Raw genomic sequence first — 56,797 nt, forward strand, 5'->3', positions numbered from 1 at the left:
CTGCAGCGTGGCATCCAGCAGTTTCATGACTGCCGCTCGCTTCCCCACACCACCTCAACGGCGGCGTGATGATCAAGCGACACATGTCATGAGACTTCAGGACTGACACATCTCCTGAGACTGGACAGCGCGTTTTCCGCGTCGTGGGACTCCGCGTCACCCCACCGCGACGCGGGCGACGTCCTTGCGGCCGCTGATCCAGAGCAGCAGCTCCAGCGGCTCGCCGGTGAGCACCTTCTCCCGCTCGCCGGAGCCGAGCCGCCTCTCCTTGCCGGGGACGTCGGCGCGCCGCAGCACGAGGGTGCGGCCCCGGGCGGCCTGGCGGCCGAGCAGCGCGACGGCGCGCCACAGCAGGTCCTGGTCGGCTCGGGACAGGCGGCGCGGCGTCCAGCCCGGCCGGGCGCGCCGCACGTCCTCGTGGTGGATCACGAACTCGGTCGTGTTCAGCACCCGCCCCACGCCCGGCCAGCCCATCGGCAGCCATCGCGCCGGACCCGACCGCACCTGCTCCACCACGTCCTCGTAGCGGGCCGAGGCGCGCAGCCTGTCCTCCAGCCGGTGCCCCCACGCGCCGAGCGCGGGGTTGACCCGCTCCAGCCCGTAGCCGGGCAGCGCGTCGGGGCGGCGGTCGCGGACGGCGAGGTGGGCGGCCAGGTGCGCCGTCGTCCACCCGGCGCAGCAGGTCGGCGCGTCCGGGCCCAGCTTCTCCAGCAGGTCGGCCAGGTCGGCGCGCTCGCGGTCGGCCAGGGAAGAGCTGGTCATCCCGCCACGTTAGCCACGGTGCCCGCCGGGCGCCGCCAGGGCGCCCGGCGCTCCGCAGGCGCTTAGCGCGCCTAAGGAACGTAGAGTCGGGGTACCCCTCCGACCGACCCCGAGGAGAGCTGTGCCCCGCCGAGACGCCGTCGTGCGGCGCGGACTGCGTCACGTGGGGCGGGCCATCCGCGAGCAGCGCGGCATGTTCGTCCTCGCCCTGCTCGGCAGCAGCCTCTACGCCGCGATGACCGTGGCCAGCGCCTACGTGATCGGCGAGGTCACCGACCGGGTCATCCTCCCGGCGTTCCGCGAGGACGACACCACCGCGGCCGCGCTGCTGCTGGCCGCGGTGGTCATCCTCGCCGTCGCCGTCCTCAAGGTCCTCGGCATCCTCGGCCGCCGGCTGTTCGCCGGCGTGATGCAGTACCGCCTGCAGGCGGAGTACCGCCGCCGCGTCACCGGCCAGTACCTGCGCCTGCCCCTGTCGTGGCACCAGCGGCACCCCACCGGCCAGCTGCTGTCCAACGCCAACTCCGACGTCGAGAGCGCCTGGTTCTTCGTCGCGCCGCTGCCCTTCGCCTGCGGCGCGCTGGTCATGATCGGCATCACCGTGACGGCGCTGGTGCTCACCGACCCGCTGATCGCGGTGGTCGGGCTGGTCGTCTTCCCCCTGGTCTTCCTCAGCAACGTCGTCTACTCGCAGGTGATGAGCCCGAAGATGCAGCGGGCCCAGCAGCTGCGCGCCGAGGTCAGCGAGATCGCCCACGAGAGCTTCGACGCCGCCCTCGTGGTGAAGACCCTCGGGCGCGAGGACACCGAGACCGCGCGCTTCCGGGAGCGCGCCGAGGAGCTGCGCGACGGCCTGGTCGACGTCGGCCGCGTCCGCGGGCTGTTCGACCCGCTGCTCGAGGCGCTGCCCAACCTCGGCATCCTCGCGATCCTGCTGGTCGGCGCGAGCCGCGTCGCCGACGGCTCCACCGACGCCGGCGAGCTGGTGTCCATCGCCTACCTGTTCAGCCTGCTCACGCTGCCGATCCGCGCCATCGGCTGGGTGCTGGCCGACCTGCCCCGGGCGCTGGCCGGCTTCGACCGGGTCACCCCGGTGCTGGAGGCCACCGGCGAGACGCCGCACGGCCCGGAGGACGCACCGGCCGGCACCGGCGGCGCGGCGCTGCACGTCCGCGGCGTCGACTTCTCCTTCGACGGCGCGCACAAGCGGACGCTCTCCGGCGTCACCTTCGACGTGCCGGCCGGCACCACGCTCGCCGTCGTCGGCCCCACCGGCTCGGGCAAGTCGACCCTCGCCGGGCTGCTCGTCCGCCTCGTCGACCCCGTCGACGGGCACGTGCTGCTCGACGGCGTCGACCTGCGCCGGCTGCGGGAAGGGGAGGTCAGCGCCCAGGCGGCGTTCGTGCCCCAGGGCACCTTCCTCTTCGACGACACCGTCCGCGGCAACGTCACCCTCGGCGGCGACTTCTCCGACGACGAGGTGTGGACGGCGCTGCACACCGCCGCCGCCGACGAGTTCGTCGCCGCGCTGCCCGAGGGCCTCGACACCCGCGTCGGCGAGCGCGGCGCCTCGCTGTCCGGCGGGCAGCGCCAGCGCCTGGCCCTGGCCCGGGCCGTCGTCCGCCGTCCCCGGCTGCTGGTCCTCGACGACGCCACCAGCGCCGTCGACCCCGCGGTCGAGCAGCGCATCCTCGACGCGCTGCGCGCCACCGACCCGCCGTCGACCGTCGTGGTCGTCGCCTACCGGCAGGCCACCATCGCCCTCGCCGACGAGGTCGTCTGGCTCGAGCACGGCCGGGTGACCGCCCGCGGCAGCCACGAGGAGCTGCTCGCCGAGGTGCCCGGCTACGCGGCGCTGGTCCGCGCCTACCAGGAGGCGGCTGCCGCGTGAGCGAGATCGACCTGCCCGCCGACCGCCGCGAGGAGGGCGCCGTCGCCACCCTGCGCCGCGGCCTGCGGATGATGCCCGAGTTCCGCCGGGGCCTGCCGCTGACCTTCCTGCTCGCGCTCATGGCGACCGCGGGCCGGGTGGTGGTGCCGATCGCCGTGCAGCAGACCATCGACCAGGGGCTGTCCGGCCCCGGTGGCCCGGACCTCGACCTGGTCCGCGACCTGGTGATCGTCTGCGCGCTGGTCGTGCTGCTCACCGCGGTGGCCGTGTACCGGATGAACGTCCGGCTGTTCCGGACGACGGAGACCGCGCTGGCGGGCCTGCGGGTGCGGGCCTTCCGGCACGTCCACGACCTCTCGGTGCTGCACCAGCAGGGGCAGCGCCGCGGCTCGCTGGTCTCCCGCGTCACCAGCGACGTCGACCAGCTGTCGGTCTTCATGCAGTGGGGCGGCGTGCTCGGCGTGATCAGCATCGGCCAGCTGGTCGTCGCGATCGTCGTCATGTCGATCTACTCCTGGCAGCTGACCCTGCTGGTGCTGGCCTGCTTCGTGCCGCTGGCCTTCGCGATCCGCTTCTTCGCCCGCCGGCTGGCCACCGTCTACGGCGTGGTCCGCGAGCGCGTCGGCGACGTGCTCGCCGCGGTGTCCGAGTCGGTCGTCGGCGCCTCGACAGTCCGCGCCTACGGCGTGCGCGAGCGCACCGCCGCCCGCATCGACCGCGCCATCCACCGGCACTACCGGGCCTCGGTCAAGGCCCAGCGCACCACCGCGGCGGTGTTCGTCACCGGCGAGCTGGTCGCCGCGGTCGCCAACGCCGCCGTCGTCATCGTCGGCGTGCTGCTCGGCCTGGCCGGCGACATCACCGCCGGCACCCTGGTGGCCTTCCTGTTCCTGGTCACGCTGTTCGTCGCGCCGGTGCAGACGGCCAGCGAGGTGCTCAACGAGGCGCAGAACGCCCTGGCCGGCTTCCGCCGGGTGCTCGACGTGCTCGACACCGAGCCCGACGTCCGCGACCCCGCGCTCGACGGCGCCGGCCGGCAGCTGCCCGAGGGGCCGCTGTCGGTCCGCTTCGAGCACGTGTCCTTCCGCTACGCGCCCGGCGCGCCGAAGGCCCTGGACGACGTCGACCTGGAGATCGCGCCGCGCCGCCGCGTCGCGATCGTCGGCGAGACCGGCTCGGGCAAGACCACGTTCGCCAAGCTGGTCACCCGGCTCATGGACCCGGTCGAGGGCCGCGTCCTGCTCGGCCGGGGGCGGTGGGGTGGGCCCGACGACATGGTGCCGCTGCGGGAGGTCGCCTTCGCCTCGCTGCGCGAGCGGGTCGTGATGGTGCCGCAGGACGGGTTCCTGTTCGACGCGACCGTCGCCGACAACGTCCGCTACGGCAAACCGGGCATGACCGACGCGCACGTCGAGGCGGCCTTCGACGAGCTCGGCCTCGGCGCCTGGGTCGAGGGCCTGGCCGACGGCGTGGCCACCCCGGTCGGCCAGCGCGGCGAGGCGCTGTCGGCGGGGGAGCGGCAGCTGGTCGCGGTCGCCCGCGCCTACGTCGCCGACCCCGACCTGCTGGTCCTCGACGAGGCCACCAGCGCGGTCGACCCGGCCACCGAGCAGCGGCTCACCCGCGCCCTGGACAAGCTCACCGACGGCCGCACCACGCTGACCATCGCGCACCGCCTGTCCACCGCCGAGCGGGCCGACGAGGTCCTGGTCGTCGACGCCGGCCGGGTCGTCCAGCGCGGCACGCACGAGGAGCTGGTCGAGGCCGAGGGGCCGTACGCCCGGCTGCACGCCTCGTGGCGGCGCTCGTCGGCGGGCGAACCCGAACCGGTGGGCTGAGGCGCGCGCTGTGGTCGCGACCACACCGCGGCCGTAGGCTGCGTGCCGTGCCCGAGGCCACCGACCCGCAGCGCCGCCCGCCCGTCGCGGCGGCGACCGCCGCGGTGCTCGCCCTGCCCGGCGCGTTCATCACCCTGTCGCTCGGCAGCGCCGCGCAGAGCGTCGCCGGCACCGTCGGCGACGACGCCGGGCAGTGGATGGTCCTCGTCCTCACCATCGGGTGGACGGCGGCGCTGCTCGTCGGCGCGGTCCGCCTCCTGCTGGGCAGCTCGTGGCTGGGCCTGGCGGTGCCCGCCGCGATCCTGGCGGTGCTGATGACCGTGGGCCTGGCCCAGGGCGGCCTCGGCGACGGCTTCTCGTGGTTCCACGGCTTCGCCTGGGCGGTCGGCGTCGCGGCGACGGTGCTCGCCGCGCTGCCGCAGGTCCGGCACTGGGTCGCCCGCCGCCGCCGGCAGAAGCTGCACCCCGGGTCGGTCCGGGCGACGTCCAGCCGGCCGTGAGCTGCTGACCAGCTCCCGGTCCTACCCTGTCGGCCATGCCGTCCAGCTCGTCGCGCTCCCGGGTGGCGCCCCGCCGCTCGCCGCGGTCGGCGCCGCTCGGCCGCACCGCCCCGCCCGCCGCGCCGACCCGCCCGGTGGAGGCGCCGGTCGCCGCGGTCTTCGGCGTCCTCGTCGCCGCTGAGTACCTCTGGCTGGCCTGGCTGCTCCGCGACCCCGAGGTCCTCGACTGGTTCGTCGTCGTCCCCGCGGTGCTGGCCCTGGTCGCCCTGGCCGGCGCGGCGCTGGTCCTCCTCGGCCGCGGCCGCGGCTGGCTGGTGCAGACCGCGGCCGCCGTCGTCCTGCTGCTCGGCCTGCTGGCGCTCGTCGCGCTGTTCGGCGCGCTCGGCGGCGGGGCCGCGCTGTGGCAGGCGCTGCTGCTGCTCGTCGGCCCGATCGGCTGCCTGGCGCTCACCCTGCGCCGCCCGGTGCGGGAGTGGACCGCGCGGGGCCGGGCGCCGGGTCGGCGGACTCGCGCTCCCGGGGGACGGCGGGACGGCCGCCCGGCCCGCTAGCGTCCGGGGCGTGACAACCGAGACCGACGTCGTCGTCGTGGGAGCCGGCCTCGCCGGCCTGGTCGCCACCGCCGAGCTGGCCGACGCCGGCAAGCGCGTGGTGCTGCTCGAGCAGGAGCCGGAGCAGTCCCTCGGCGGGCAGGCGTGGTGGTCCTTCGGCGGGCTGTTCCTGGTCGACTCGCCCGAGCAGCGCCGGCTGCGCGTGCGCGACTCGCTCGAGCTGGCCCGCCAGGACTGGTTCGGCACCGCCTCGTTCGACCGCGAGGAGGACCACTGGCCGCGCCAGTGGGCCGAGGCCTACCTGCAGTTCGCCGCCGGCGAGAAGCGCGCCTGGCTGAGGGAGCAGGGCATCGGCTTCTTCCCGATCGTCGGCTGGGCCGAGCGCGGCGGCTACACCGCCACCGGCCACGGCAACTCCGTGCCGCGCTTCCACATCGTCTGGGGCACCGGCCCGGGCATCGTCGCGCCGTTCGCCCGCCGGGTGCATGACGCCGTCGAGCGCGGGCTGGTGCAGCTGCGGTTCCGGCACCGGGTGGACGAGCTGGCCGTCGGCGGCGGGGCGGTCACCGGCGTGCGCGGCCACGTGCTCGAGCCCAGCGAGGTGGCCCGCGGGGAGGCCAGCTCCCGCGTCGAGCTGGAGCCGTTCGAGATCACCGCGCAGGCCGTCGTCGTCACCGCCGGCGGCATCGGCGGCAACCACGAGCTCGTGCGCAAGAACTGGCCGGCCCGCCTGGGGCCCGCGCCGCAGCGGCTGCTGTCCGGCGTCCCCGCGCACGTCGACGGCCGGATGCTGGAGGCGACGGAGGCGGCCGGCGCCAGCGTCGTCAACCGCGACCGCATGTGGCACTACACCGAGGGCGTCGCCAACCACTCGCCGGTGTGGGACCGGCACGGCATCCGGATCCTGCCCGGCCCGTCGTCGCTGTGGCTCGACGCGACCGGCCAGCGGCTGCCGGTGCCGCTGTTCCCCGGGTTCGACACCCTCGGCACGCTCGCCCACATCGGCCAGACCGGGTACGAGCACACCTGGTTCGTCTCCACCCAGCGCATCGTGGGCAAGGAGTTCGCCCTCTCCGGCTCCGAGCAGAACCCCGACCTGACCGGCAAGGACGTCCGCCTGCTGCTCAAGCGCGCCCGGGTCGAGGTCGCCCCGCCGGTGCAGCGCTTCCTCGAGAACGGCGAGGACTTCGTGGTGGCCCGCACCGTGCCCGAGCTGGTCGCGGGGATGAACCGGGTCACCGGCGGCGAGCCGGCCCTGGACGTCGCCACGGTGGAGGCGGAGATCGTCTGCCGCGACCGCGAGATCGCCAACCCGTTCAGCAAGGACCTCCAGGTGATGGCGATCCGCAGCGCGCGCAACTACCTCGGCGACAAGCTGATCCGGGTGGCGTCGCCGCACCGGATCCTCGACCCGGAGGCCGGCCCGCTGGTCGCCGTCCGGCTCAACCTGCTCACCCGCAAGACGCTCGGCGGCCTGGAGACCGACCTGTCCGGCCGCGTGCTGCGGCCGGGCGGCGACCCGATCCCCGGCCTGTACGCGGCGGGGGAGGTGGCCGGCTTCGGCGGTGGCGGCATGCACGGCTACCGCTCGCTGGAGGGCACCTTCCTCGGCGGCTGCCTGTTCTCCGGGCGCACGGCCGGCCGGGCCCTGGCGGCCGAGCTCTGATGTCCGACCCCTGGGCGAACCCCGACACGCCCACCCAGCCGGGCGCCCCCTACGCCGGCCCGCCGGCCACCGCGCCGCCGCCGGCCGCGGTCGGCTACCCGGCCACCCCCTACGGCTTCCCGCCGCAGCCCTACGCGGGCTACCCGCCCGGCTACCCGCAGCCCTGGGTGCCGGTGCCGCAGGGGCCCAAGCGCCCCGGGCAGGTGATCACCGCGGCCGTGCTCGCCTTCGTGCAGGCCGGGCTGGTGCTGCTCGCGTCGGTGTACGTGGTGTTCCTGGCCTCGTTCGTCGGCTTCGCCGCCGACCTCGACGGCTCCGGGGAGGCCGAGGGGCTGGCCACCGAGGGCACGGTGCTCGGCTTCGTGCAGGTGGGCTCGGCGGTGCTGCTCATCGTGGGCGGCGTGATGGCGCTCAACAGCCGGCGTCGGCCGGCGCACGTGGTGCTCGTCGTGTCCCTGGCCCTCCAGCTGCTGCTCTGCGTGTACTGGGCGGTCCGGCTCACCACCTTCGGCGACGAGATCCCCGGCGGCGACCCGACCACGGCGCTGCTGGCGTTCGTCTTCCTGTTCGCGGCCGGCCCGGCGGTCGGCCTCGGCATGGTCCTGCTCGGCGCGGGGAGGGCCTGGTTCACCGGGACGGCGCGGCCGTGAGCCACCCGTGGCCCCCGCCGCCGCCCTGGCCGCCACCGCCGCCACCGAGGCCCCGGCGTCCGGGCACGCTGATCGCCGCGTGCGTCCTCGCGCTCGTCGTGGCGGTCGCGGCGATGCTCGGGGCGGTCGTCACCTACTTCATCGCCGGCTTCAGCGAGGCCTTCACCGACCCCGGCGAGCCCGGCTTCCCCGAGGGCTACGTCGTCGCCCTGGTCGAGCTGGCCTGCGGGGTGCTCGTGCTGGTGGCGGCCCTGCTGGCGCTGAACGGGATCGGGCGGCCGGTGCTGCTGGCCGGCCTGGTCCTCGTGCTCGTCATCGCCGTCTACTGGCTGGCCCGGGCCATGACCGAGGAGTTCGAGCACGGGGACGGACCGGTGATCGTCGTCGTGGCGCTGGGCTTCGCCGCGCTCGCCGGCACCGCGCTCGGACTGGCCGGCACGGCCTCGGTCGGGGCGTGGTTCCGGCACCAGCGCGCGACCGCGGGAGGTCCGGTGCCGCCCGCGGCGCCCTGAGCGGGGATGATCGGCGCATGTCCGCCGTCCCACCGGTCGAGTCCGCCCTGGCGCCGGAGCTCGCCGCAGCGCTGCGCCGCGATCCCGCGGGGCTGGTCGCCGCCGTCGTCCAGCAGCACGACACCGGCGAGGTGCTCATGCTCGCCTGGATGGACGACGAGGCCCTGCACCGCACGCTCACCACCGGCCGGGCCACCTACTGGTCGCGCAGCCGCCGCGAGCACTGGGTGAAGGGCGAGACCTCGGGCCACCGGCAGTGGGTCAAGGACGTCCGCCTGGACTGCGACGGCGACGCGCTGCTGGTGCTCGTCGACCAGGAGGGCCCGGCGTGCCACACGGGCGAGCGGTCGTGCTTCCACCGCCCGCTGGCGGTGACGTCGTGAGGCTCGGCGTCACCTCGCCGACGGCGGAGGAGTTCGCGCGGCTCGACCAACCGGTCGTGCCGGTCACCCGGCGGCTGCTCGCCGACGGCGAGACCGCCGTCGGCATCTACCGCAAGCTCGCCGCCGGCCGCCCGGGCACGGTGCTGCTGGAGTCGGCCGAGCAGGGCAAGCAGTGGTCCCGGTACAGCTTCGTCGGGGTCCGCAGCGCCGGCGTCCTCACCGAGCGGGACGGCGCCACGCAGTGGCTGGGGGAGCCGATCCCCGGCCTGACCGAGGGGCTGCCGGCCGATCCCCTGGCCGCCGTCCGCCGGCTGGCCCGCGCGCTGCGGACGCCGCGCACCGAGGGCCTGCCGCCGCTCACCGGCGGGCTGGTCGGCTACCTCGGCTACGACGTCGTCCGGCGGCTGGAGCGGCTGCCGGTGCGGAGCGTCGACGACTTCGGCATGCCCGAGCTCGCGATGATGCTGGTGACCGACCTCGCCGTCGTCGACCACCACGACGGCACGGTGCTGCTCATCGCCAACGCCCTCGAGCGCACGCCGCAGGCGTACGAGGACGCGGTGACCCGGCTCGACGCCATGGCCGCCGACCTCACCAAGGCGACGCCGGCGAGCATCGCGGTGCTGGAGACCGCCGAGGTGCCGCAGGTGCGCAGCAACATGGCGCCCGGCGTCTACGAGCAGGGCGTCGAGCGGATCCGCGAGCACATCCGGGCCGGCGACGCCTTCCAGGTCGTGCTCAGCCAGCGGTTCGAGGTGGCCACCGCCGTCGACGCGCTGGACCTGTACCGGGTGCTGCGCACCAGCAACCCGTCGCCGTACATGTACCTGCTGCGCTTCGCCGGCCGGGAGTCGCCGTTCGACGTCGTCGGCTCCTCGCCCGAGGCGCTGGTGACGGTGACCGGCACGTCGGCCGTCGTCCACCCGCCGGCCGGCACCCGGCCGCGGGGGGCGACGCCGGAGGAGGACGTCCGGCTCGCCGAGGCGCTCAAGGCCGACCCCAAGGAGCGGGCCGAGCACGTGATGCTGGTCGACCTGGCCCGCAACGACCTCGGGCGGGTGTGCGTGCCGGGCACCGTCGAGGTGCCCGACTTCATGCGGATCGAGCACTACAGCCACGTCATGCACCTGGTCTCGACCGTCTCGGGGCAGCTCGAGGAGGGCCGCGACGCGCTCGACGTCTTCGACGCCACCTTCCCGGCCGGCACGGTCTCCGGCGCCCCGAAGCCGCGGGCGATGGAGATCATCGAGACCCTCGAGCCGACCCGGCGGGCGCTGTACGCGGGCACCGTCGGCTACCTCGACGCCAGCGGCGACATGGACATGGCGATCGCGATCCGCACCGCCGTGCTGCACCAGGGCAGGGCGTACGTGCAGGCCGGCGCCGGGGTGGTGGCCGACAGCGACCCGGCCACCGAGGAGGCCGAGACCCGGCACAAGGCCCGGGCGGTGCTGTCGGCGATCGCGACGGCGGAGGGCCTGCGGGAGGTGCGGTGAGCCGCTCTGCCGACCAGCCGGCTCCGCCGGGCGGAGGCGGACGGTCGAGCAGGGTGAACCAGCGCCGTGAGCTGACCGCGGCGGTGGCCGGGGCGGCGGCGGCCGGCGCGCTGGCGCTGGTGGCCGCCGGTCAGCGCTGGGCCGAGGTCACCGCCGACCGGCAGCCGCCGCTGCCGCCGGTGAGCGCGGTGCTGAGCGGCTCGGACGCCGCGCCGCTGGTCCCCGCGACCGGTCTGCTGCTGCTCGCGGCGGCCGTGGTCCTCGTCGCGGTGCGCGGAGCGGCCCGGCTCGGTGTCGGCGTCCTCGTCGTCGTCGCGGGCGGCGTGCTGGCCTGGTCCGGCGGCGCCGTGCTCGCCGGCCGGGTCGACGTCGCCGCGGCCGACCTGCCCGTGCTCGACGACGCCCTCGCCGGGGCCCGCACCGACCTGGCGGCCGCCGGGCCGGTCCTCGTGCTGGTGGCCGGCCTGCTCGCGGTCGCCGCCGGTGCGCTCGTCGTCGTCCGCGGCCGCGGCTGGCCGGCGATGGGCCGCCGCTACCAGCGGCCCGGCGACCCGGCGTCGCGAGCGGCCGCCGCCCCCCGCACCGGCGAGCAGCGGGCGGACGACGCCTGGCGGGCCCTCGACCGCGGCGAGGACCCCACCGAGGAACCGGCCGAAGACCCGCCGGAGCGCGGCCGCAACCGGTGATGTGCGCGGACGGGCGCGTTCCCGACGCGGGGATGCGCCGGATCCGCACACCGCCGGCCACCCCCGGCGGGTGCCGGCCACGGGGCGGCGGGTGCGCGCGACGCGCCCGGGCGCGGGACGCACTAGCAGGTGGGAGGGCAGGCCAGGGCGACGCCCCCGGATCGGAACCGTCCGGGTGCGCCTCTAGAGTGGTTCCACCGATCCGCCTGGTGAGGGGACGTATCCCGTGCAGAGTCCGAGAAACCCCCGAGGCGTGTGCGCCAGCCCACACCCCGGCACGGTGGCGGCGTGACCGAGTCCCGCGGCAACGTCCTCCAGCAGATCGTCGCCGGTGTGCGCGAGGACCTCGCCGCCCGGGAGGCGCTCACGCCGCTGGCCGACGTGCGGGCCGCCGCCCTCGACGCGCGCCCCGCGCTCGACGCGTTCGCGGCCCTGCGCGCGCCCGGCGTCGGCGTCATCGCCGAGGTGAAGCGGCAGAGCCCGTCCAAGGGCGCGCTGGCCGACATCCCCGACCCCGCGGAGCTGGCCCGCCAGTACGCCGCCGGCGGCGCCCGGGTGATCAGCGTGCTCACCGAGCGGCGCCGCTTCGGCGGCTCGCAGGCCGACCTCGACGCCGTCCGCGCCGCCGTCGACGTCCCGGTGCTGTGCAAGGACTTCATCGTCTCCAGCTACCAGGTGCACGAGGCCCGCGCGCACGGCGCCGACGTCTGCCTGCTGATCGTCGCCGCGCTGGAGCAGAACGCCCTCACCGGGCTGCTCGAGCGGGTGGAGTCGCTCGGCATGACCGCCCTGGTCGAGGTGCACACCGAGGCCGAGGCCGACCGCGCGCTCGCCGCCGGGGCGTCGGTGATCGGGGTCAACGCCCGCGACCTGACCACGCTGCAGGTCGACCGCTCGACGTTCGAGCGGATCGCCCCGGGGCTGCCCTCGGGCGTGGTCAAGGTGGCCGAGTCCGGCGTCCGCGGGCCGCACGACCTGATCGGCTACGCGGCCGCCGGCGCCGACGCCGTGCTCGTCGGCGAGGGCCTGGTGACCGCCGGCGACGCCCGGCAGGCGGTCGCCGACCTGGTCACGGCGGGGTCGCACCCGGCCACCCCGCGCGCCGCCCGCTGACATCCCGGCAGGGGCCGCCGCGAACGCGCGGGCGGTGAGGGGCGGCCGGGTCCTTAAGCTGGGCGCATGACGACCAGCTCGCTGCACCCGCCCGAGGACCGTCTCGTGCCGGCGCGGCCGAGCTGGCCGGACGCGACGGGGCACTTCGGGATCTTCGGCGGGCGCTTCGTCCCCGAGGCGCTGATCGCCGCCCTCGACGAGCTGACCGAGGCCTACGAGGCGATGCGGGTCGACCCGGCCTTCGCCGCCGAGTTCGAGCGGTTGCAGCGCGACTACACCGGCCGGCCCAGCCCGGTCACCGAGGTGCCGAAGTTCGCCGAGCACGCCGGCGGCGCCACGGTGCTGCTCAAGCGCGAGGACCTCAACCACACCGGCTCGCACAAGATCAACAACGTGCTGGGCCAGGCACTGCTCACCAAGCGCATCGGCAAGCAGCGGGTCATCGCCGAGACCGGCGCCGGCCAGCACGGCGTCGCCACCGCCACCGCCGCCGCGCTGATGGGGCTGTCCTGCACCATCTACATGGGCGAGGAGGACACCCGCCGGCAGGCGCTCAACGTCGCCCGCATGCGGCTGCTCGGCGCCGAGGTGATCCCGGTGTCCACCGGCTCGCGCACCCTCAAGGACGCGATCAACGAGGCCTTCCGCGACTGGGTCACCAACGTCGAGACGACGAACTACGTCTTCGGCACCGTCGCCGGCCCGCACCCGTTCCCGGCCATGGTCCGCGACTTCCAGCGGGTCATCGGCGACGAGGCGCGCGCCCAGGTGCTCGAGCGGGCCGGCCGGCTGCCCGACGCCGTCCTGGCCTGCGTCGGCGGCGGCTCCAACGCGATCGGCATCTTCACCGCGTTCGTGCCGGACGAGGGCGTGCGGCTGATCGGCCTGGAGGCCGGCGGGGACGGCGTCGACACCGGGCGGCACGCCGCGACCATCACCGGCGGGACGCCGGGCGTGCTGCACGGCGCCCGCTCCTACCTGCTGCAGGACGAGAACGGGCAGACGATCGAGTCGCACTCGATCAGCGCCGGCCTCGACTACCCCGGCGTCGGCCCCGAGCACTCCTACCTGCACGACATCGGCCGGGCCGAGTACCGCGCGGTCACCGACGCCGAGGCGATGGAGGCCTTCGCGCTGCTCTGCCGCACCGAGGGGATCATCCCGGCGATCGAGTCGGCGCACGCGCTCGCCGGCGCGCTGGTGCTCGGCCGGGAGCTCGGCCCCGAGGCCCTGCTGCTGGTCAACCTCTCCGGCCGCGGGGACAAGGACGTCGAGACGGCGTCGCGGTGGTTCGGCCTCGGCGACCGGGACGACGCCGCCCCCGGCCCGGGCCTGGACACCGATCAGCAGCCCACCGAGGGCGCGGTCACCAACGACGAGGCCGTGGCCGGCCAGGACGCAGGGGAGTCGGCATGAGCTCGTCGGCCGAGGCGATCGCGGGGGCGAAGGCCCACGACCGCGCGGCCCTGATCGCGTACGTCCCCGTCGGCTACCCGAGCGTCGAGGGCTCGATCGCGGCGATGGTGGCCGCGGTCGAGGGCGGCGCCGACGTCGTCGAGGTCGGCGTCCCCTACAGCGACCCGGGCATGGACGGGCCGGTCATCCAGCAGGCGGTCGAGGTCGCCGTCCGGGCCGGCGTCGGCATGCGCGACGTGCTGCGGGCGGTCGAGGCGGTGGCCGCCGCCGGCGCCGTCCCGGTGGTGATGAGCTACTGGAACCCCATCGAGCGGTACGGCGTCGAGCGGTTCGCCGCCGACCTGGCCGCCGCCGGGGGAGCGGGGGCGATCACCCCCGACCTGATCCCCGACGAGGCCGGCGAGTGGATCGCCGCCTCCGACGCGCACGGCCTCGACCGCGTCTTCCTCGTCGCGCCGTCGTCCACCGACGCCCGGCTGCGGTCCACCACCGCGGCCTGCCGCGGCTTCGTCTACGCCGCCTCCACGATGGGCGTGACCGGCACCCGCGCCACGGTCGGCGACGCCGCCGAGAAGCTGGTCGCCCGCACCCGCGCGGCGGCCCCCGGTCTCGCGGTGTGCGTCGGCCTGGGGGTCTCGAATGCCGACCAGGCCGCCGAGGTCGCCGCCTTCGCCGACGGCGTGATCGTCGGCTCGGCGTTCGTGCGGGTGCTGCTCGACGCCGCCGACGAGCAGGCCGCCGCCACGGCGGCCGGCACGCTGGCCGGCAACCTCGCCGAGGGCGTCCGGCGCCGTACGGTGCTCCGGTGACTCTCGCGTCGATCCCGAGCCCGTCGCAGGCGGTCTGGGAGCTCGGTCCCTTCCCGCTGCGGGCCTACGCGCTGTGCATCATCGCCGGCATCGTCGCCGCGTGCTGGATCGGCGAGAAGCGCTGGGTCGCCCGCGGGGGCGCGAAGGGCGACGTCCTCGACATCGCCGTCTGGGCCGTCCCCTTCGGGATCATCGGCGGCCGGCTCTACCACGTGATCACCACGCCGGAGCCGTACTTCGGCGAGGACGGGGACCCGCTCAAGGCCTTCGCCATCTGGGAGGGCGGCCTCGGCATCTGGGGCGCGATCGCCCTCGGCGCCGTCGGGGCCTGGATCGCCTGCCGGCGCCGGAAGATCCCGTTGCCGGCGTTCGCCGACGCCATCGCGCCGGGCCTCCTCGTCGCCCAGGCCGTCGGCCGGCTGGGCAACTGGTTCAACCAGGAGCTGTACGGGCGCCCCACCGACGTGATGTGGGCGCTGGAGATCGACCCGGTGCACCGGCTGCCCGGCTACCTCGACGTCGCGCTGTACCACCCGACGTTCCTCTACGAGCTGGTGTGGAACCTGATCGCCGCCGGCATCGTCGTGTGGGCCGACCGGTTCTTCCGCCTGAGCCACGGGCGCGCCTTCGCCCTGTACGTCGCGCTGTACTGCCTGGGCCGCGGCTGGATCGAGAGCCTGCGCATCGACGAGGCCGAGCACTTCTTCGGCCTGCGCCTCAACGTGTTCACCTCGATCATCGTCGGCCTGCTCGCCGTCGCCTACCTCGTGCTGCAGCGGGGCCGGCCGCGCGAGGTCATCCGGCGGGGCGCGACGAAGGACACAGTCGCGGCCGCGGAACGCCCCGCCGGCGCCGGCGGCTCCACCGCGGCGTCCGCCGACGAGCCCGCCGGCGACGCCGACCCCGACCGTCCACTCGCCGCTGACCAGCGCGGACGCCCGGACCAGCCCCCGAATACCACACGCTGACGACGACGCGCCGTCCCCGGGGTTTACTCGCGTTCGGCCCGTGTTACGGCTGTGTACTCTTCTGACCGGACCCGCCAGCGATCCTGACCGGGTCCGACCTCGTCGGAACCGGGCCAGTGCCGCCCCGTGGACGACAGCCCAACGGACACCCGCCCGGTGGGCCCTCGGAGCCGAGCCGTCCGGTGACAAGCGGAACGCGCGCTGCTCCTCTGCCGCCCACCACTGACCACCCCGGCCTCCTCGCGACCGTCCTCCTCCGACCGGCGCGGGCGCCAGCCGACGACGGGAGTGACATGTCCGAGCTCTCCGCCCCCGCCGTGCCGTTCTCCGCGGTGCCCCAGGCCTCCGGGCTCTACGACCCGGCGAACGACAAGGACGCCTGCGGCGTCGCCTTCGTCGCCGACGCCCGCGGGCGCCGGTCCCGCGCGATCGTCGCCGCCGGGCTGACCGCGCTGCACAACCTCGACCACCGGGGCGCCGCCGGCTCCGAGCCGAACTCCGGCGACGGCGCGGGCATCCTCACGCAGATCCCCGACGCGCTGCTGCGCGCCAGCGTCGGGTTCGAGCTGCCGCCGCTCGGCGAGTACGCCGTCGGCCTGGCCTTCCTCCCCGTCGACGAGGCCCAGCGGGCCGCGCGGGTCGAGGACGTCGCCCGGCTGGCCGCCGAGGAGGGCCTGACCGTCCTGGGCTGGCGCGAGGTCCCGGTCGACCCCGAGGGCGCCGACGTCGGCCCGACCGCGCTGGCCGTCATGCCGCACTTCGCTCAGGTCTTCGTCGCCGAGACGATGGCCGCGCGCGCCGACACGAAGGCCTACGGCGGCCCGGTGACCTGCAACGGCGTGAGCCGGCTCGAGCGGCGCGCCTTCGTGCTGCGCAAGCGGGCCGAGCGCTCCGCCCGCGAGGCCGGCAGCTCGCTGTACGTCGTCTCGCTGTCCTCGCGCACCCTCGGCTACAAGGGCATGCTGACCACCGACCAGCTGCCGGCGTTCTTCCCCGACCTGCGCGACGAGCGCTACGAGTCGGCGATCGCGCTGGTGCACAGCCGGTTCTCCACCAACACGTTCCCGAGCTGGCCGCTGGCCCACCCGTTCCGGCTGATCGCCCACAACGGCGAGATCAACACCGTCAAGGGCAACCGGAACCGGATGCGCGCCCGCGAGGCGATGCTGGAGACCGAGCTCTTCGACGCCCCCGAGGGCAGCCCCGCCGCCGAGCTCGGCCTGGACCGGATCTTCCCGATCACCGCCAGCGACTTCAGCGACTCGGCGACCTTCGACGAGGTGCTCGAGCTGCTGCACCTGTCGGGCCGGTCGCTGCCGCACGCGATCCTCATGATGATCCCGGAGGCGTGGGAGAACCACGACGAGATGGACCCGGCCCGCCGGGCCTTCTACCGGTTCCACTCCTCGATCATGGAGCCGTGGGACGGGCCGGCCGCGGTCGCCTTCACCGACGGCACGCTCATCGGCGCCGTCCTCGACCGCAACGGGCTGCGCCCGGGCCGCTGGTGGCACACCAAGGACGACCTGGTGGTGCTCGCCAGCGAGGTCGGCGTCCTCGACATCCCGGCCGGCGACGTCGTGGCCAAGGGCCGGCTGCAGCCGGGCCGCATGTTCCTCGTCGACACCGCCCAGGGGCGGATCGTCTCCGACGAGGAGGTCAAGGGCGAGCTGGCGACCGCCCAGCCCTACGACGACTGGCTGCACGCCGGCCTGGTGCAGCTGCCCTCGCTGCCCGAGCGCCGCCGGTCGCGGCCCAGCCACGAGTCCGTCGTCCGCCGCCAGCTGGTCTTCGGCTACACCGAGGAGGAGCTGCGGCTGCTGCTCACCCCGATGGCCTCGGCCGGCGCCGAGCCGATCGGCTCGATGGGCACCGACACCCCGGTCGCGGCGCTCTCGGACCGCTCGCGGCTGATCTACGACTACTTCGGCCAGCTGTTCGCCCAGGTGACCAACCCGCCGCTGGACGCGATCCGCGAGGAGCTGGTCACCAGCCTGGGGCGCACGTTCGGCCCGGAGCAGAACCTCCTGGAGGCCGCGCCGGCCTCCTGCCGGCAGGTGTTCCTGCCGTACCCGGTCATCGACAACGACGAGCTGGCCAAGATCCTGCACATCGACGACGACGGCGACCTGCCCGGTTTCGCCGCCGTCCGGATCACCGGTCACTTCGACGTCAACGGCGGCGGGCCGGCGCTGGCCCAGGCCATCGAGGACCTGCGGACCAAGGTCAGCAAGGCGATCGCGGCGGGTGCCCGCATCATCGTGCTCTCCGACCGCGACGCCGACGAGAAGCGCGCGCCGATCCCCTCGCTGCTGATGACCTCCGCGGTGCACCACCACCTCGTCCGGCAGAAGACCCGGATGAAGGTGGGCCTGGTCGTCGAGTCCGGCGACTGCCGCGAGGTGCACCACGTCGCCCTGCTGCTCGGCTACGGCGCCGCCGCGGTCAACCCCTACCTGGCGTTCGAGTCGATCGAGGACCTCATCCGCGACGGCTCGCTCACCGGCGTCGAGGCGTCCCAGGCCGTGCGCAACGTGGTCAAGGCGCTCGGCAAGGGCGTGCTCAAGGTGATGAGCAAGATGGGCATCAGCACCGTCGGCTCGTACACGATGGCGCAGATCTTCGAGGCCGTCGGCCTGTCCCGCGAGATCGTCGACGAGTACTTCACCGGCACCTCCTGCCCGCTCGGCGGCGTCGGCATCGACGTCCTGGCCGAGGAGGTGGCGATCCGCCACCGCCGTGCCTACCCGCCGAACCCGACCGAGCGCGCGCACCGCAAGCTCGAGACCGGGGGCGAGTACCAGTGGCGCCGCGAGGGCGAGGTGCACCTGTTCAACCCCGAGACGGTGTTCCTCCTCCAGCACGCCACCCGCGCGCGGCAGTACGACGTCTTCGAGCGGTACACGAAGACGGTCGACCAGCTCTCCGAGGAGGCGGCGACGCTGCGCGGGCTCTTCACGCTGAAGACCGGCGTGCGCCCGCCCGTGCCGATCGAGGAGGTCGAGCCGGTCAGCGAGATCGTCAAGCGGTTCTCCACCGGCGCGATGAGCTACGGCTCCATCTCGCAGGAGGCCCACGAGACGCTCGCCATCGCGATGAACCGGCTCGGCGCGCGGTCGAACACCGGTGAGGGCGGCGAGGACCCCGACCGGTTCGTCCCCGACCCCAACGGCGACCTGCGCCGCTCGGCGATCAAGCAGGTGGCCAGCGGCCGGTTCGGCGTCACCAGCGAGTACCTGGTCAACGCCGACGACATCCAGATCAAGATGGCGCAGGGGGCCAAGCCCGGCGAGGGCGGCCAGCTGCCCGGCGGCAAGGTCTACCCGTGGGTGGCGCGCACCCGGCACTCCACGCCGGGCGTGGGGCTGATCAGCCCGCCGCCGCACCACGACATCTACTCGATCGAGGACCTCAAGCAGCTGATCCACGACCTGAAGAACGCCAACAACCAGGCGCGGGTCCACGTCAAGCTGGTCGCCGAGGTCGGGGTCGGGACGGTCGCGGCCGGGGTGAGCAAGGCGCACTCCGACGTCGTCCTGATCTCCGGGCACGACGGCGGGACCGGTGCCGCCCCGCTGACCTCGCTCAAGCACGCCGGCTCCCCGTGGGAGCTGGGGCTGGCCGAGACCCAGCAGACCCTGCTGGCCAACGGGCTGCGCGACCGCATCGTCGTCCAGGTGGACGGGCAGATGAAGACCGGGCGCGACGTCGTGATCGCCGCGCTGCTCGGTGCCGAGGAGTACGGCTTCGCCACCGCGCCGCTGGTGGTCTCCGGCTGCGTGATGATGCGCGTCTGCCACCTCGACACCTGCCCGGTCGGCGTGGCCACGCAGAACCCGGAGCTGCGCAAGCGGTTCACCGGGCGGCCGGAGTTCGTCGTCACGTTCTTCGAGTTCCTGGCCGAGCAGGTGCGGCAGTACCTCGCCGAGCTGGGCTTCCGCTCGCTGGACGAGGCCGTCGGCCACGTCGAGCTGCTCGACACCCGCAAGGCGGTCGACCACTGGAAGGCCGCCGGGCTGGACCTGTCGCCGATGCTGTCGGTGCCGGAGCTGCCCGAGGGCGCGGTGCGCCGCCAGGTCCGCGAGCAGGACCACGGCCTCGACGTCGCGCTGGACCAGACGCTGATCCAGCTGTGCGAGGGCGCGCTGCTCGACGCGCGGCCGGTCAGCCTCGAGCTGCCGGTGCGCAACGTCAACCGCACCGTGGGCACGATGCTCGGCTCGATGGTGACCCGCCGCTTCGGCGGCGAGGGCCTGCCCGACGGCACCATCGACCTGACCTTCACCGGGTCGGCCGGCCAGTCCTTCGGCGCCTTCCTGCCGCGCGGCATCAGCATGCGGCTGTTCGGCGACGGCAACGACTACGTGGGCAAGGGCCTCTCCGGCGGGCGGATCGTCGTCCGCCCGGCGCGCGAGGCCACCTTCGCCGCCGAGGACAACGTCATCGCGGGCAACGTCATCGCCTACGGCGCCACCGGCGGCGAGATCTTCCTGCGCGGCCGGGTGGGCGAGCGGTTCTGCGTCCGCAACTCCGGCGCGCTGGCCGTGGTCGAGGGCGTCGGCGACCACGCGCTGGAGTACATGACCGGCGGCCGCGCGGTGATCCTCGGTCCCACCGGCCGCAACGTCGCCGCCGGCATGTCGGGCGGCATCGGCTACGTCCTCGACCTCGCCCGGCACCGGGTCAACCCCGAGATGGTCGACGTCGAGGCGCTGGACGGCGAGGACGCGCACTGGCTGCGCGAGGTGCTCGTGCGGTACCACGCCGAGACCGAGTCGCCGGTCGCCGCCGCGCTGCTGGCGGACTGGGGCCGCTGGGCCGACCAGTTCAGCGTGATCATGCCGCGCGACTACCGCCGGGCGCTCGAGGCCCAGCGGATGGCCGAGGCCAACGGGACCGACGTCGACCTTGCCCTGATGGAGGCCGCTCGTGGCTGACCAGACCGGATTCCTGAAGTACGAGCGGAAGCTGCCCCCGCGGCGCCCGGTCGAGCTGCGGCTGCTGGACTGGAAGGACGTCTACCTCTCCCGGCAGAACGGGGAGGACGCCGTCTTCCCGGTGACCGCCGTGCGCGAGCAGGCGGCCCGCTGCATGGACTGCGGCATCCCGTTCTGCCACCACGGCTGCCCGCTGGGCAACCTGATCCCGGAGTGGAACGACCTCGCCCGCCGCGACGACTGGACCGAGGCGATCGAGCGGCTGCACGCGACCAACAACTTCCCGGAGTTCACCGGGAAGCTGTGCCCGGCGCCGTGCGAGGGCTCCTGCGTGCTGAACCTGCAGGAGTCGCCGGTCACGATCAAGCAGATCGAGTGGGAGATCGTCGACCAGGCGTTCCAGCGCGACCTGGTCAAGCCGGTGCCGCCGCAGGAGCGCACGGGCAAGAAGGTCGCCGTCGTGGGCTCGGGCCCCGCCGGGCTGGCCGCCGCCCAGCAGCTGACCCGGGCCGGGCACGACGTGACCGTCTTCGAGCGGGCCGACCGGATCGGCGGGCTGCTCCGCTACGGCATCCCCGAGTTCAAGATGGAGAAGGCCGTCCTGGACCGGCGGCTGGACCAGATGCGCGCCGAGGGCACGCGGTTCGTCACCGGCGTCGAGGTCGGCGGGTCGGCGGAGGCCGACCTGTCGGTCGAGCAGCTGCGCGGCGACTTCGACGCGGTCGTGCTCGCCGGCGGGGCGACCGTCGGCCGCGACCTGCCCGCCCCGGGCCGGGAGCTGGCGGGCATCCACCTCGCGATGGAGTACCTGCCCTTCGGCAACCGCCAGGCCCTCGGCGAGCTCGACGCCCCGCCGATCACCGCCACCGGCAAGCACGTGGTGATCATCGGCGGCGGTGACACCGGTGCCGACTGCCTCGGCACCGCGCACCGCCAGGGCGCGGCGTCGGTCACCCAGCTGGAGATCATGCCGGCACCGCCGGACCGCCGGGGCGCCGACAACCCGTGGCCGACGTACCCGATGATCATGCGCGTCTCCAGCGCGCACGAGGAGGGCGGCGAGCGGCTCTACTCGGTCAACACCGAGCGCTTCCTGGGCGACGACGAGGGCCGGGTCCGCGCGCTGCTCCTCCACGAGGTCGAGCGGGTCGACGGCCGGTTCCGGAAGGTCGAGGGCACCGAGCGCGAGCTGCCGGCCGAGCTGGTGCTGCTGGCCATGGGCTTCACCGGCGCGCAGCGCGAGGGCCTGGTCGACACGCTGGGCGTGGAGGTGGACCAGCGCGGCAACGTGGTCCGCGACGGCGAGTTCATGTCCAGCGTCCCCGGCGTCTTCGTGGCCGGCGACATCGGCCGCGGGCAGTCGCTCATCGTGTGGGCGATCGCCGAGGGCCGGGCGGCGGCCGGCGCCGTCGACGCCTGGCTGACCGGCGGCTCGATGCTGCCGCGGCCCATCACACCCACCGCCGTCGCGCTGCGCTAGCGCCCGCGCAGGCACCAGGGGCCGGGTCCCGCCGTCGCGGCGGGGCCCGGCCCCCTGTCACGTCCTGGGGTTGGTGGGGCCGCATGTGAGCGTTCACAGGGGTCGGACCCGCGGCGTCCCGGCCCGGCCGATAGCGTTCTCCCCATGCCCCGCCGCGCGAAGATCGTCTGCACCCTGGGCCCGGCCACCAGCTCCCTCGAGCAGGTCACGGCGCTCGTCGAGGCCGGGATGGACGTGGCCCGGCTGAACTTCAGCCACGGGTCGCACGCCGACCACCAGGCCGCCTACACCGTGGTGCGGCAGGCCTCCGACCACACCGGCCACGCCGTCGCCGTCCTGGCCGACCTGCAGGGCCCGAAGATCCGCCTCGGCACGTTCGCCGACGGCCGCGCGGTCTGGGAGACCGGCAGCCGCGTGTGCATCACCGTCGAGGACGTCGAGGGCACCGCCCAGCGCGTGTCGACCACCTACAAGGGCCTGGCCGGCGACGTGCGCGTCGGCGACCGGCTGCTGGTCGACGACGGCAAGCTGGCCCTGTCGGTGGTGGACGTCGACGGCCCCGACGTGTGGTGCCTGGTCGTCGAGGGCGGCCCGGTCTCGAACAACAAGGGCCTGTCGCTGCCCGGCGTCGCGGTCAGCGTGCCGCCGCTGTCGGAGAAGGACGAGGAGGACCTCCGCTTCGCCCTGCACCTGTCGGTCGACTTCGTCGCCCTGTCGTTCGTCCGCTCGCCCGACGACGTCGAGCTGGTGCGCGACATCATGCGCGAGGAGGACATCGAGGTCCCGGTCATCGCCAAGCTGGAGAAGCCCGAGGCGATCGAGAACCTCGAGGCGATCGTCGAGGCCTTCGACGGGATCATGGTCGCCCGTGGCGACCTGGGCGTGGAGCTGCCGCTGGAGAAGGTGCCGCTGGTCCAGAAGCGCGCCGTCCAGGCCGCCCGCGAGCGCAACAAGCCGGTCATCGTGGCCACCCAGATGCTCGAGTCGATGATCGGCTCGTCGCGGCCCACCCGCGCCGAGGCCTCCGACGTCGCCAACGCCGTCCTCGACGGGGCCGACGCGGTGATGCTCTCCGGCGAGACGTCGGTCGGGAAGTTCCCGATCGCCGCCGTGCGGACGATGGAGCGGATCATCGACGCGGTCGAGAGCGAGCACGCCCCCGTGCCGGGGCTGGTGCGGGTCCCGCGGTCGCGGTCGGGCGCGATCGTGCGCGCGGCCAAGGACATCGGCGAGATCCTCGGCGTCAAGGCGCTGGCCACCTTCACGCAGACCGGCGACACCGCCCGCCGGCTGGCCGCGCTGCACCCGCGCCAGCCGCTGCTGGCGTTCACCGTCGACGCGCGCGTGCGCAGCCAGCTGGCCCTCTCCTGGGGCGTGGAGACGTTCATCGTGCCCGCGGTGTCGCACACCGACGACATGGTCCGGCAGGTGGACTTCTCGCTGCTGGCCATCGGCCGGCTCAAGGAGGGCGACCGGGTCGTGGTGGTGGCCGGCAGCCCGCCGAACACCGTCGGATCCACCAACCTGATCCGCGTGCACGAGGTGGGCACGGACTCGTGACGGGGGAGGGGACGGCGCCGCTGATGGCGGTGCTGGGCCTCGAGGAGCGCGACCACGACGTGTTCGTGGGGCAGACGCCGACGACGGAGCAGCAGCGCATCTTCGGCGGCCAGGTGGCCGGGCAGGCGCTGATGGCCGCGGGCCTGACCGTGCCGGGGGAGCGGCCGGTGCACTCGCTGCACTCCTACTTCCTCCGCCCGGGCGACCCGGCGGAGGAGATCCGCTACGTCGTCGAGCGGCTCCGCGACGGCCGGACGTTCACCACCCGCCGCGTGCTCGCCCAGCAGCAGCGCAAGGGCGAGGACGTCGCGATCTTCGCGCTCACCGCCGACTTCACGGCGGGGGAGGCGGCGGTGGCCGAGCACTCGCTGCCGATGCCCGACGTCCCCGGGCCCGACGGGCTCCCCGGCATCCCGGAGATGTTCGACCGGCACCCCGAGCGCGCGGCGTGGATGAAGGCGATGGGCGTCGCCATCGAGCAGCGGTTCCTGGAGGACCCGTTCGAGCCCACGGCGAAGCAGCCGCCGCACACCCAGCACCGCACGTGGCTGCGGGTGCTGGGCCGGCTGCCCGACGACCCCGCCGTACACGCCGCGGCGCTGACCTTCGCCAGCGACCTGACGCTGCTCTCGGCGGGGGTCGCCCGCCTCGGCGTGGGCTGGGGCGGGTTCATCGGCGCCAGCCTCGACCACGCCGTGTGGTTCCACGCGCCGGTGCGGCCCGACGAGTGGTTCCTCTACGAGGGGGACAGCCCGGCCGCCTCGGCCGGCCGGGCGCTGTGCCTCGGGCAGATCTGGGCCGCCGACGGCACCCACGTGGCCACCGTGGCCCAGGAGGGGCTCATCCGGTCCCTGGCGCCCTGAGCCGCGGGCTCAAGGCGTGGGCAGGTCCTCCTGGGAGACCGCCTGGGTGAGCGACTCGTCCTGGCTCGCCGGCGTCTCGACCACCGGCGCGGCCGGGTCCGCGGGGGACGCCTCGGCCTCGGCCTCGGCCACGGCCTCGTCCGGCTGGGGTGCCGGCTCGGCCGCCGTCTGGCGCGCGGCTGCTGTCCGGCGCTCGGCTGCGGCCTCGCGCTCGGCTGCCTCCCGGGCCGCGCGCCGCTCCTCGGCGAGGCGAGCGGCCTCGGCGCGGGCCGCCGCCTCCTCGGCCGCCCGCTGCGCCGCCTGCTCGGCGAAGTCGTTCGCCAGCCAGTCGTGGTTCTCGCACAGCAGCGCCCAGGCCCGCTCGACGTGCGACCGGGTCGTCGCCGGCGCGCCCACGGCCACCCGCAGCACCACCTGCCCGCCGACCGTGGTGTGGGTCAGGAACACCTCGCCGCCGTCGTTGAGCCGCTCCAGCAGCGTCATCGTCGCCACGTCGGCGTCCACGTCGGCGGCCCAGCGCGGCCGCAGGCACACCAGCGAGAGCGGGTGCGGCACGGGGACGTCGAACCGGTGGTCGGAGTCGGCCCACGACGCCAGCTCCTGCGCCAGCGCCACCGAGCCGCGGATGTGCTCGCGCAGCCCCTCGGCGCCGTACCAGCGCAGCACGAACCACAGCTTGAGCGCGCGGAAGCGGCGGCCGAGCTCGATCTGCCAGTCGCGGTAGTCGACGACGGCGCCGGCGTCGGTGGCGGCGTTGCGGAGGTACTCGGGCAGGATCGCCAGCGCGCCGGTGAGGGCGGCCCGGTCGGCGACCCAGAACAGGGTGGCGTCGAAGCCGGTGAGCAGCCACTTGTGCGCGTCGGTGGTGTAGCTGTCGGCCCACTCGACGCCGGCCTGCAGCTCGCGCAGCTCGGGCACGACCGCGCTCACGCCCGCGTACGCGGCGTCGACGTGCAGCCACACGCCTGCCTCGCGGCAGATCGGGCCGAGCTCGGCCAGCGGGTCGACCGCCGTCGTCGACGTCGTCCCGACCGTGGCGCAGACCAGGACGGGCGTGTAGCCGCGGGCGGTGTCGCGCTCCAGCCGCGCCCGGAGCGCGGCGGGCCGCATCGCCAGGTCGCCGTCGACCTCGACGACCCGGACGGCGTCGCTGCCCAGGCCGGCGATCCGCACCGCCTTCTCCATGGACGAGTGCGTCTCGGCCGAGACGTAGACCGTGGCGCGGTCCGGCTCGACGCCGTGGCGCACCGTGGCGCCCTTGCCGGCGCGGTGCAGCGCCGCGAGCAGGGCGACCAGGTTGGCCCCCGAGCTGGAGTCCTGCACGACGCCGCCGCCGGTGCCGGTGGAGCGGAACGACCCCGGCAGGTCGAGCAGGTCGGCGAACCAGTCGAGGACGTGCTGCTCGAGCTCGGTCGCGGCCGGGCTGGTCACCCACGACATCCCCTGGACGCCGAGCCCGGCGCTGACCAGGTCGCCGAGGACCGACGGGCCGGAGGTGTTCGCCGGGAAGTAGCCGAAGAAGCCGGGGTGCTGCCAGTGCGTGAGGCCGGGCAGGACGACGCGGTCGAGGTCGGCCAGGACGGCGGCGAACGGCTCGCCCTGCTCGGGCGGCGCCGGCGGCAGCGCGGCCCGGACGTCCCCGGGGGAGACCTGCGAGCGGACCGGGAACGACCCGATGCGCGCCCAGTAGTCGGCGATCCAGTCGACGACCTCGTGGCCGTGCTGGCGGAACTGCTCGGGCGTCATGTGGCCGGTCACGCAGTCACCGTATTGACCGCCGGGTCGGCTGACCGCGAGCGGGGCCGACACCCGGCCGGCTCGAGCCCAGGGACCGACCGTGGAGCCGTGCCGTGACGCGGCTCCGCGGCCGCCGGCGCGGGCCGACCCGCACGCACAGCACCGTGCCCCCGGTGCGACTCGAACGCACACTGCGCGGGTTTTGAATCCGCTCCCTCTGCCGATTGGGGTACGGGGGCGCGCCGGGGTACCGGCCCCAGCAGGGTAGCGGGCAGCGTTCCGGGCGTGGTGAACGGCACGGACGACGCACGGTCCGCGCCGCTAGGCTTCCGGACCGTGAGCAGCGAGACGACCCGGGTCCTCATCGCGGAGGACGAGGCGCTGATCCGCCTCGACCTCAAGGAGATGCTGGAGGAGGAGGGCTACACCGTCGTCGCCGAGGTGGGCGACGGGCAGCAGGCGGTGGACCAGGCCCAGCAGCTGCGGCCCGACCTCGTCATCCTCGACATCCAGATGCCGGTCCTCGACGGCCTGTCCGCGGCGGAGCAGATCGCCCAGGCCCGCACCGCCCCGGTCATCGTGCTCACCGCCTTCAGCCAGCGCGAGCTGGTCGAGCGCGCCCGCGACGCCGGCGCCATGGCCTACCTGGTCAAGCCGTTCTCGAAGAACGACCTGGTGCCGGCCATCGAGGTGGCGCGCGCCCGGTTCGCCGAGATGACGGCGCTCGACGGCGAGGTGCGCTCGCTGGAGGAGCGCCTGGAGGCCCGCAAGGTCGTCGAGAAGGCCAAGGGCAAGCTCATGGCCGAGCGCGGGCTGACCGAGGCCGAGGCCTTCCGCTGGATCCAGCGGACCGCCATGAACGAGCGCACGTCGATGAAGGCACTCGCCGAGAAGCTGCTGGCCGAGGACGCCGCGCCGGAGAATTCTCCGGCCTGAGGCCGCCCTCGCCGCGACTTCTGCGATCACGAGACGGTCACGACTGGTCCCAGGCCGTCCCCGCGGGTGCATCTCGCGACCTACTGTGACCCGGCGCTGTCCCGCGGGACGGCGGAAAACGTCCGGCGTGCCGACAGGCGGCTCGCCGACCAGGCACGGGAGGTCATGTGCGTTTCTCGATCAAGAGCGGTGGTGCGCTAATCGCGGCGGCGCTCGTGCTCACCGCGTGCGGCGGCACCACGGGCGGTGACGACGAAGGCTCGGGCGGCGGCGGTTCGGAGGCCGGCAGCTGCGAGGACGTCGCCATCGGCTTCTTCGGCGCGCTGACCGGTGCGGCCGCGAACCTCGGCATCAACATCCGCAACGGCGTCCAGCTGGCGGTCGACCAGCACAACGAGGAGAACGCCGACTGCCAGGTGACGCTCGAGGAGTACGACTCCGCGGGTGACCCCAACCAGGCGACCGGTCTGGCCACGCAGGCCATCGGCGACGAGAACGTCGTCGGCATCGTCGGCCCCGCCTTCTCCGGCGAGTCCAACACCGCCGGCCCGATCTTCGCCGAGGGCGGGCTGCCGACGATCACCGCGTCGGCCACCAACCCGGCGCTGGCCGAGAACGGCTGGGACACGTTCCACCGGATCCTCGGCAACGACGCCACCCAGGGCCCGGCGGCCGCGTCCTACATCAACGACGTGCTGGGCAGCCAGTCGGTGTTCGTCGTCGACGACGCCTCGGAGTACGGCGCCGGCCTGGCCGAGATCGTGGTCGAGGACCTCGGCGACGCCGTCGTCGGCACCGACACCATCCAGACCGGTCAGACCGACTTCTCGGCCACGGTCACGGCCATCCGTGACTCGGGCGCCGAGGCGGTGTTCTTCGGTGGCTACTACGCCGAGGCGGGCCTGATCGTCCAGCAGATGCGGGGCGCCGGTGTCGAGGCCACGTTCGTGGTCGCCGACGGCGTCAAGGACCCGGGCTTCATCGAGGCCGCCGGTGACGCCGCCGAGGGCACGATCATCACCTGCCCCTGCCTGCCCCCGGAGGAGCAGCAGGACTTCTTCAGCGCCTACGAGGAGGCGTTCGGCTCCGCGCCGGGCACCTACTCGGCCGAGGCCTACGACGCGGCCAACGTGTTCCTCGCCGGCATCGACGACGGCAGCACCGACCGCGAGGCCATGCTCGAGTTCGTGAACGGCTACTCGGGCGAGGGCATCACCAAGAACGTCTCCTTCGGCGACAACGGTGAGGTCGAGGAGATCGCGGTGTGGGCCTACAAGGTCGAGGGCGGCGAGATCGTCGCCGACCAGGAGATCCCCACCTCCTGATCGACGACCGTCCCTGAAGGCACGGCCGGGTCCCGCGAGGGGCCCGGCCGTGTCCTCCGCTCCGGCCCGGAGGCCTGCGTGACCTTCCTCCTCAACAACTTCGTCGAACTCACGATCACCGGCCTCGTCCTCGGTGCGGTGTACGGCCTCGTCGCGCTCGGCTACACGCTGGTCTACGGCGTGCTGCAGCTGATCAACTTCGCGCACTCCGAGGTCTGGATGTTCGGCAGCTTCGCCGCCGTCTGGGTGACCGTGACCCTCGGCGTCTCGCCGGGTGGCCCGCTCATCACCGCGATCGGCGTCCTGCTGCTGGCCCTGATCGCCGCCATGGCGGTGAGCGGCGGGGTGGCCCTGCTCCTCGAGCGGGTCGCCTACCGCCGGCTCGTCCGCCTCGACGCCCCCAAGCTCGTCGCGCTGATCAGCGCCATCGGCGCCAGCTTCGCGCTCGCCGAGTTCATGGGCCTGCGCGACCGCATCGCCGACTTCTTCGGCCTGCGCGACGACCTCGACACCTACGTGCGCGCGGCCCGGGACAACACCCGGTTCCTCAACCCGCTCGAGACCGAGGGCGTGTTCACGATCGGTGGCTACACCGTGACGAACGTCGACCTGATCATCCTCGTCAGCGCGGTCGTGATGATGATCGCGCTGGACCAGTTCATCCGCCGCACCCGTGCCGGCCGCGGCATCCGTGCCGTGGCGCAGGACGCCGAGGCCGCCGCGCTCATGGGTGTCAACCGCAACCGGATCATCCGGACGACGTTCCTGGTCGGCGGCGTCATGGCCGGCGCCGCCGCGCTGCTGTACCTCATGCGGTTCGGCGTCACGCGCTGGAACGCCGGCTTCCTGCTGGGCGTCAAGGCGTTCACCGCCGCCGTCCTGGGCGGCATCGGCAACATCCGCGGGGCGCTGCTGGGCGGGTTCGTCCTGGGCCTCGCGGAGAACTACGGTTCTGCCATCGTCGGGTCGGAGTGGCGCGATGTCGTCGCGTTCCTCCTCCTCGTCGTCATCCTGCTGTTCCGCCCGAGCGGGCTGCTCGGCGAGAGCCTGGGGAGGGCCCGCGCATGAGCGCCCCGTCGAAGGCCACCGGCGCCACCGCGACCGCGGCCGGGTCGCGCCGCAAGCGCCCCGGGTGGGACCGCGGGGCGCTGGCGCGCCGGGTGGACGCCCTGCCGAAGCCGGTCAAGTGGGCGCTGGTCGCCCTGCTGGTCGTCTTCCTGTACGCGCTGCCGCTGCTCGAGCTGCCGATCATCAGCACGCCCGACACCGACTTCGGCGCCGTGCTGTTCACGGTGGCCAGCTACGTGCTGGTGGCGCTCGGGCTCAACATCGTCCTCGGCTACGCCGGCCTGCTCGACCTCGGCTACGTCGGGTTCTACGCGATCGGCGCCTACACCGTCGCCGTCTTCGGGTCGCTGCAGTTCCAGTGGTCGTGGTGGCTGCTCATCCCGCTGGCCGTGATCCTCACGACCATCTCGGGCGTGCTCCTGGGCGCGCCCACCCTGCGGGTGCGCGGTGACTACCTCGCCATCGTGACCCTCGGGTTCGGCGAGATCATCCGGCTGACGGCGCTCAACACCGAGTGGCTCGGCGAGGCCCGGGGCATCACCCAGATCCCCAGGCCGCCGAGCGTCGAGCTGTTCGAGATCCCGCACCTGTCGTGGGACGGCTTCACCGCCTTCGTCGACCTCGACGACACGACGACGTTCCTCACCTTCGGCGTCGCCGACCAGGCGCCGTACTACTGGCTGGCGCTCACGGTCATCTTCCTGGTGCTGGGCGCCGACCGGCTGCTGCGGCTGTCCCGCGTGGGCCGGGCGTGGGAGGCGACCCGCGAGGACGAGGACGCCGCCGAGCTCATGGGCGTCCCGACGTTCAAGTTCAAGCTGCTGGCCTTCGCCTCCGGCGCGTTCATCGGCGGCCTCTCGGGCGCCCTGTTCGCCTCCCGGCAGGGGTTCATCAACCCCGAGTCGTTCCAGCTGCTGCTGTCGATCCTGTTCGTCGCCGCCGTCGTCGTCGGTGGCGCGGGCAACCGCTACGGCGTCATCCTCGGCGCCATCGTGGTCGCGTACCTGCCCGAGCGGTTTCGCGGCTTCGAGGAGTGGCGCCTGCTGGTCTTCGGCCTCGCGCTCCTGCTGCTGGCCAACTTCCGGCCGCAGGGCCTGCTGCCGCCGCGCCGCGCGAGACGGGCGAAGGCCGCCGACGAGCAACAGGAAGCACTGGAAGAGGGGACCGACATCGATGAGCCAGAGCGTGTCTGACCCCGTCCCCGCCGACCGGGCCGCCCGCGAGGTGCTCCTGTCGGTCGACGACGTCAGCATCCGCTTCGGCGGTCTGCTGGCCCTCGACGGCGTCAGCTTCGACGTGCGCGAGGGCGAGATCTTCAGCCTGATCGGGCCGAACGGCGCCGGGAAGACCACGTGCTTCAACGTGATGACCGGCGTCTACCAGCCGACGTCGGGCTCGGTGCGCTTCGCCGGCGCGCCGCTCGGCCGGCGCAAGCGGCACGCGATCACCCGACTCGGGATCGCCCGGACGTTCCAGAACATCCGGCTGTTCCCGAACATGACCGCGCGGGAGAACGTGCTGGTGGGCGCCGACGCGCACCACCGGACCGGGGTCGCCAACGCGCTGTTCCGCACCCCGCGGCACCGCCGCGAGGAGCAGGAGGGCGAGGAGACGGCCCGCGAGGTCATGCGGTTCATGGGCCTGGAGCGGCGGGCCGACGAGCTGGCCCGCAACCTCTCCTACGGCGAGCAGCGGCGCCTGGAGATCGCGCGCGCCATGGCGACCCGGCCCAAGCTGCTGTGCCTGGACGAGCCGGCGGCCGGGTTCAACCCGGCGGAGAAGCGGCAGCTCATGCAGCTGATCCGCCGGATCCGCGACAGCGGGCTCACCGTGCTGCTCATCGAGCACGACATGAGCCTGGTGATGGGCGTGAGCGACCGGATCGCCGTCCTGGAGTTCGGGCGCAAGATCGCCGAGGGGCTGCCGGCCGAGATCCGCGAGGACCCGGCCGTCATCGCCGCCTACCTGGGCACCGAGACCGACGAGGAGGCGAGCGCCTGATGCTGCTCGAGGTCGAGGGGCTGTGCGTCAACTACGGCCGCATCGAGGCGATCCGCGACATCGGCTTCGTCGTCGAGGAGGGCTCGGTCGTCACGCTCATCGGCGCCAACGGCGCCGGCAAGACGACGACGCTGAAGACGCTCTCCGGGCTGCGCAAGGTCCGGGCGGGCAGCGTCCGCTTCCAGGGGCGGGACGTCACCCACATGGCGTCGCACGAGCGGGTGCCGCTGGGCATCAGCCAGTCGCCGGAGGGACGGCGGATCTTCCCGGGCATGTCGGTCGAGGAGAACCTCGACATGGGCGCCTACGCGCGGGCCGACCGGGCCAAGACCCGCTCGACCGACCTCGAGCGCGTCTTCACGCTGTTCCCGCGGCTGCTGGAGCGGCGCACCCAGCCGGCCGGCACCATGTCCGGCGGCGAGCAGCAGATGCTGGCCATCGGGCGGGCGCTGATGTCGCGGCCGAAGCTGCTGCTGCTCGACGAGCCCTCCATGGGGCTGGCGCCCAAGCTGATCCAGCAGATCTTCTCGATCATCACCGACATCCGGGAGCAGGGGACGACGATCCTGCTGGTCGAGCAGAACGCCGCGCAGGCGCTGCGGATCGCCGACCGCGCCTACATCCTCGAGACCGGGGAGATCATGCGCGAGGGCACCGGCGCCGAACTGTCGCAGGACGACAGCGTGCGCGCCGCCTACCTCGGCGGCGACGTGTGACGCGCACCAGATAGATGACGTCCGGCGCGCCGCCGCCTCCCCGGACCTCTGCGGGTGCACTCTTCGGGCACCGTCCAGGGGAGGCTGCGGTGCCGGGTTCCGGTTGGCGTGCGCGCGTGGCGCTGTCGTCGTCGTCCTGCAGCGTGCGCATCGCGCAGGCCGAGGACCTCACCGCCGTCCTGGAGCTGGTGCGCCAGCACCGGGCCGAGGCGCACGCCGAGGGGCTGCTCACCGGTCAGCTGCCCGGCTCGGCGACCGCGGCCGGCTTCGCCCGGCTGCTCGCCGATCCCGACCACCGCGTCGTCCTCGCCGTCGACGACGGCGGCGGGCGCGAGCGGGCGGTGGGGCTCGCGGTGCTCGGCGTGGAGCCGCTGTCGGTCGTCCTCGGTGCGCCGCAGGTGACCGTGGACAACCTCGTCGTCCACCGGGAGCACCGGCGGCGCGGGGTCGGCGCCGCGCTGCTCGCCGCCGCGGCCGCGCACGCCGAGGAGGTCGGCGCCCAGCACGTCGTCGCCACCTGCGGCGGGCACGAGCCCGAACGGCAGCGCTTCCTGTCCCGGATGGGCTTCGCGCCGCTGGCCACCCGCCGGATCGTGCCCCGCGAGACCCTCGTGAGCTCGCTGCTCACCTGGCGCCGCAGCCGGCTGGGCGTGCCGGTGCCCCGGCGCGTGCCCGCCCTCGGCCGGCGCGACGCCCCCGTCGCCGACCGGTAGCTCAGGCCTCCTTGACCAGCGTGGTCAGCCGGCCGGTCGCGGTCGGCCGGCCCTGCTCGTCGCTGACCTCGATGAGGAAGGTCGCGAGGGTGCGGCCGCGGCGCACGGGCGTGCAGACGGCGGTCACCGAGCCCGCGGTCGCCGAGCGCAGGTAGCTGACGTTCAGCTCGACACCGACGACCTGCCGCTCCGGCCCCGCGTGCAGGGCCCCGGCCCACGACCCGACCGTCTCCATCAGCGTGCAGGTGGCCCCGCCGTGCAGCAGGCCGTACGGCTGCTGGTTGCCCGCGACCGGCATCGTGGCGACGAGCCGGTCGGGGTCGTAATCGGTGATCCGGATGCCCAGCTTGTCGTCGAGCGGGCTGATCGTGCCTTCCGGGATCCAGGCGGGACGGGTGGTGGTCACCCGGGGACGGTAACCAGGCCCGCCCGCCGCTCCGTGCGGGGGGACGGCGTTGTCGGCGGTCACACCTAGGATCGGCTCCGATGTCCGCTCCGGTCTCCGCCCCCGCGCCCTCCGCCGCCGCTCCGACGACGGGGCCCCGCCCCCGGCTGCTGCTCCTCGACGGCCACTCGCTGGCCTACCGCGCGTTCTTCGCGCTGCCCGTCGAGAACTTCTCGACGACGACGGGACAGCCGACCAACGCGGTCTACGGCTTCACGTCGATGCTGATCAACATCCTGCGCGACGAGCAGCCGACGCACCTCGCCGTCGCCTTCGACGTCGGCCGCAAGACCTTCCGCTCGGAGATCTACGCCGAGTACAAGGCCAACCGGTCGGAGAGCCCCACCGACTTCCGCGGTCAGGTCAGCCTGATCCAGGAGGTGCTGGGCGCGCTGCGCATCCCGTTCATCACCGCCGAGGGCTACGAGGCCGACGACGTCATCGCCACGCTCACCGTGCAGGCGGTGGAGCAGGGCATGGACGTGCTCATCGGCACCGGCGACCGCGACGCGCTGCAGCTGGTCGACGAGCACGTGACCGTGCTCTACCCGCGCAAGGGCGTCTCCGACCTCACCCGGTTCACGCCGGAGGAGGTCGAGACCAAGTACGGGCTCTCGCCGGCCCAGTACCCCGACTTCGCCGCGCTGCGCGGCGACCCGAGCGACAACCTGCCGAGCATCCCGAGCGTGGGGGAGAAGACCGCGGCCAAGTGGGTCCGCGAGTACGGCTCCCTCGACGAGCTGGTCGACCGGGTCGACACGGTCAAGGGCAAGGTGGGGGAGGCCCTGCGGGCGCACCTGTCCTCGGTGCTGCAGAACCGGCGGCTGACCGAGCTCGACCGGTCGGTGCCGCTCGAGGTCGGGCCGGCCGACCTCGCCGTGCAGCCGTGGGACCGCAACGAGGTGCACACCCTCTTCGACAACCTGCAGTTCCGGGTGCTGCGCGAGCGGCTGTTCGCGACGCTGACCAGCGCAGAGCCGGAGGTGGAGGGCGGCTTCGACGTCTCGGTCGACCAGGTCGCCCCCGGCGCGCTCGGGGACTGGCTCGCCACCCACGCGACCGGCCGCACCGGGCTGATCTTCCGCGGTACCTGGGGGCGCGGCACCGGCGAGCTGACCGGGCTCGCCCTGGCCGCCGGCGACGACGCCGCCACCTTCGTCGACCTCGGCCCGTCGCTGGACGCCGCCGACGAGCAGGCGCTGGCCGCCTGGCTCGCCGACCCGTCGAAGCCCAAGGTCGTGCACGAGGTCAAGGGCCCGCTGCTGGCCGTCTGGGCGCGCGGCTGGGACCTCGCCGGGGTGGTGAGCGACACCGCGCTCGCCGCGTACCTGGCGCTGCCCGGGCAGCGGTCGTTCGACCTGGGCGACCTCGCCGTCCGCTACCTGCGGCGCGAGCTGAAGGACGCCGCCGCCGAGGAGGCGCAGCTGACCCTCGACGGCATGGGGCCCTCCGAGGAGGACCTCGCCGCCGAGGCCGCGAAGGTCGACGTCCTCAAGGCCGTCGCGGTCAACGACCTCTCCGACGCGCTGGAGAGCGTGCTCGGCCAGCGCGGCGGCGACCGGCTGCTGGGCGAGCTGGAGCTGCCGCTGTCGTTCGTGCTCGCTCGCATGGAGCAGCGGGGCATCGCCGCCGACCTGGACTTCCTCACCGAGCTGCAGCGGCAGTTCGCCGACGAGGTCGCCGCCGCCGCCGACGAGTGCTACGCCGTCATCGGCCGCGAGGTGAACCTCGGCTCGCCCAAGCAGCTGCAGGTCGTGCTGTTCGACGAGCTGGGCCTGCCGAAGACGAAGAAGATCAAGAGTGGGTACACCACCGACGCGGACGCGCTGACCAGCCTGCTGGCGCAGACCGGGCACCCGTTCCTCGAGCACCTGCTCCGCCACCGCGACGTCACCCGGCTGCGCACCGTCATCGACGGGCTGATCCCGATGGTCGACGACGGCGGGAGGATCCACACCACGTTCCAGCAGACGATCGCCGCCACCGGCCGGCTGTCGTCGATCGACCCGAACCTGCAGAACATCCCGATCCGCTCGGCCGAGGGCCGCCAGATCCGGCAGGCGTTCGTGGTCGGCAGCGGCTACGAGTCGCTGATGACCGCCGACTACAGCCAGATCGAGATGCGGATCATGGCGCACCTGTCCGGCGACGAGGGCCTCATCGAGGCGTTCACGTCGGGGGAGGACCTGCACTCCTTCGTCGCCTCCCGGGCGTTCGGCATCCCGATCGAGGACGTCGACCCGGAGATGCGGCGGCGGATCAAGGCGATGAGCTACGGCCTGGCGTACGGGCTGTCGGCCTACGGGCTGGCCCAGCAGCTGCGGATCACCCCGGAGGAGGCGCGCGAGCAGATGCACGCCTACTTCGAGCGCTTCGGCGGGATCCGCGACTACCTCGACGGCGTCGTCGACGACGCGCGGCAGACCGGCTACACCGAGACGACCCTCGGCCGGCGCCGCTACCTGCCCGACCTGACCAGCGACAACCGGCAGCGCCGGGAGATGGCCGAGCGGATGGCGCTCAACGCCCCCATCCAGGGCTCGGCCGCCGACGTCATGAAGGTCGCCATGCTCGACGTGGAGAAGGCGATCGCGGCCGAGGGGCTCTCGTCGCGGATGCTGCTGCAGGTGCACGACGAGCTCGTGCTCGAGGTGGCGCCGGGGGAGCGCGAGGCGCTGGAGGCCCTGGTCCGCCGCGAGATGGCCGGGGCCGCGCAGCTGTCGGTGCCGCTCGAGGTGTCGGTCGGCTTCGGCGCCAGCTGGGACGCCGCCGCCCACTAGGAGGCGGTCAGACCCGCTCCATCTCCCCGCCGTGCACGGTCAGCGCGTAGATGACCAGGACGTCGACGGCCACCACGATCGCCGCCCACACCGGCTGGGCGGGGCTGAAGGCCAGGGCCGACACCGCGCTGAGCACCGCGAGCACGACCCCGACGGCGCGGGCGACCGCGTTGCCGCTCATCACGCCGACGCCGGCGAGGAAGATGACGATGCCGAGCAGCAGGTGGATCCAGCCCCAGGTGGTGTAGTCGTCCACCAGCACCAGCCGGTCGGGCGCCGTCTGGTAGTAGTCGTCGTTGACGATCGCCGCGAGGCCCGCGATGGCCTGGAAGAACCCCAGCATCGCCATCATCACCCCGGCGAAGACCACCAGGCCGACCCAGCGGGTGGGCTCGCGGGACGGCTGGGACGTGCTGCGGTCGGCGGTTGCTGGCGTGTGCGCCATGGTCCCTCCTCGCCGGTCCGGTGCCGGGCGCGGTCGCGCCGGTGCCGGGCAGCGTCCGCCCCGGACCGGCCGGCCCGCGTCACTCGGGGCGGATGATCCGGCGACGATGGCGGCATGGTGGCACTGCTGAAGGACCCCGGTGCCCCCCCGCCTCGCTGGCTCGGCGCGGGCCCCTGCACCGGGGCCGGACGCCGCCGTCCGGCGGCGGCTGCTCCACCGGGACCGCGCCCTGCGGGCCGGCTACGTCGAGGCCGTAGCGGTCGCCGCCGACGTCCGCCGGCGCGGCGTCGCCTCGGCGGTGATGTCGGCGCTGGAGGACGTGGTCCGCTCCGCCTACGACCTCGGGGCGCTGTCGGCCACCGACGACGGCGCGGCCCTCCACGCCGCCCGCGGCCGGCAGCTCTGGCGGGGGCGGACCTCGGCGCTCACGCCGTCGGGGGTGCAGCCCACCGGACGATGACGGCTCCGGGCACGTGCTGCCCGGCGCCTCCGCGCTCGATCCCGACGAGGACGCTCGATCCGGACGAGGAGCCCACCTGCGACGGGCGCGACGGCGATCCCCGGTGGGGCCCCGGGGGCTCAGGCGGGTCTCGTGCAGACGAGGACGAGCGTCCCCGGCACGAGCGCGCCCCGGGCGGGGGACCACTGACCCCAGACCTGGGTGCGGCCAGGCGTCCACTCCGGCTCGAGCAGGTCGGTGAGCGCCAGGCCGGCGCCGACGACGGCCCGCACCCAGTCGCCGACGGTCCGGTGGTGCTCGACGTACACGGTGCGGCCCGCGTCATCGGTCTCGACGTAGGGCGTGCGGTCGAAGTAGGAGCCGATGACCCGCAGGTCGTCGGGATCGGGGGAGTCGGGCAGCGGCCAGCGCAGCGGGTGGTTGACCGAGGCGACGAACCGCCCGCCCGGGCGCAGCACGCGGGCGACCTCCCGCAGCGCGCCCTCGACGTCGGCGACGAACGGCAGGCCGCCGAACGCGGAGCAGGCGAGGTCGACGCTCGCGTCGGCCAGCGGCAGCGCGCCGGCGTCGGCCTGCAGGAGCGGCACGGCGAGGCCGGTCGCCAGGTTGAGCGCCGCCGCCCGGCGCAGCATGCCGGCCGACAGGTCGAGGGCGATGGGCGAGGCGCCGGCCTGCAGCAGCCACCGCGAGCAGGGCGCCGACCCGCAGCCGATCTCCAGCACCCGCCGGCCGGTGACGTCCCCCAGCAGGTGCGCCTCGCCCTCGCGCAGCCCCTCGGGGCACCAGAGGAAGTCGACGTCGCCCAGGTCGCGGCCGTGCTCAGCGAGGTAGGCGGGCGCCGCGGCGTCCCACCAGCGGCGGTTGGCGCGGACCGACTCCGCCGTCCCGGCCGGGCGACGCGCCACACCGCTGGCCGCCGGGTACCCGTCGGTACCGAGGGGCAGCTCGTCATCGGGTGGCGGGGGAGCGCTCATGGCCTGCCAGGGTCGCACCCCGCGGGGCCGCCGGCCGCCACGACCCAGGTGGACCGACCCCAGCTTCCGTCCGTACGATGGGAATGCGCTTGAGGTCTGTCAGCGTTGTGCCCCGGTCAAGGGGAACGGCGCCCGCCGGCTCTCCCCGCTCTTCCCGCGGCCGACCGGCCGCGGGTCGTCCCGTCCCTACGAGCAAACCGTCCGGAGCACTCGACCACATGACCTCCACCCAGGTCCGTCCTTCCAGCACCCCCCAGATCGCGGTCAACGACATCGGCACCGCAGAGGACTTCCTCGCCGCGATCGACCAGACCATCAAGTACTTCAACGACGGAGACATCGTCGAAGGCGTGATCGTCAAGGTCGACCGGGACGAGGTGCTGCTGGACATCGGCTACAAGACCGAGGGCGTCATCCCCTCGCGCGAGCTGTCCATCAAGCACGACGTCGACCCCAACGAGGTCGTCAAGGTCGGCGACGAGGTGGAAGCTCTCGTCCTCCAGAAGGAGGACAAGGAAGGCCGCCTGATCCTGTCCAAGAAGCGCGCCCAGTACGAGCGCGCCTGGGGCACGATCGAGGCCAAGAAGGAAGCCGACGAGGTCGTCACCGGCACCGTCATCGAGGTCGTCAAGGGCGGTCTGATCCTCGACATCGGCCTGCGCGGGTTCCTCCCCGCCTCGCTGGTCGAGATGCGCCGCGTCCGCGACCTGCAGCCCTACGTGGGCCGCGAGCTCGAGGCCAAGATCATCGAGCTCGACAAGAACCGCAACAACGTCGTCCTCTCCCGCCGCCAGTGGCTGGAGCAGACCCAGTCCGAGGTCCGCAGCGAGTTCCTCAACAAGCTCGCCAAGGGCCAGGTGCGCACCGGCGTCGTCTCCTCGATCGTCAACTTCGGCGCGTTCGTCGACCTCGGCGGCGTCGACGGCCTGGTGCACGTCTCCGAGCTGTCCTGGAAGCACATCGACCACCCGTCCGAGGTCGTCGAGGTGGGCCAGGAGGTCACCGTCGAGGTCCTCGACGTCGACCTCGACCGCGAGCGGGTCTCCCTGTCGCTGAAGGCGACGCAGGAGGACCCGTGGCGCCAGTTCGCCCGCACGCACCAGATCGGCCAGGTCGTCCCCGGCAAGGTCACCAAGCTGGTGCCCTTCGGTGCGTTCGTCCGCGTCGACGAGGGCATCGAGGGCCTGGTCCACATCTCCGAGCTGGCCGAGCGCCACGTGGAGATCCCGGAGCAGGTCGTCCAGGTCGGCGACGAGATCCTGGTCAAGGTCATCGACATCGACCTCGACCGCCGGCGCATCTCGCTGTCGCTCAAGCAGGCCAACGAGGGCGTCGTCGGCGACGAGGACGTGTTCGACCCGGCCGCCTACGGCATGGCCGCCTCGTACGACGAGCAGGGCAACTACATCTACCCCGAGGGCTTCGACCCGGAGACCGGCGAGTGGCTCGAGGGCTACGACGAGGCCCGCGAGACCTGGGAGCGGCAGTACGCGGAGGCCCAGGCCCGGTACGAGGCGCACCGCAAGCAGATCGCGGCGGCCAAGGAGGCCGACGCCGAGGCCGCGGCCGGTGGCAACTACTCCAGCGGTGGCGACACCGCGGCGAGCGACACCAGCGGCGGCACGCTGGCCAGCGACGAGGCGCTCGCCGCGCTGCGCGCCAAGCTGGCCGGCGGGGAGTGACCGTCTGACGGTCTGACCCGCGCAGACGAGCAGAGGCCCGGAACCCCCAGGGGTTCCGGGCCTCTGTCGTTCCCCGGCCGGCGAGTCGGTGAGGTGCTGGAACGGCCACCCTCCAGGGGCCCGCGCCGGATGTGCGAGGCGTGGGGAGGAGGGTGGTCCTCCTACAGGGAGAGGATGATCGCGAACGCCGTGCGCGGCCGGCCGCCGGACATGGCGAGGAAGTTCCAGGTGTGCCGCCCGGACGGGACGGTGGGCAGCAGCCACCGCAGGAAGGCGTTGCGCTGCTGGGCGCCGCGTTCGGTCTGCAGCCGCTCGCGGACGGCCGGCAGGTCGGTGACGCGCACCCCGCCGGCGCGCTCGATCCGGTGGCGACCGGGGCCACGGCCGGCGGACGGGGTCGAGGGACGGGCCTGCATGGGACGGGACATGTTCTGGTTCTGCCTCTCTCGGCGGGGGAAGAGCGCCGAGGCGGACGTTATGGGTGGGAACTCGTGTGACTGGTGCGACGCGCCGGGCGCGAGTTCCGGGTGTTGCCGTTCCGTGATCTGACGCCGGATAGGTTCGCCCGGTGCTGAACATCGGGCTGACCGGCGGGATCGGATCGGGCAAGAGCACGGTGTCGGCCCTGCTGGCCGCTCGCGGCGCGGTGGTCGTCGACGCCGACCGGATCGCCCGGGAGGTCGTCGAGCCCGGCACGCCCGGCCTGGCGGCCGTCGTGGATGCGTTCGGGGACCGGGTGCTCGGCCCGGACGGCGGCCTCGACCGGCCGGCACTGGCGGCGGTGGTGTTCGCCGACCCGGAGGCCCGCGCCCGGCTGGACGGCATCGTGCACCCGCTGGTGCGCGCCCGGGCCGCCGAGCTGGCCGCTGCGGCCCCGCCGGACGCCGTCCTGGTCCACGACATCCCCCTGCTGGTCGAGACCGGCCAGGCGGGCCGCTACGACCTCGTCCTCGTGGTGGAGGCCGACCTGGACACCCGGGTGGCGCGGATCGTGCAGCGCGGCCTGCCCGAGGCCGACGCCCGGGCCCGGATCGCCGCGCAGGCGACCGACGAGCAGCGCCGGGCGGTGGCCGACGTCGTCCTGGACAACAGCGGCAGCCGCGACGAGCTGGCCGCGCAGGTCGACCGCTTCTGGGCCGAGCACGTGGCCCCGCGCCTCGGCTGACCTGCGCGGAAGACGCGCGCCGTCGTCGTGCCGCTCGGGTGGGGGTGCCCCGCCGCCCCGACCCCGGGAACGCAGGAGGCCCCGGGTCGGTGACCCGGGGCCTCGCTGATCGTGTGGGCGATACTGGGTTCGAACCAGTGACCTCTACCGTGTCAAGGTAGCGCGCTACCACTGCGCCAATCGCCCGAGCCGGCCTGGCGGCCGGACCCTCCTCCGCGCTCGTGCTCCGCGAGGGAGACGACGAGGTGGAGACGGGATTTGAACCCGTGTAGACGGCTTTGCAGGCCGTTGCCTCGCCTCTCGGCCACTCCACCGCACACGGGCACCGGTCTTGCGACCGGCGCCCGAGGTTCCGAGCGGACGACGGGATTCGAACCCGCGACCCTCACCTTGGCAAGGTGATGCTCTACCAACTGAGCCACGTCCGCGTTGCGTCGAGAACTTTACACGGCCGCCGCGGGGGTGTGGCGCAGGGGGGGTCGGCCGGGTGTCTCGGACGCGCGTTCTCCCAGGTCAGCGGCCTGTCGGATCGGCGCCGCCGTTGGAGAGCAGGGCCATGAGCTCCTGGTCGATGTCGAGGGCGGCGGCCTCGGACCCGGACGGCACGAGCGCCTCGGTCTCGCGGAGGAAGGCCGTGAGGGTCGCGCGGGAGAGCTCGAACAGCGCCTCGCCCGACGGCGCCCGCAGGTGCAGGAACAGCACGTCGGCCGTGGCCGAGGCCGGCCACAGCCGGACGTCGCCGTCGCCGGCCGGGCGGTCGAGGCCCGCCCGCAGCAGCTCGCGGCCCACGAGCCAGGTGACGCCGTCCTCCTCGCCGGCCCCGCTGCCGGTGTCGCCGAAGGTGATCCGGACGGCGAACGGGTCCGCGGCGTCGTAGACGAGCAGCGCGGGGACCTCGGTCCACGACCGGGGACCGATGAGCTGCAGCGTGAGCGGGGAGGAGTAGCGGGAGGAGGAGCGGCGCGCCATGTTCTTCACAACGAGGTGGTGCCCGCTTGGTGACGTCCTGATACCCGACTCGCCCCACGAGTCACATCCGCCCCACGGGCACCGAACCGGAATCCCTGATGGGGCCGAAGGGAACGTGTGACGATAGGAGCCGTGAGCCGTCCGGAACGGCGCTCGGCGGAGGACCCGGCCGACGCCGCACTCGTCCGCCGGATCCGGGCGGGTGACCGGGGGGCGGTCGACGACCTGTACGCCCGGTTCCGCCGCCCGGCGTTCGCGCTGGCCCGCCGCATCCTCGGCGACGACACCCTCGCCGAGGACGTGCTGCAGGACGTCTTCCTCACCGTGTGGCGCGACCCCGGCGCCTTCGACCGGTCGCGCGGCAGCTTCGCATCCTGGCTGCTGGCGATGGTGCACCACAAGGCCGTGGACGCCGTCCGCCGCGAGGAGTCCCAGCGGCGCCGGCAGGCGCGGGCCGAGGACGAGCTCGCGCTGAGCGCGCCCACCGCCACCCGCGACGTCGAGGACGAGGCGTGGAACCGGGTCGTCGCCGAGCGCGTGCGGGTGGCGCTGGGCGTCCTACCCGCGGCCCAGCGCGAGGCGCTCACCCTCGCGTACTACGGCGGCTACACCCAGCGCGAGGTCGCCGCGCTGACCGGCGCCCCGCTCGGCACCGTGAAGACCCGCATGCTGGCCGGGATGCGCCGGCTCAAGGAGGAGCTCGGCGGCGCGACCGGCGGGCCGTCGCTCGGTGGTGCCCTCGGCGGCGCCGCCCCGGTGGACGGGACGACCCGGTGAGCGGCGCGCACCGCGCGGGTGACCACGCGCTCTACGACGAGCTCGCCGTGGGCTGGGCGCTGCACGCGCTCGAGCCCGAGGACGAGGCGGCCTTCAGCCTGCACCTGCCCGACTGCGCCCGCTGCGCCCGCACCGTCGCCGAGACCTCCGACGTCATGGCCGCGCTGGCCACCGACCTGCCGCCGGCCGAGCCGTCGGCCGAGCTGGGCGACCGGCTGCGGGCGGCGGTGCAGCGGACCGAGCAGGTCCGGCCGGCCGACGAGGACCGCCCGCCCGCCGACGACCTCGCCCCGCTCGCCGAGGTCGCGGCCGATCACGAGCCGCCGCGCCAGGCGAGCGGTTTCCCCCTCTACGAGCATGGCCGGCCCGGAACCGCCCCGCAGCGGTCGCAGTGGCGCCGGCTGCTGCCCTCGGCGCTCGTGGCGGCCGTCGTCGCCGCGCTGCTCGCGCTCGGCACCTGGACCGTCGTCCTCGGCGACGCGCGGGACCGCGCGGAGAGCACCGTGGCCGAGCAGTCGGAGATCATGCAGTCGCTGCTCCGACCCGGGCAGGCGACGATCGCGCCGCTCAGCCACGAGGACACCGTGGTCGCCACGGTCGTCGCCCGCGACGGGCAGCTCCAGGTGGTCACCCAGGGGCTGGGCATGAACGACACCGCGTCGCAGATCTACGTCGTCTGGGGGATGGGGGACGGCGATCCGGTCCCCCTGGGCACCTTCGACGTCGTACGGTCGCAGATGGACCTGCGGACCGTAGGCTCCGACCGGATCGGGCTCGACGACTACACCGGCTACGCCGTCAGCATCGAGCCCGGCCGCCACGCTCCGGCGACCCCGTCGGAGGTCGTCGCGACGGGTGAGGTGACCAGCTGAGCGCACCGGACACCGCGCGGGCGCCGCAGCAGCCGCCCGAGCGGGAGACAGACGAGCAGCGGCGCGCCCGCTACGACGCCGACGAGCACCGCAGCCTGCGCGAGCGGGTTCGCGACACCGGCTGGCGCCGCCGGCTCGCCGCCCGCCGCACGACCAACCACACCTACCGGGTGGTGGTCGGCGTCGTCGGCGGCCTCATCGTCGCCGTCGGCCTGGCCACCATCCCGCTGCCCGGGCCCGGCTGGCTCACCGTGATCGCCGGCCTGTTCGTGCTCGCCACCGAGTTCACCTGGGCCGAGCGGCTGCTGGAGTTCACCAAGAAGCACGTCAAGCGCTGGACCGACTGGGTCACCGCCCAGCCGGTCTGGGTGCGGCTGCTGATCGCGCTGGCCACGGCGGCGTTCGTGTACGGCGTCGTGGTCGTCGTGCTGCACGTCCTCGGCGTCCCGGACTGGGTCCCGGGGTGGGTGCCGCTGTGGCGCTGACCGGCTGCCTATACTCGTAGCCGACGCGGGCGATTGGCTCAGTGGTAGAGCGCTTCGTTCACACCGAAGAGGTCACTGGTTCGAACCCAGTATCGCCCACCGCGCGGAAGGGCCAGGTGAACCCCGGGACGGGGGCCTGGCCCTTCGTCGTGCCCGGGGCCCGCGGACCGGTGGGGCTCAGGGGGTCCGGTAGTGCGCGTAGATCAGCCCGGTGGCGAAGGCGCGCTGCTCGACCAGTTCGAGGTCGAGGCGCATGCCGTCGGGGAAGAACCGCTTGCCGCCGCCGACCGCGCTCGTCGTCGTGAAGAGGTGGTACTCGTCCACCAGGCGCGCGGCGATCGCCTGGGCGGCGAGGGTGGGGCCGTCGATGCTGAGGTCGTGCTCGGACTCCTCCTTGAGCCGGCGCACCGCCTCCGGGTCGAAGGTCCGCTCGATCCTGGTCCGCTCGCTCGCCACCGACTCCGGCGTCGTGGAGTAGACGACCTCGTCGGCGGCCCGCCAGTCGCGCGAGTACTCCAGGATGTGCGGCGGCACGCCGGGCCCCTCGTGCACCGTCTCCCAGAAGACCATCTGCGCCGTCTCCCAGAAGACCATCGTCTCGTACATGCGCCGGCCGTAGAGGAACGTGCCGATGTGGCGGAAGACGTCCCCGATGAGGGTGTGCACCTCCGGGTCCTCGGCCCCCTTGCCGAGGTCGCCCTCGGCCGCCTCGGCGTAGCCGTCGAGCGAGGTGATCATCGAGCAGATGAGCTTGGCCATGCGTCCCCTCCGGGTGCGCGCACGTCGGTTCCTCGGTGGTCCTGGACGGTCCGACCTGCGCCGGTCCGGCAACTCATCGTCCGGCCGGCCGCCGTCCGCGGGGCATGATCGCCGCGTGACGGTGCTGCGGTCCCTCGTCCTGTTCGCCGTCGCGGCGGTCGCGGAGATCGGCGGGGCCTGGCTGGTCTGGCAGGGCATCCGCGAGCACCGCGGCTGGCTGTGGGTCGCCGGCGGCTTCCTGGCGCTCGGCGGCTACGGCCTCGTGGCGACCCTGCAGCCCGATCCGCACTTCGGCCGCGTGCTCGCCGCGTACGGCGGGGTCTTCGTGGCCGGGAGCCTCGCCTGGGGTGCCGTGGCCGACGGCTACCGCCCCGACCGCTGGGACCTGCTCGGCGCCGGTCTCTGCCTCGTCGGCGTACTGGTGATCATGTACGCGCCGCGGGTCGACGGGTGACCACCGACCCCCGGGACCTGGTGCGCCGCTTCGCCGGTGAGGTGATCGGCGGCGGAGACCTCGCCGCCCTCGACGAGCTGTTCGCGCCGGAGGCGGCGGCCCGGATGCGGCGGTGGGTCGAGCCATTCCTGGCGTCGTTCTCCGACGTCCGGATGGAGGTGGTCACCGTCCTGGTCGACGGCGACCGGGTGGTCGGGCGCTTCCGGTGCTCCGGGACACACACCGGGCCGTGGCTCGGTCACGCCCCGACGGGGCGGCGGTTCCGCCGGATCGACGAGGTCTACTTCTTCCGGGTGGACGACGGCCGGATCGTCGAGGCGTGGGGGCTGGAGGACACCCTCCGCCGGATGCGCCAGCTCGGCCTGCTGCCCTGACCGGCGGCGCGGGGCGGCCGGCGGGCGCACCATGGGGGAGTGCCCCAGCTCGACCGCGCCGACCGGCTCGACGCGATCCTCGAGCGGGACGGCCCCACCTGCGTCTGGTGCGGCCGGGCCTTCGGGCCGCTGGTGCGGCCCACCACCGAGCACGTCGTCCCGCGGGTGAAGGGCGGCCCGTCGTGGTTGGAGAACGAGGTCGCCGCCTGCCGGCGGTGCAACGCCGACCGCGGGCACCGCACCCCGGCGGACTGGTTGACCGAGTGCGAGCGGCGGGGCTGGGCGCCCGACGAGCCGCGCCTGGTGCGCACGCTGACGGCACTGGAGGTCGCGATCGCCCGCACCGGTGGCCAGCGCCGGGCACGGCCCTACCTGGAGTCCCAGCTGCGGCGGCTGCGCCGCCGGGGGGCCGGACGTACGGTCGCGTAGTGGGCTCGGTTCTGCAGGTGTCCGTCTACCCGGTGAAGAGCCTCGGCGGCCGCACCGTGCCCGAGGCCGAGATCGGCCCCGGCGGGCTGGCCGGTGACCGGGCCCGGGCCGTCGTCGACGCGACGACGGGGGAGCGGGTCACCGTCAAGAGCACCCCCGAGATGGCCGAGGTCGTCGCCACCGGGGACGACGAGGCCGACACGGTCGCCCTCACCCAGGTCCTCGGCCGCCCGGTCCGGTTGGAGCGGGCCGGGTCACCGCAGGTCGACGCCGCCGCGGTGCACCTGGTCAGCCGGGCCGCGATCGACCGCGCGGCCGCCGGCGACGTCCCCGAGGGCTGCTCGGCCGCCGACCCGCGGGCCAACCTGCTGCTCGACCTGCCCGAGGGCGAGGACGAACGCGGCTGGGTGGGCCGGACGGTGCGCGTCGGCGAGGTCGAGCTCCAGGTGACCCGGACGCCGAAGCACTGCCTCGGCGTCTACGCCGAGGTGCGCACGCCCGGGCGGGTGCGCCCCGGCGACCCGGTGCAGCTGCTGCCCTGAGGCGCGGGTCGGCGTATTCCGCCGGGGTCCACGGCGGCGGGCACTAACCTCAGGGGTGCCCGCCCGACCGGCGCGGGCGCACCGACCGACCCTGGGAGCTCCTCGTGCCTGCCGCACCCACCCCCGCCGCGCTCGCCCCGATCCGGGTGCCGGCCGGGACCACCGCGGCCGACGCGCTCAAGGAGGCCGGCGTCGCGCTCAAGGGCCCGGACGGCGCCGTCGTCGTCCGCGACCTGGCCTCCGGCGACCTCAAGGACCTCGCCTGGGCGCCCGACGCCGACGCCGAGGTGGAGCCCGTGCCGGCCGCCAGCCCCGAGGGGCGCGCGGTCATCCGGCACTCGACGGCGCACGTGCTCGCCCAGGCGGTGCAGGAGCTGTTCCCCGGCACGCGGCTGGGCATCGGCCCGCCGGTCGAGAACGGCTTCTACTACGACTTCGACCCCGAGCGGCCCTTCACGCCCGAGGACCTGCAGGCCCTCGAGAAGAAGATGACCGAGATCGTCCGGGCCGGGCAGCGGTTCTACCGCCGGGAGATCAGCGACGCCGAGGCCAAGGCCGAGCTGGCGCACGAGCCGTACAAGCTCGAGCTCATCGACCTCAAGGGTGGCGGGAACGACGACGCCGAGGGCGCGAGCGTCGAGGTCGGCGGCGGCCAGCTGACGATGTACGACAACCTCGACGCGCGCACCGGCGACCGCCTCTGGACCGACCTCTGCCGCGGCCCGCACCTGCCGCGCACGAACAACATCCCGGCCTTCTCCCTCACCCGCTCCGCCGCCGCCTACTGGCGGGGCAGCGAGAAGAACCCGCAGCTGCAGCGCATCTACGGGACGGCGTGGGAGAGCCGGGAGGCGCACAAGGCCTACCTCGAGCAGCTGGCCGAGGCCGAGCGGCGCGACCACCGGCGCCTGGGCGCCGAGCTGGACCTGTTCAGCTTCCCCGACGAGATCGGCTCCGGCCTGGCGGTGTTCCACCCCAAGGGCGGGGTGGTCAAGCGGGAGATGGAGGACTACGTCCGCCGGCGGCACATCGAGGAGGGCTTCTCCTACGTCGGGACGCCGCACATCACCAAGGCGCACGTCTTCGAGCTGTCGGGCCACCTGCCGTACTACGCCGACACCATGTTCCCGCCGATGGAGCTGGAGAACGCGCAGTACTACCTCAAGGCCATGAACTGCCCGATGCACAACCTGATCTACCGGTCGCGCGGGCGGTCCTACCGCGAGCTGCCGCTGCGGTTCTTCGAGTTCGGCTCGGTGTACCGCTACGAGAAGTCCGGCGTCGTGCACGGCCTGACCCGGGTGCGCGGCCTGACGCAGGACGACTCGCACAGCTACGTCACCCCCGAGCAGGCGCCCGGCGAGATCCGCCACCTGCTGCACTTCGTGCTCGGCCTGCTGCGCGACTTCGGCCTCGACGACTACTACCTGGAGCTGTCCACGCGCGGCGACGACCCGGCCAAGCAGTCGAAGTTCGTCGGTTCCGAGGCGGACTGGGCCAAGGCCACCGCCGTGCTCGAGGAGGCGGCCGAGGAGACCGGCCTGGAGCTCGTGCCCGACCCGGGCGGCGCGGCCTTCTACGGGCCGAAGATCTCGGTCCAGGCCCGTGACGCCATCGGCCGCACCTGGCAGATGTCGACCATCCAGTACGACTTCAACCAGCCGGCCGGCTTCGGCCTGGAGTTCACCGCCGCCGACGGCAGCCACCAGCAGCCGGTGATGATCCACTCGGCCAAGTTCGGGTCGATCGAGCGGTTCTTCGGCGTGCTCACCGAGCACTACGCCGGCGCCTTCCCGGCGTGGCTGGCACCGGTGCAGGTGGTCGGCATCCCGGTCACCGACGACCAGGTCGGGTACCTGCAGGACGTCGCCCTGCGGCTGCGGGAGCGGGGCCTGCGGGTGGAGATCGACGACTCCGACGACCGCATGCAGAAGAAGATCCGGACGGCGAGCAAGCAGAAGGTGCCGTTCGTGCTCATCGCCGGTGCCACCGACGCCGAGGCGGGCGCGGTCTCCTTCCGTTACCGCGACGGCAGCCAGCGCAACGGCGTCCCGATCGCCGCCGCGGTCGAGCACGTGGCGAACTGGGTCGGCGCCCGGCACAACGCCGACCCGAATGCCGAGGTCCCGGTGTGAGCGAGCGGGAGAGCGTCGCCGTGCCCGTCCCGAACGACGACGGCGGCCCGACGTCGGTGTTCGAGCACCTGTGGACGCCGTACCGGATGGCCTACATCCGCGGCGAGGGCAAGCCGACCGGCGACCACGACTGCCCGTTCTGCCTCATCCCGAAGATGGGCGACGAGGAGGGGCTGGTCGTCGCGCGGGGGGAGACGGTGTTCGCCGTCCTCAACCTGTACCCCTACAACGCCGGGCACCTGATGGTGGTCCCGTACCGCCACGTGCCCGACTACACCGACCTCACCACCGACGAGGTCGCCGAGCTGGGCGCCTTCACCCAGACGGCGATGCGGACCATCCGCGCGATCAGCGGCGCCCACGGGTTCAACATCGGGATGAACCAGGGGCACATCGCCGGCGCGGGCATCGCCGACCACCTGCACCAGCACGCGGTGCCGCGGTGGGGCGGCGACACCAACTTCATGCCGGTGGTCGGGCTCACCCGGGTGCTGCCGCAGGTGCTCACCGAGACCCGCGCCCTGCTGGCCGCGGCCTGGGCCGACCACGCGCCGGCCGGGGAGGCCTGACGTGCTCGGCGGCGCGCGCCCCGCGGTGGCCCGGGTGCTCGCACCCGTGGTGACCCGGCTGGCGCGCGCGGGCGTGACCCCCGACGCGGTGACGGTCACCGGCACCCTGGGCTCGATCGCCGCCTCGGTGTTCCTGCTCGGCACCGGGCACCTGTTCTGGGGCGCCTTCGTCGTCACGCTGCTGGTGCTGCTCGACATGCTCGACGGCGCGCTGGCCCGCGCGCGCGGCGGCGGGTCGCTGTTCGGCGCGGTGCTCGACTCCACCGGCGACCGCGCCTCCGACGCCGCCATCTTCGCCTCGCTCGCCTGGTGGTTCGCCGGGCCCGGCGACAACCGGCTGCTGGTCCTGCTGTCCCTCGTGTGCCTGGTGCTCGGCGTCCTGACCTCCTACGTCAAGGCCCGCGCCGAGGGGGTCGGGCTCTCCGCCGACGTCGGCATCGTCGAGCGCACCGAGCGGCTGATCCTGGTGCTCACCGGCGCCGGCCTGACCGGGCTGGGCGTGCCCTACGCCCTGCACGTGGCGCTCTGGATCCTGCTGGTGGGCAGCGCGATCACCGTCGGGCAGCGGTTCGTCGCCGTGCACCGCGCCGCCCGCGGCCGGCCGCTGCCCAGCTCGGAGCCGGCCCCCCCGGCCGCACCGGCGCCGTGAGCGACGATCGCGGGCTGCGCGCCCGCGCCGGCGCCGGGCTCACCGACGCCGGCTACGCGGCGGGGTGGGGCGCGGTCAAGCTGCTCCCCGAGGGGGTGGCGCGCCGGGCGTTCGACGCCGTGGGCGGCTGGGCGGGCCGCCGGGACGGTGCCGGGACCCGGCAGCTGCGGGCGAACCTCCGGGTGGCCACCGGCGGCACCCTGACCGAGGCCGAGCTCGACGAGCTGACCGAGCGGGCGGTGCGCTCCTACGCGAGGTACTGGCGCGAGGCGTTCCGGCTGCCGGTCACGGACCCCGCGCGGATCGTCCGGGGGACCAGCGGCTACGGGATCGAGCACCTGGAGAAGGGCCGCGATTCCGGTCGGCCGATGGTCCTGGCCCTGCCGCACAGCGGGAACTGGGACGCCGCCGGCGTGTGGCTCGTCCACTTCCTCGGCGGGCCGTTCATGACCGTCGCCGAACGGCTGAAGCCCGAGTCGGTGTACCGGCGCTTCCTCGAGTACCGCGAGGCCCTCGGCATGCGGGTCGTCCCGCTCACCGGCGGCCCGCGGCCGAGCTCGACGGTGCTGCGCGAGTGGGTCGCCGACGGCGGGTCGGTCTGCCTGCTCGTCGATCGCGACCTGGGCAGCGGCGGGGTGCCGGTGCAGTTCTTCGGTCGGCGGGCCACGATGCCCGGCGGCCCGGCGGTGCTGGCCGCGCAGACCGGTGCCGCGCTGCACCCGGTGGTCTGCCAGTTCACCGACGACGGCTGGCGGCTGTGCATCCAGCCGGAGGTGCCGGTCGACGGCGGCGGCCGGCTCAAGGACCGCGTCACCGGGGCGATGCAGGGCGTCGCCGACGCGTTCACCCGGTCGATCGCCGCGCAGCCGGAGGACTGGCACATGCTGGGCCGGATCTGGTCCGATGTGCCCCGAGACCCGCCGCGCACGACCCCGAGGAGAGGGGCGTCCTGATGCGCATCGGCCTGGTGTGCCCCTACCAGTGGGACGTGCCGGGCGGCGTCCAGTACCACGTGCGCGACCTGGCCGAGACCCTGCGCGGCCTCGGCCACCACGTGGAGGTGCTCACCCCCGCCGAGCGCGAGGAGTCGCTGACCGAGCCCTGGCTGACCTTCGCCGGCCGCACCGTGCCGATCCCGTACAACGGCTCGATGGCCAGCGTCCAGTTCGGACCCGTGTCGGCCGCCCGGGTGCGGCGCTGGCTGCGCGACGGCCACTTCGACGTGGTCCACGTGCACGACCCGGCACCGCCGTCGATCGGCCTGCTCGTCTGCATGATGGCCGAGGGCCCCATCGTCGCCACCTTCCACGCGGCCACGGTGCGCTCGAAGTGGCTGGCCGCCTGGGGGCCGATCGTGCGGCCCTGGCTGGAGAAGATCACCGGCCGCATCGCCGTCTCCGACTTCGCCCGCCGGGTGCAGGTCGAGCACCTCGGCGGCGACGCGGTGATCATCCCGAACGGGGTGCACGTGGCCGCCTTCGCCGACGGCCCCGGGCTGCCCAGGCACACCCGCGGCGTCGACGGCCCGACGATCGGCTTCCTCGGTCGCTACGACGAGCCCCGCAAGGGCCTGCCGGTCCTGCTCGAGGCGATGCGGACCGTCGTCCGCCGCCACCCCGGGGCGCGGCTGCTGATCGCCGGCCGCGGCGACCCCGACGAGCTGCAGGAGCTGGTCGGAGACGACCTGCGGGCGCACGTGGCCCTGCTGGGCGAGCTGAGCGAGCAGGACAAGGCGGCGTTCCTGCGCTCGGTCGACGTCTACTGCGCCCCGAACCTGCTCGGCGAGTCCTTCGGCGTGATCCTCATCGAGGCGCTGGCCGCGGGCGCGCCGATCGTCGCCAGCGACCTCGACGCCTTCGCCAAGGTGCTCGACGACGGCGCCGCCGGGGTGCTGGTCCGCCGGGGCGACGCGGCGGCGCTGGCGGGGGCGCTGGACGAGCTGATCACCGACCCCGACCGTCGGGCGCGGCTCTCGGCGCACGGGCAGCAGGTCGCGGCCGGCTACGACTGGTCGGTCCTCGCCCAGCGGATCCTCGCCGTCTACGAGACCGTCGCCGTCCCCGGCGGCGAGGTGACGGCGGCCGACCACGACCTCCCCGGGCTGCCGCAGCCGGCAGTGGGGGACGGGTGGTCCCGCCGCATCCGGGTGCGGCGATAGCGTGACGCCCCGTGACGACCGGGGCCTGGCTGATCGTCGGCGCCGTCGTCGTCGTGCTCCTGCTGGTGTGGACGACGTGGACGCTGACCCGCCTGCGCCGGCTGGAGGCCCGGGTGGAGCGGGCGTGGACGGCGCTGGACACCCAGCTGCAGCGGCGCGCGGGGCTGGCCGACGAGCTCGCCCGCGACCACGCCGCCGCCGTGGGGGAGCCGACCGCCGCCCGGCTGGCCGCCGCGGCCGCCGGCGTCCGCGCACCGCAGGCCGGCGACCGGGAGCTGGCCGAGAACGCCCTCGGCCGCGAGCTGCGCGAGCTGCCCACCGACCTCGCCGTCCCCACCGCCCTGGTGGCCGACCTCGTCGGCACCGGCACCCGGGTGCAGCTGGCCCGGCGCTTCTACAACGACGCCGTCCGCGACACCCGTGAGCTGCGCCGGCGCCGGTTCGCCCGGTTGATGCGGCTGCACGCCCGCCGCCCGCTGCCGCGCTTCTTCGACATCGACGACGAGGTGGCCGAGGAGCTGCGCGGGCCGGCGGCCGCCGACCGGGGGACCGAGCGGCCGTAGGATCTCCAGGTCAAGATCCCCGACGATCCGAGGCAGCATCCCGTGGCGACGCACGAGCCCGCTCCTGAGGGCACCCCCCACACCACCCCCTCGACCGGCACCGACCTGGTCAAGCGCGGGATGGCCGAGCAGCTCAAGGGCGGCGTCATCATGGACGTCGTCACCCCCGAGCAGGCGCGGATCGCCGAGGACGCCGGCGCCGTCGCCGTCATGGCGCTGGAGCGGGTGCCGGCCGACATCCGCGCCCAGGGCGGCATCGCGCGGATGAGCGACCCCGACATGATCGCCGGGATCATCGACGCGGTCTCGATCCCGGTGATGGCCAAGGCCCGGATCGGCCACTTCGTCGAGGCGCAGGTGCTGCAGGCCCTCGGCGTGGACTACGTCGACGAGTCCGAGGTGCTCACGCCCGCCGACGAGGAGCACCACATCGCCAAGCACGGGTTCACCGTGCCGTTCGTCTGCGGCGCCACCGACCTGGGCGAGGCGCTGCGGCGGATCGCCGAGGGCGCGGCGATGATCCGCTCCAAGGGCGAGGCCGGCACCGGCAACGTCGTCGAGGCCACCCGGCACATGCGGGCGATCCGGGCGGGCATCCGCCGGCTGGGCACGCTCGACGAGACCGAGCTCTACGTCGCGGCCAAGGAGCTGCGCGCGCCGTACCCGCTGGTGGCCGGGGTCGCCCGGCTCGGGAAGCTGCCGGTCGTGCTCTTCACCGCCGGCGGCATCGCCACCCCGGCCGACGCGGCGATGATGATGCAGCTCGGCGCCGAGGGCGTCTTCGTCGGCTCGGGCATCTTCAAGTCCGGCGACCCCGCGCGGCGCGCCGCCGCGATCGTGCAGGCCACCACGTTCTTCGACGACCCGGACGTGATCGCCAAGGTGTCCCGCGGCCTGGGCGAGCCGATGGTGGGCATCAACGTCACCACGCTGCCCGAGGCCGAGCGGTACGCCACCCGCGGCTGGTGACCGCCACCGGTCTCTCCCCGCGATCATGGCGTCGTGACCACCCGCACGGCCGGATCGGTGGTCGGGGCGCCATGATCACGGCGGACCGGGCCCCGCGCGTCGGGGTGCTGGCGCTGCAGGGCGACGTCCGCGAGCACCTCGCCGCGGTGCGGGCCCAGGGCGCGGAGGCGGTGCCGGTCCGGCGTCCGGAGGAGCTCGCCGCCGTCGACGGGCTGGTGCTGCCGGGCGGCGAGTCCACCACCATCGCCAAGCTGGCCGACCGGTTCGGGCTGCTCGGGCCGCTGCGCGCGGCGGTGGCCGGCGGGCTGCCCGTCTACGGCTCGTGCGCAGGGATGATCCTGCTGGCCGACCGGCTCCTCGACGCCCCGCCGGGCCAGCCGACCATCGGCGGGCTGGACGTGACCGTGCGCCGCAACGCCTTCGGCCGGCAGGTCGACAGCTTCGAGTCCGACGTCGTCGTCGCGGGGCTGACCGGCGGCCCGGTGCACGCGGTGTTCATCCGTGCACCCTGGGTCGAGGAGGCCGGCGAGCGGGTGGAGGTGCTCGGCCGGGTCGAGGGCGGGCCGGCCGACGGTAGGATCGTCGCCGTCCGCCAGGGGAACCTGGTGGCCACCAGCTTCCACCCCGAGCTGACCGGGGACCGCCGGGTGCACGCGCTGTTCGTGGACCTGGTGCGACAGAACCTGGCCGACCAGATCGGGGCCGGGCGTGCAGAGGAGGACTCGTGAGCGGCCACTCCAAGTGGGCGACGACGAAGCACAAGAAGGCCGCGATCGACGCCAAGCGCGGCAAGCTCTTCGCCAAGCTCATCAAGAACGTCGAGGTCGCGGCGCGCACCGGCGGCGGTGACCCGGCGGGCAACCCGACGCTCTACGACGCCATCCAGAAGGCGAAGAAGTCCTCGGTCCCCAACGACAACATCGACCGCGCGGTCAAGCGCGGGTCCGGCGCCGAGGGCGGCGGCGCCGACTGGCAGACGATCATGTACGAGGGCTACGCCGCCGGCGGCGTCGCGGTCCTCATCGAGTGCCTCACCGACAACCGCAACCGGGCCGCCTCCGAGGTGCGCACCGCGATGACCCGCAACGGCGGCTCGATGGCCGACCCCGGCTCGGTGTCCTACCTGTTCTCCCGCAAGGGCGTCGTCGTGGTGCCCAAGGCGCAGGAGAGCGGCGCGACCGACGAGGACTCGGTGCTCCTGGCCGTCCTCGACGCCGGCGCCGAGGAGGTCCGCGACCTCGGCGACACCTTCGAGGTGATCAGCGAGCCGACCGACCTGGTCGCCGTCCGCACCGCGCTGCAGGACGCCGGGATCGACTACGACTCCGCCGAGGCCGGGTTCGTGCCCAGCACGACGATCGAGCTCGACGAGGACGGCGCCGGCAAGGTGTTCCGCCTCATCGACGCCCTCGAGGACTGCGACGACGTGCAGAACGTCTACGCCAACTACGACGTGAGCGACGAGGTCCTCGAGAAGGTCGGCTGAACCCGCCGGGCGTGTTGCGCGCCGGGGGCGTCGTGCGGGACGGTTAGCCTGGGTCGAACACCCGTTCGGCTCACGGTGGGAGGCGCCAGCATGCGGGTCCTGGGCATCGACCCCGGCCTCACCCGGTGCGGGTGGGGCATCGTCGACGGCCGCCCCGGCGCCCGCCCGAGCGCGGTCGGCGTCGGCGTGATCCGCAGCTCCGCCGAGCTCGACCTGGAGCTGCGGCTGCTGGAGCTGCACACCCAGGTCACCGCGCTGCTGCGCGAGCACCGGCCCGACGTCGTGGCCATCGAGCGGGTCTTCACCCAGAACAACAAGGGGACGGCGACGGGCACCGCGCAGGCCGCCGGGGTCGCGGCGCTGGCCGCCGCGCAGGCCGACCGGCCGGTCGCCTGGCACACCCCCAGCGAGGTCAAGGCCGCGATCTCCGGCAACGGCCGGGCGGACAAGGAGCAGGTCACCCTCATGGTCACCCGGGTCCTCGGGCTCCCGGCGGCGCCGAAGCCCGCCGACGCCGCCGACGCGCTCGCGCTGGCGGTCTGCCACGTCTGGCGCGGCCCGGCGCAGAACCGGCTCCGGACGGCGGCCCTGGCCGGCGGGCTCGGCGCGTCGATGGCGCCGCGCACGCTGCCGCGCTGGCAGGGGGTGTCGCGGTGATCGCCAGCGTGAGCGGCCGGGTCGCCGCGGTGTCGCCGGACGGCGCCGTCGTCGAGGTCGGCGGGGTCGGCCTGGCGGTGCAGTGCACGCCGGGCACCATCGCCCGGCTGCAGGTGGGGGAGCAGGCGCGGCTGTCGACCAGCCTCGTCGTCCGCGAGGACTCGCTGACCCTCTACGGCTTCGCCGACGACGACGAGCGCCAGCTGTTCGAGCTGCTGCAGACCGCCAACGGCGTCGGCCCGCGGCTCGCCCAGGCGGTGCTGGCCATCCACCCGCCGGGGGAGGTGCGCCGCGCGGTGTCGATGGGCGACCTCAAGGCGCTCATGCAGGTGCCCGGCATCGGCAAGAAGGGCGCCGAGCGCCTGGTGCTGGAGCTGCGCGACCGGCTCGGCGCGACGACCAGCGACACCCAGCTCGACGGACCGGTACCCGCGGGCCTGCCCCCGGTCACGCCCGTGGCCCCGTGGCGCGACCAGCTGTCGGCGGCCCTGGTCGGGCTGGGTTGGTCCGGCCGCGAGGCCGACTCCGCGGTGAGCGCGCTCGAGCCGGTCGCCGAGGAGCAGGCCGCCAACGGCGGCATCCAGGTCGCGGTCCTGCTGCGGCAGGCCCTGCAGATGCTGGGCCGATCGTGAGCAACCCGTTCGACATCCCGATGTCGGCCGAGCTCGCGGACGGCTACGGCCGGGACTTCTCGGTGTCCGCGGCCGCCGGCGACGAGGAGCGGGTGGTCGAGTCGGCGCTGCGGCCGCACTCGCTGGCCGACTTCATCGGCCAGCCCAAGGTGGCCCGCCAGCTCGACCTCGTCCTCGAGGGCGCCAAGCGGCGCGGCCGGCCGCCGGACCACGTGCTGCTGTCCGGTCCGCCCGGGCTGGGCAAGACCAGCCTCGCGCTGATCATCGGCTCGGAGCTCGGCACCTCGGTGAAGATCACCAGCGGCCCGGCGATCGAGCGCTCGGGGGACCTGGCGGCGATGCTGTCCAACCTCGGCCCGGGCGACGTGCTGTTCATCGACGAGATCCACCGGATCGCGCGCCCCGCCGAAGAGCTGCTCTACATGGCGATGGAGGACTTCCGCGTCGACGTCGTCGTCGGCAAGGGGCCCGGCGCCACCGCGATCCCGCTGGAGATCAACCCGTTCACGCTCGTCGGGGCGACCACCCGCGCCGGCCTGCTCACCGGGCCGCTGCGCGACCGGTTCGGGTTCGTCGGGCAGATGGAGTTCTACGAGCCGGAGGAGCTGCAGCGGGTGCTCGCCCGCAGCGCCGACCTGCTCGGCGTGGAGCTCACCGACGAGGGGTCGGCCGAGATCGCCCGGCGCTCGCGCGGCACACCGCGCATCGCCAACCGGCTGCTGCGCCGGGTCCGCGACTTCGCCGAGGTCAAGGCCGACGGCCGGGTCACCCGCGAGGTCGCCCGCGCCGC

56 protein-coding genes and 5 tRNA genes (1 of these 61 cut by a window edge) are annotated in these 56,797 nt (G+C 74.2%); 49 read left to right on the forward strand and 12 right to left on the reverse strand.

What is annotated here, in order from left to right:
* Positions 1-156: 156 nt before the first annotated feature.
* Positions 157-762 (reverse strand): TIGR03085 family metal-binding protein, encoded by a 606-nt coding sequence (locus tag ACI8AF_RS17510; RefSeq protein WP_456541015.1) that lies wholly within the window; start codon positions 760-762, stop codon positions 157-159.
* Positions 763-925: 163 nt separating this feature from the next.
* Here ACI8AF_RS17510 and ACI8AF_RS17515 point away from each other — a divergent pair, with 163 nt between their 5' ends.
* The 18 genes from ACI8AF_RS17515 (at position 926) to ACI8AF_RS17600 (ending at position 24,081) form a co-directional block, all read left to right on the forward strand.
* On the forward strand, positions 926-2,653 hold the full coding sequence (locus ACI8AF_RS17515; RefSeq protein ID WP_456541016.1) for an ABC transporter ATP-binding protein: 1,728 nt from the start codon (positions 926-928) through the stop codon (positions 2,651-2,653).
* Positions 2,650-4,491 carry an ABC transporter ATP-binding protein gene (locus ACI8AF_RS17520; RefSeq protein ID WP_456541017.1) on the forward strand — a complete coding sequence of 614 codons (1,842 nt, stop codon included), beginning with the start codon at positions 2,650-2,652 and terminating at the stop codon, positions 4,489-4,491. The genes ACI8AF_RS17515 and ACI8AF_RS17520 overlap by 4 nt, the downstream gene beginning before the upstream one ends.
* A gap of 47 nt (positions 4,492-4,538) precedes the next feature.
* The gene (locus tag ACI8AF_RS17525; protein ID WP_456541018.1) at positions 4,539-4,991 is read left to right on the forward strand and encodes a hypothetical protein; all 453 of its coding nucleotides are present in this window, start codon (positions 4,539-4,541) and stop codon (positions 4,989-4,991) included.
* Between the two features lie 35 nt (positions 4,992-5,026).
* Positions 5,027-5,542 carry a hypothetical protein gene (locus ACI8AF_RS17530; RefSeq protein ID WP_456541019.1) on the forward strand — a complete coding sequence of 172 codons (516 nt, stop codon included), beginning with the start codon at positions 5,027-5,029 and terminating at the stop codon, positions 5,540-5,542.
* Positions 5,543-5,552: 10 nt separating this feature from the next.
* Positions 5,553-7,208: an FAD-binding dehydrogenase gene (locus tag ACI8AF_RS17535; protein ID WP_456541020.1), complete on the forward strand. Its 1,656-nt coding sequence runs from the start codon at positions 5,553-5,555 to the stop codon at positions 7,206-7,208.
* Positions 7,208-7,858 (forward strand): hypothetical protein, encoded by a 651-nt coding sequence (locus ACI8AF_RS17540; RefSeq protein ID WP_456541021.1) that lies wholly within the window; start codon positions 7,208-7,210, stop codon positions 7,856-7,858. Before ACI8AF_RS17535 ends, ACI8AF_RS17540 begins: the two co-directional genes overlap by 1 nt.
* Positions 7,855-8,370, forward strand: a complete 516-nt coding sequence (locus tag ACI8AF_RS17545; protein ID WP_456541022.1) for a hypothetical protein — start codon at positions 7,855-7,857, stop codon at positions 8,368-8,370. Before ACI8AF_RS17540 ends, ACI8AF_RS17545 begins: the two co-directional genes overlap by 4 nt.
* A gap of 17 nt (positions 8,371-8,387) precedes the next feature.
* Positions 8,388-8,753, forward strand: coding sequence for a phosphoribosyl-AMP cyclohydrolase (hisI, locus tag ACI8AF_RS17550; RefSeq protein ID WP_456541023.1), 366 nt, complete (start codon positions 8,388-8,390; stop codon positions 8,751-8,753).
* The gene (locus ACI8AF_RS17555; RefSeq protein WP_456541024.1) at positions 8,750-10,249 is read left to right on the forward strand and encodes an anthranilate synthase component I; all 1,500 of its coding nucleotides are present in this window, start codon (positions 8,750-8,752) and stop codon (positions 10,247-10,249) included. Before hisI ends, ACI8AF_RS17555 begins: the two co-directional genes overlap by 4 nt.
* Positions 10,250-10,302: 53 nt before the next feature.
* The gene (locus ACI8AF_RS17560; protein WP_456541025.1) at positions 10,303-10,935 is read left to right on the forward strand and encodes a Trp biosynthesis-associated membrane protein; all 633 of its coding nucleotides are present in this window, start codon (positions 10,303-10,305) and stop codon (positions 10,933-10,935) included.
* Positions 10,936-11,223: 288 nt separating this feature from the next.
* The gene (trpC, locus tag ACI8AF_RS17565; RefSeq protein ID WP_456541026.1) at positions 11,224-12,048 is read left to right on the forward strand and encodes an indole-3-glycerol phosphate synthase TrpC; all 825 of its coding nucleotides are present in this window, start codon (positions 11,224-11,226) and stop codon (positions 12,046-12,048) included.
* Between the two features lie 66 nt (positions 12,049-12,114).
* Complete coding sequence (gene trpB, locus ACI8AF_RS17570) at positions 12,115-13,464, forward strand: tryptophan synthase subunit beta (protein WP_456541027.1); 1,350 nt, start codon at positions 12,115-12,117, stop codon at positions 13,462-13,464.
* Complete coding sequence (trpA, locus tag ACI8AF_RS17575; RefSeq protein ID WP_456541028.1) at positions 13,461-14,273, forward strand: tryptophan synthase subunit alpha; 813 nt, start codon at positions 13,461-13,463, stop codon at positions 14,271-14,273. The genes trpB and trpA overlap by 4 nt, the downstream gene beginning before the upstream one ends.
* Positions 14,270-15,241, forward strand: coding sequence for a prolipoprotein diacylglyceryl transferase (gene lgt / locus ACI8AF_RS17580; protein ID WP_456541029.1), 972 nt, complete (start codon positions 14,270-14,272; stop codon positions 15,239-15,241). Before trpA ends, lgt begins: the two co-directional genes overlap by 4 nt.
* 293 nt (positions 15,242-15,534) lie before the next feature.
* Complete coding sequence (gltB, locus tag ACI8AF_RS17585; RefSeq protein WP_456541030.1) at positions 15,535-20,178, forward strand: glutamate synthase large subunit; 4,644 nt, start codon at positions 15,535-15,537, stop codon at positions 20,176-20,178.
* Positions 20,171-21,658, forward strand: a complete 1,488-nt coding sequence (locus ACI8AF_RS17590; RefSeq protein WP_456541031.1) for a glutamate synthase subunit beta — start codon at positions 20,171-20,173, stop codon at positions 21,656-21,658. Before gltB ends, ACI8AF_RS17590 begins: the two co-directional genes overlap by 8 nt.
* A gap of 144 nt (positions 21,659-21,802) precedes the next feature.
* Positions 21,803-23,218 carry a pyruvate kinase gene (pyk, locus tag ACI8AF_RS17595; RefSeq protein ID WP_456541032.1) on the forward strand — a complete coding sequence of 472 codons (1,416 nt, stop codon included), beginning with the start codon at positions 21,803-21,805 and terminating at the stop codon, positions 23,216-23,218.
* Entirely contained in the window at positions 23,215-24,081 is an 867-nt protein-coding gene (locus ACI8AF_RS17600; protein WP_456541033.1) for an acyl-CoA thioesterase, read from the forward strand. The genes pyk and ACI8AF_RS17600 overlap by 4 nt, the downstream gene beginning before the upstream one ends.
* 9 nt (positions 24,082-24,090) lie before the next feature.
* Here the strand turns inward: ACI8AF_RS17600 and ACI8AF_RS17605 are convergent, their stop codons facing one another.
* Both ACI8AF_RS17605 and ACI8AF_RS17610 read right to left on the reverse strand, forming a co-directional pair.
* Positions 24,091-25,839: an aminotransferase class V-fold PLP-dependent enzyme gene (locus ACI8AF_RS17605; RefSeq protein ID WP_456541034.1), complete on the reverse strand. Its 1,749-nt coding sequence runs from the start codon at positions 25,837-25,839 to the stop codon at positions 24,091-24,093.
* 144 nt (positions 25,840-25,983) lie between these two features.
* Positions 25,984-26,057: transfer RNA gene (locus tag ACI8AF_RS17610), tRNA-Leu, on the reverse strand.
* 97 nt (positions 26,058-26,154) lie between these two features.
* On the opposite strand from ACI8AF_RS17610, the gene ACI8AF_RS17615 reads away from it, so the two are divergent.
* The 7 genes from ACI8AF_RS17615 to ACI8AF_RS17645 all read left to right on the forward strand — a co-directional run bounded on the left by ACI8AF_RS17615 (position 26,155) and on the right by ACI8AF_RS17645 (position 32,577).
* Positions 26,155-26,754, forward strand: coding sequence for an ANTAR domain-containing response regulator (locus tag ACI8AF_RS17615; protein ID WP_456541035.1), 600 nt, complete (start codon positions 26,155-26,157; stop codon positions 26,752-26,754).
* A 167-nt stretch (positions 26,755-26,921) separates the two neighbouring features.
* Entirely contained in the window at positions 26,922-28,079 is a 1,158-nt protein-coding gene (locus tag ACI8AF_RS17620) for a branched-chain amino acid ABC transporter substrate-binding protein (protein WP_456541036.1), read from the forward strand.
* Positions 28,080-28,157: 78 nt separating this feature from the next.
* Positions 28,158-29,147: a branched-chain amino acid ABC transporter permease gene (locus ACI8AF_RS17625; protein WP_456541037.1), complete on the forward strand. Its 990-nt coding sequence runs from the start codon at positions 28,158-28,160 to the stop codon at positions 29,145-29,147.
* Positions 29,144-30,340, forward strand: a complete 1,197-nt coding sequence (locus ACI8AF_RS17630) for a branched-chain amino acid ABC transporter permease (RefSeq protein ID WP_456541038.1) — start codon at positions 29,144-29,146, stop codon at positions 30,338-30,340. The genes ACI8AF_RS17625 and ACI8AF_RS17630 overlap by 4 nt, the downstream gene beginning before the upstream one ends.
* The gene (locus ACI8AF_RS17635; RefSeq protein ID WP_456541039.1) at positions 30,333-31,148 is read left to right on the forward strand and encodes an ABC transporter ATP-binding protein; all 816 of its coding nucleotides are present in this window, start codon (positions 30,333-30,335) and stop codon (positions 31,146-31,148) included. The genes ACI8AF_RS17630 and ACI8AF_RS17635 overlap by 8 nt, the downstream gene beginning before the upstream one ends.
* Entirely contained in the window at positions 31,148-31,864 is a 717-nt protein-coding gene (locus ACI8AF_RS17640; protein WP_456541040.1) for an ABC transporter ATP-binding protein, read from the forward strand. The genes ACI8AF_RS17635 and ACI8AF_RS17640 overlap by 1 nt, the downstream gene beginning before the upstream one ends.
* A 116-nt stretch (positions 31,865-31,980) precedes the next feature.
* A complete protein-coding gene (locus tag ACI8AF_RS17645) occupies positions 31,981-32,577 on the forward strand; it encodes an N-acetyltransferase family protein (protein WP_456541041.1) in 597 nt (198 codons plus the stop codon).
* Position 32,578: 1 nt separating this feature from the next.
* Here ACI8AF_RS17645 and ACI8AF_RS17650 read toward each other — a convergent pair whose 3' ends face one another.
* Positions 32,579-32,983, reverse strand: a complete 405-nt coding sequence (locus tag ACI8AF_RS17650; RefSeq protein ID WP_456541042.1) for a PaaI family thioesterase — start codon at positions 32,981-32,983, stop codon at positions 32,579-32,581.
* An 80-nt stretch (positions 32,984-33,063) separates the two neighbouring features.
* Here ACI8AF_RS17650 and polA point away from each other — a divergent pair, with 80 nt between their 5' ends.
* Entirely contained in the window at positions 33,064-35,802 is a 2,739-nt protein-coding gene (polA, locus tag ACI8AF_RS17655) for a DNA polymerase I (protein ID WP_456541043.1), read from the forward strand.
* A 7-nt stretch (positions 35,803-35,809) separates the two neighbouring features.
* Here polA and ACI8AF_RS17660 read toward each other — a convergent pair whose 3' ends face one another.
* Positions 35,810-36,247 carry a DUF7144 family membrane protein gene (locus tag ACI8AF_RS17660; RefSeq protein ID WP_456541044.1) on the reverse strand — a complete coding sequence of 146 codons (438 nt, stop codon included), beginning with the start codon at positions 36,245-36,247 and terminating at the stop codon, positions 35,810-35,812.
* A 139-nt stretch (positions 36,248-36,386) separates the two neighbouring features.
* On the opposite strand from ACI8AF_RS17660, the gene ACI8AF_RS17665 reads away from it, so the two are divergent.
* Entirely contained in the window at positions 36,387-36,707 is a 321-nt protein-coding gene (locus tag ACI8AF_RS17665) for a GNAT family N-acetyltransferase (RefSeq protein WP_456541045.1), read from the forward strand.
* A gap of 119 nt (positions 36,708-36,826) precedes the next feature.
* On the opposite strand, the gene ACI8AF_RS17670 is transcribed toward ACI8AF_RS17665, so the two are convergent.
* Entirely contained in the window at positions 36,827-37,681 is an 855-nt protein-coding gene (locus ACI8AF_RS17670; protein ID WP_456541046.1) for a class I SAM-dependent methyltransferase, read from the reverse strand.
* A 218-nt stretch (positions 37,682-37,899) separates the two neighbouring features.
* Here ACI8AF_RS17670 and rpsA point away from each other — a divergent pair, with 218 nt between their 5' ends.
* Positions 37,900-39,363, forward strand: a complete 1,464-nt coding sequence (gene rpsA / locus ACI8AF_RS17675; RefSeq protein ID WP_456541047.1) for a 30S ribosomal protein S1 — start codon at positions 37,900-37,902, stop codon at positions 39,361-39,363.
* A gap of 161 nt (positions 39,364-39,524) precedes the next feature.
* Here rpsA and ACI8AF_RS17680 read toward each other — a convergent pair whose 3' ends face one another.
* Complete coding sequence (locus tag ACI8AF_RS17680; RefSeq protein WP_456541048.1) at positions 39,525-39,791, reverse strand: hypothetical protein; 267 nt, start codon at positions 39,789-39,791, stop codon at positions 39,525-39,527.
* A gap of 140 nt (positions 39,792-39,931) precedes the next feature.
* On the opposite strand from ACI8AF_RS17680, the gene coaE reads away from it, so the two are divergent.
* The gene (gene coaE, locus ACI8AF_RS17685) at positions 39,932-40,528 is read left to right on the forward strand and encodes a dephospho-CoA kinase (protein WP_456541049.1); all 597 of its coding nucleotides are present in this window, start codon (positions 39,932-39,934) and stop codon (positions 40,526-40,528) included.
* Between the two features lie 114 nt (positions 40,529-40,642).
* Here coaE and ACI8AF_RS17690 read toward each other — a convergent pair.
* The 4 genes from ACI8AF_RS17690 to ACI8AF_RS17705 form a co-directional block, all read right to left on the reverse strand.
* A tRNA-Val gene (locus ACI8AF_RS17690) sits at positions 40,643-40,714 on the reverse strand.
* Between the two features lie 57 nt (positions 40,715-40,771).
* Positions 40,772-40,842, reverse strand: a tRNA-Cys gene (locus ACI8AF_RS17695).
* 41 nt (positions 40,843-40,883) lie between these two features.
* Positions 40,884-40,956 (reverse strand) — tRNA-Gly (locus ACI8AF_RS17700).
* Positions 40,957-41,041: 85 nt separating this feature from the next.
* Entirely contained in the window at positions 41,042-41,497 is a 456-nt protein-coding gene (locus ACI8AF_RS17705; RefSeq protein ID WP_456541050.1) for an SsgA family sporulation/cell division regulator, read from the reverse strand.
* Between the two features lie 132 nt (positions 41,498-41,629).
* On the opposite strand from ACI8AF_RS17705, the gene ACI8AF_RS17710 reads away from it, so the two are divergent.
* The 4 genes from ACI8AF_RS17710 (at position 41,630) to ACI8AF_RS17725 (ending at position 43,730) form a co-directional block, all read left to right on the forward strand.
* Complete coding sequence (locus ACI8AF_RS17710; RefSeq protein ID WP_456541051.1) at positions 41,630-42,274, forward strand: sigma-70 family RNA polymerase sigma factor; 645 nt, start codon at positions 41,630-41,632, stop codon at positions 42,272-42,274.
* Complete coding sequence (locus tag ACI8AF_RS17715) at positions 42,271-43,146, forward strand: anti-sigma factor (RefSeq protein WP_456541052.1); 876 nt, start codon at positions 42,271-42,273, stop codon at positions 43,144-43,146. The genes ACI8AF_RS17710 and ACI8AF_RS17715 overlap by 4 nt, the downstream gene beginning before the upstream one ends.
* A gap of 170 nt (positions 43,147-43,316) precedes the next feature.
* Complete coding sequence (locus ACI8AF_RS17720; RefSeq protein ID WP_456541053.1) at positions 43,317-43,631, forward strand: PGPGW domain-containing protein; 315 nt, start codon at positions 43,317-43,319, stop codon at positions 43,629-43,631.
* A gap of 27 nt (positions 43,632-43,658) precedes the next feature.
* Positions 43,659-43,730: transfer RNA gene (locus ACI8AF_RS17725), tRNA-Val, on the forward strand.
* 78 nt (positions 43,731-43,808) lie between these two features.
* On the opposite strand, the gene ACI8AF_RS17730 is transcribed toward ACI8AF_RS17725, so the two are convergent.
* Entirely contained in the window at positions 43,809-44,390 is a 582-nt protein-coding gene (locus ACI8AF_RS17730) for a dihydrofolate reductase family protein (RefSeq protein WP_456541054.1), read from the reverse strand.
* A gap of 115 nt (positions 44,391-44,505) precedes the next feature.
* Here ACI8AF_RS17730 and ACI8AF_RS17735 point away from each other — a divergent pair, with 115 nt between their 5' ends.
* From ACI8AF_RS17735 to ruvB, 16 genes are all read left to right on the forward strand, one after another.
* Positions 44,506-44,844 carry a YnfA family protein gene (locus ACI8AF_RS17735; RefSeq protein ID WP_456541055.1) on the forward strand — a complete coding sequence of 113 codons (339 nt, stop codon included), beginning with the start codon at positions 44,506-44,508 and terminating at the stop codon, positions 44,842-44,844.
* A complete protein-coding gene (locus ACI8AF_RS17740; protein WP_456541056.1) occupies positions 44,841-45,218 on the forward strand; it encodes an ester cyclase in 378 nt (125 codons plus the stop codon). The genes ACI8AF_RS17735 and ACI8AF_RS17740 overlap by 4 nt, the downstream gene beginning before the upstream one ends.
* A 39-nt stretch (positions 45,219-45,257) precedes the next feature.
* The gene (locus ACI8AF_RS17745) at positions 45,258-45,647 is read left to right on the forward strand and encodes an HNH endonuclease (RefSeq protein ID WP_456541057.1); all 390 of its coding nucleotides are present in this window, start codon (positions 45,258-45,260) and stop codon (positions 45,645-45,647) included.
* Positions 45,647-46,189, forward strand: coding sequence for an MOSC N-terminal beta barrel domain-containing protein (locus ACI8AF_RS17750; protein WP_456541058.1), 543 nt, complete (start codon positions 45,647-45,649; stop codon positions 46,187-46,189). Before ACI8AF_RS17745 ends, ACI8AF_RS17750 begins: the two co-directional genes overlap by 1 nt.
* 104 nt (positions 46,190-46,293) lie before the next feature.
* On the forward strand, positions 46,294-48,324 hold the full coding sequence (gene thrS / locus ACI8AF_RS17755; protein ID WP_456541059.1) for a threonine--tRNA ligase: 2,031 nt from the start codon (positions 46,294-46,296) through the stop codon (positions 48,322-48,324).
* On the forward strand, positions 48,321-48,893 hold the full coding sequence (locus tag ACI8AF_RS17760; protein WP_456541060.1) for an HIT family protein: 573 nt from the start codon (positions 48,321-48,323) through the stop codon (positions 48,891-48,893). The genes thrS and ACI8AF_RS17760 overlap by 4 nt, the downstream gene beginning before the upstream one ends.
* A 1-nt stretch (position 48,894) precedes the next feature.
* Positions 48,895-49,542: a phosphatidylinositol phosphate synthase gene (gene pgsA, locus ACI8AF_RS17765; RefSeq protein ID WP_456541061.1), complete on the forward strand. Its 648-nt coding sequence runs from the start codon at positions 48,895-48,897 to the stop codon at positions 49,540-49,542.
* Entirely contained in the window at positions 49,539-50,495 is a 957-nt protein-coding gene (locus tag ACI8AF_RS17770; protein ID WP_456541062.1) for a phosphatidylinositol mannoside acyltransferase, read from the forward strand. Before pgsA ends, ACI8AF_RS17770 begins: the two co-directional genes overlap by 4 nt.
* Complete coding sequence (locus ACI8AF_RS17775) at positions 50,495-51,700, forward strand: glycosyltransferase family 4 protein (RefSeq protein WP_456541063.1); 1,206 nt, start codon at positions 50,495-50,497, stop codon at positions 51,698-51,700. Before ACI8AF_RS17770 ends, ACI8AF_RS17775 begins: the two co-directional genes overlap by 1 nt.
* Positions 51,701-51,711: 11 nt before the next feature.
* Entirely contained in the window at positions 51,712-52,263 is a 552-nt protein-coding gene (locus tag ACI8AF_RS17780; RefSeq protein ID WP_456541064.1) for a hypothetical protein, read from the forward strand.
* A gap of 42 nt (positions 52,264-52,305) precedes the next feature.
* A complete protein-coding gene (pdxS, locus tag ACI8AF_RS17785; protein WP_456541065.1) occupies positions 52,306-53,232 on the forward strand; it encodes a pyridoxal 5'-phosphate synthase lyase subunit PdxS in 927 nt (308 codons plus the stop codon).
* Positions 53,233-53,303: 71 nt separating this feature from the next.
* Positions 53,304-53,960, forward strand: coding sequence for a pyridoxal 5'-phosphate synthase glutaminase subunit PdxT (pdxT, locus tag ACI8AF_RS17790; RefSeq protein WP_456541066.1), 657 nt, complete (start codon positions 53,304-53,306; stop codon positions 53,958-53,960).
* Complete coding sequence (locus ACI8AF_RS17795; RefSeq protein ID WP_456541067.1) at positions 53,957-54,718, forward strand: YebC/PmpR family DNA-binding transcriptional regulator; 762 nt, start codon at positions 53,957-53,959, stop codon at positions 54,716-54,718. The genes pdxT and ACI8AF_RS17795 overlap by 4 nt, the downstream gene beginning before the upstream one ends.
* 90 nt (positions 54,719-54,808) lie before the next feature.
* A complete protein-coding gene (ruvC, locus tag ACI8AF_RS17800; protein WP_456541068.1) occupies positions 54,809-55,375 on the forward strand; it encodes a crossover junction endodeoxyribonuclease RuvC in 567 nt (188 codons plus the stop codon).
* Positions 55,372-56,007 (forward strand): Holliday junction branch migration protein RuvA, encoded by a 636-nt coding sequence (ruvA, locus tag ACI8AF_RS17805; RefSeq protein WP_456541069.1) that lies wholly within the window; start codon positions 55,372-55,374, stop codon positions 56,005-56,007. The genes ruvC and ruvA overlap by 4 nt, the downstream gene beginning before the upstream one ends.
* Positions 56,004-56,797: the 5' portion of a Holliday junction branch migration DNA helicase RuvB gene (ruvB, locus tag ACI8AF_RS17810; protein WP_456541070.1), read on the forward strand. Its footprint extends 331 nt past the window's final position; only the first 794 of its 1,125 coding nucleotides appear in the window; its start codon is at positions 56,004-56,006; the stop codon falls past the right edge of the window. The genes ruvA and ruvB overlap by 4 nt, the downstream gene beginning before the upstream one ends.

Source organism: Blastococcus sp. SYSU D00669, assembly GCF_054050715.1.

Coding starts and splice junctions, on each gene's coding strand:
- ACI8AF_RS17510 (WP_456541015.1), bottom strand. CDS start 762: ATGACCAGCTCTTCCCTGGCCGACCGCGAGCGCGCCGACCTGGCCGAC.
- ACI8AF_RS17530 (WP_456541019.1), top strand. CDS start 5,027: ATGCCGTCCAGCTCGTCGCGCTCCCGGGTGGCGCCCCGCCGCTCGCCG.
- ACI8AF_RS17540 (WP_456541021.1), top strand. CDS start 7,208: ATGTCCGACCCCTGGGCGAACCCCGACACGCCCACCCAGCCGGGCGCC.
- hisI (WP_456541023.1), top strand. CDS start 8,388: ATGTCCGCCGTCCCACCGGTCGAGTCCGCCCTGGCGCCGGAGCTCGCC.
- trpB (WP_456541027.1), top strand. CDS start 12,115: ATGACGACCAGCTCGCTGCACCCGCCCGAGGACCGTCTCGTGCCGGCG.
- trpA (WP_456541028.1), top strand. CDS start 13,461: ATGAGCTCGTCGGCCGAGGCGATCGCGGGGGCGAAGGCCCACGACCGC.
- gltB (WP_456541030.1), top strand. CDS start 15,535: ATGTCCGAGCTCTCCGCCCCCGCCGTGCCGTTCTCCGCGGTGCCCCAG.
- pyk (WP_456541032.1), top strand. CDS start 21,803: ATGCCCCGCCGCGCGAAGATCGTCTGCACCCTGGGCCCGGCCACCAGC.
- ACI8AF_RS17630 (WP_456541038.1), top strand. CDS start 29,144: ATGAGCGCCCCGTCGAAGGCCACCGGCGCCACCGCGACCGCGGCCGGG.
- ACI8AF_RS17640 (WP_456541040.1), top strand. CDS start 31,148: ATGCTGCTCGAGGTCGAGGGGCTGTGCGTCAACTACGGCCGCATCGAG.
- polA (WP_456541043.1), top strand. CDS start 33,064: ATGTCCGCTCCGGTCTCCGCCCCCGCGCCCTCCGCCGCCGCTCCGACG.
- ACI8AF_RS17660 (WP_456541044.1), bottom strand. CDS start 36,247: ATGGCGCACACGCCAGCAACCGCCGACCGCAGCACGTCCCAGCCGTCC.
- ACI8AF_RS17670 (WP_456541046.1), bottom strand. CDS start 37,681: ATGAGCGCTCCCCCGCCACCCGATGACGAGCTGCCCCTCGGTACCGAC.
- rpsA (WP_456541047.1), top strand. CDS start 37,900: ATGACCTCCACCCAGGTCCGTCCTTCCAGCACCCCCCAGATCGCGGTC.
- ACI8AF_RS17680 (WP_456541048.1), bottom strand. CDS start 39,791: ATGTCCCGTCCCATGCAGGCCCGTCCCTCGACCCCGTCCGCCGGCCGT.
- ACI8AF_RS17705 (WP_456541050.1), bottom strand. CDS start 41,497: ATGGCGCGCCGCTCCTCCTCCCGCTACTCCTCCCCGCTCACGCTGCAG.
- ACI8AF_RS17730 (WP_456541054.1), bottom strand. CDS start 44,390: ATGGCCAAGCTCATCTGCTCGATGATCACCTCGCTCGACGGCTACGCC.
- ACI8AF_RS17775 (WP_456541063.1), top strand. CDS start 50,495: ATGCGCATCGGCCTGGTGTGCCCCTACCAGTGGGACGTGCCGGGCGGC.
- pdxT (WP_456541066.1), top strand. CDS start 53,304: ATGATCACGGCGGACCGGGCCCCGCGCGTCGGGGTGCTGGCGCTGCAG.
- ruvC (WP_456541068.1), top strand. CDS start 54,809: ATGCGGGTCCTGGGCATCGACCCCGGCCTCACCCGGTGCGGGTGGGGC.